This is a genomic window from Candidatus Chryseopegocella kryptomonas, assembly GCF_001536065.1.
GTDB classification, from domain to species: Bacteria; Bacteroidota; Ignavibacteria; order Kryptoniales; family Kryptoniaceae; genus Kryptonium; species Kryptonium kryptomonas.
In genome coordinates this window covers 57,672-114,965 of sequence record NZ_CZVW01000005.1, presented here as the reverse complement: position 1 = coordinate 114,965, position 57,294 = coordinate 57,672, and the positions used below count along the sequence as shown (strand labels likewise).

Sequence of the window (57,294 nt, the reverse complement as noted above, 5' to 3'; positions counted from 1 at the left end):
TGATTTCCGAGAATGTAAAAAATCTCAACCCCGCTGTCCGAAAGTTCTGCAAGTTTTCCGATAACTCTTGCAAATCCCTTTGGCACAGCAAGTTTATATTCAAACCACACATCAAAAAAATCACCAAGTATAAAAAGTTTCTTTGAATTTTCTCCAACAAAGTTGAGAAAGCGAACAAGCTCTATTTCCTTTATGCGATTGCTTTCTTTTGAGCCGTGCCCGAGATGAACATCGGATATAAAGAAAACTTTCTCCAAAGCAATAGAAAATTTAATTTGAAAGCTGTTTTACCGCAATCTGGTTGATCGCAGCTTGAAGCGTGTTCTTCATAAGCATTGCTATCGTCATAGGTCCAACTCCGCCCGGAACTGGCGTTATAGCGCTGGCAACTTCATAAGCTGACTCAAAATGAACATCTCCAACAAGTTTGTATCCTTTTTCTGAAGATGGGTCATCAACTCTGTTAACTCCGACATCAATTACAACTGCTCCCGGCTTTATCATATCTCCCTTCACAAATTCAGGTTTTCCCATCGCAACAATCAAAATATCTGCTTGTTTTGTAAAATAAGAAATATCTTTTGTCCCGGTATGGCAGATTGTTACAGTTGCATTTGCCCACTCTTTCTTTTGAAGAAGTATGTTGGCAATTGGTTTTCCCACGATGTTGCTCCTTCCAAGAACGACAACATGTTTTCCAGATGGATTGATCCCACTTCTTTTCAAAAGTTCTTGAATTCCCGCAGGTGTGCATGGAAGATATGTTTCAAGTCCGATGACAAGTTTCCCAACATTCACTGGATGAAAACCGTCAACATCTTTTATCGGATCAATTGCCTGTAAAATTTTTTGCTCGTTTATGTGTGAAGGCAAGGGAAGTTGAACAAGGATTCCGTGAATTTTTGGATCTGAATTTAAATTTTGAATTTTTTGAAGCAGTTCTTCTTCTGTTGTTTCAGCTGGCAATTTTAAAGTTATTGAATAAAATCCAAGTTCTTCACACGCTTTCCCTTTCATAGTCACATAAACTTTTGACGCAGGATTATCTCCAACAAGGATAAACGCAAGCCCTGGGACGATGCCCGTTTCTTTGTAAAGTGCTTCTGCTTGTTTTTTTACTTCCTGTTTAATTTCTTCAGATATTTTCTTCCCATTGATTATTTGTGCTGGCATTTTGAAGTGCCCCTTCGTTTATTGTTTTGTTGAATTCGGGATAAATTATGTTCTCTATCTTCAACGCTTTCCCAGTTTGCGCATCAATTGAAATGAAAACACCGGAAAATTTCACATCGTTTTGAGCAACTTCATATTTATGCGGTGTTTGATATAAAAATCTCAAAATTGAAGCTCTCTTTTCCATACCTATCACAGAATCATAAGGACCTGTCATCCCAACATCGGTTATGTATGCAGTTCCGTTCGGTAAAATTCTTGCATCAGCTGTTGGAATATGTGTGTGAGTTCCGACGACAGCGCTGACCCTTCCATCAAGATACCATCCCATAGCCATCTTTTCAGCGGTTGCGTCAGCGTGCATATCAACGATTATGATTTTTGTCTCTTTTGAAATTTTTGCAAGAGCCATTTCCATTGCCCTAAATGGACAATCTATCGGATATAGAAAAACTCTACCCTGCAGATTTACAACCGCAATTTTTCCTTTTCCGTTTTGAAGATTGTATATGACATAACCTTTTCCGTAAGTTCCTTTCGGATAATTCAACGGTCGCAGGACATTTGGTTCATTTATGATAAAATCTCTTGCCTGTTGAATTTTATCCCATACATGGTTTCCAGTTGTTATAACATTAACGCCTGCGTTGAAAAGTCGCTTTGCTGTTTCGGGAGTTATACCTTTACCGTCAGCGAGATTTTCCCCGTTTGCGATGCAAAAATCTATTTTGTATTCTTTTTTGAAATTCGGAAGAAGCATTTCAACAATTCTTATTCCTGGTTCTCCAACGACATCGCCGATGAAAAGGACATTAATTTCCATAAAGTGCAGGAATTTGTTTTTAAACATAAATAATATAGCAAAACCACGGCTTAAATAAAAAGCATTAAGTTTCGGGCTGTGAAATCAAATTCATCATCAAAACAGTCCCTGAAATCAAAATCCCGGGCAATATCGGAAGCCACCAAGTTGAAAGCAAATTTTTCTCCGCCTCACTTATCATATTTCCCCAAGTTGGAATAGGAGGTTGAATCCCGAAGCCAAGAAAACTCAAAATTGACTCCGTAAGTATTACATCTCCCGTTATAAGCGGTATGCTTATGAGCGCTGGTAAAATTGCGTTTGGAAGAATGTGCTTAACCGCAATTGTTAAGTCGGGTAAACCCATTGATTCAAGAACTGTTATGAATTCCATTCCTTTGACCTTTAAAAATTCGGCTCTAATAAGTCGTGCTATCCCCATCCAATTGAGAAGTGAGAGAATTAAAATCAAACTCAAAATTGTCTGCGTGTGAGTGAATGCAATTACGACAAGAATCAAAAATAATTTTGGAAAGGCGAGAAATACATCTGTAAGGCGCATTAAAATTTTATCAACTATCCCTCCAAAATAACCCGCAAAAGCTCCTATCGCAGTTCCAATTATAAAAGAAATCAACGCTGAAATCACTCCAATTATAAGCGAAATCTTCCCACCATAAATTGTTCTACTTAACACATCTCTTCCTAAATTATCCGTCCCGAGCAGAAAAATAAATGTTTTGATTTTTTCAATTTTCTCTTTTTCAATTCTCCCTGCTTTGAATTTTTGCTGATATAGAATGAATGCATCTTCAAATTTATAATCAAGCACAACTATTTTTTCTCCGTTTTTGAGATTTAGTTCGTAAGCAATTGAAAATGGTGGAAGAGATGAAAGATTTTCTTTGTCAGGTGAAATGAACGGGTCAAACGGTAAAATAAAATCCGAAATTAAAATGTAAGCAATGATGAAAGACGCAACGAAAATTATTTGCCTTTGCTTTTTCATTTTAACCTTATCCTTGGGTCAAAAATTGAGTAAAGAATATCGGAGATCAAATTTCCAATTATGACGATGAAAGAAACGAACAAAGTTATTCCAACTGTCAAAGGATAATCACGCTGAAAAATTGAATCGGCCATCAATTTCCCTATGCCCGGGATTGAAAAAATTTCTTCAACGACAATTGAACCAGCAAAAAAGAAAGGAAGATAAAGTCCAAATAATGTAATCACTGGAATAAGCGCATTTGGAAGAGCGTGGCGATAGAAAATTGTGCGTTCGTCAAGCCCTTTGGCTTTTGCTGTTTTGATGTATGTTTGAGATAAAACATTTAACATCGTGTTTCTTGTGAATCTTGCAATTGCAGCCATCGGGGCAATGCTCAAAGTCGTTGATGGCAAAACAATATGCATAAACATATCAAAAATTTTCTCAAAAAAATTCATCTCGTTAAAATTAATTGAACGCAAACCTGATGACGGGAAAATTCCAAGCGTGTAACTAAAAATTAAAATTAAAACAATCCCAAGCCAAAATGACGGAATTGAATACAGGATCAAAAAAGACAAATTTAAAATCCGATCCACTGTCTTTCCCCTTTTTCGTGCAGATTGAACACCGATGAAAATCCCAAAGCCAAAACTTAAAATAAGAGCTGGAATTCCAATCGTAAGTGTAAAAAGGATTGCTTCACCAATACAATTTATTACCGGCTTACGGTAGATAAACGAAAATCCAAGATTGCCTGTTAAAATTTCCTTCAACCAATTCAAAAATTGAATTAATACTGGCTTGTCAAGTCCATAGGCAACTTTTAAACGGGATAAAACATCTTCGGACAATCGTGGATTAAGATAAATGTCGGAAAATGAAGCAGATGGAAGAATTCTCAACAGAAAAAAGACAATTGTTGCTATTCCAAAAGAGAGAAAGATTGAATTGACAATTCGTTTTAAGATATAAAGCATTTGCAAAGTTTTACTTTAATTCCCACTCGTGGAGATTGTAAAGGAAACTTATGCTGTTCATTTTCACAGTTTCAGGTTTTATCCTTTTACTTATTCCGCTTATCCTCACAGGTTCGTAAAGGAAAGTATATGGTTGATCCTCGTAAATTATCTCCTGAATTTTATCCCATAAAATTTTTGCGTTGTTCAAATTGTTCATCACAGATGCAGAATCATTTAACCTATCAAAATATGGATTTGAATAAGACACGAAGTTATGTCCCGATTTTATTGCTTCGCTGTGAAACACAGTTGTTAGGTCAGGTTTTGTTGCAACTCTCCATCCCGATATAACCGCATCAAAATTTTTCGTCAGTATGTGTCTCATAAAAGTATTGAACTCATAAACTTGAATTTCCATTTTTATTCCAAGTTTTGCAAGGTCATTTTGGACTGCGGTTGCAATTTCTTTTCTCGTTTGATTTTCTGCGTTTGTTATAAGAGTGAATTTGAAGTCAACTTTTTTACCGTTTATAATTTTGTCAAGTATTCCATCGCCATCTGAATCTTTCCATCCCGCTTCATGGAGTAGTTTTCTTGCTTTTTCTATGTCGTAAGGATATGGTTTCAATTTTTCATTGTGAGCCCAGAAGATAGATGGAAAAGGCGAAGTTGAGCGAACCGCATTTCCTTTCAAAATCGCTTTTATTATCTCATCAACATTTATTCCGTATGATAACGCTTGACGAACTTTTTTATCCGCAAAAATTGGATTTCTTTGATTCCAACCGATGTATTCATAAGCAAGAAATGGATAACGAATGAATTTAACATCTGGGCTGTTTTCATATTTTTCAGCGACGGCTGGCGGAATTGATGGAAGGACATCAATTTCACCGTTTAAAAATTGCAAAATTAAATTTGCTTCATTCGGCACGATCTTAACAAACACTCTTTCAATCTTTGGATAACTTTTGTCAAAATAATTTTCATTTTTAACAAGTTCAATCAATTGTCCTCTTTCCCACCTTGCGACTTTGTAAGGTCCATTCGTCACGGGTTTTTCGTCAAAATAACCATTCCTTCTCCATTCTGAGAAAGGAATTTTTTCATAGATATGTTTTGGAACTATCCACACATCGTTTATATCTGTTAATTGATACGGATAAACATACCTGTATTTTACCACAAGCGTTGTCTCATTCAAGGCTTTGACATATTCAATGTTTCTTGTTATATCTTCCGCATTTAACCACGCAACTTCGGGAGAAGTTGCACATTTGAAACTAAATTCAACATCGTAAGCGGTCGTTTTAACACCATCCGTCCAAAAGACATCATTTCTCAAGTAAAAAGTTATCTGCGTTGAATCTTTTGACCATTCCCATCGTTTTGCAAGAAGAGGCTTGAATGTCCGATAATCTTCCTGTTCAATCGCAAGCCGTAGATAAACTCTGTCAAGCAAATCTTGTGTAAAAAGAGAAGTGCTCAAGTAAGGGTTGAAAGAATCAATATCAATTGTGCTACCTATGACTATGTAGTTTTGTTTTTGTGCTCTTCGGCAACTTGTGAAGAATAATGATGTCAGAAGTAAAAAGAACAGAAGAAGATGATTAATCCGCATTTAATCTCGCTTTTATTTATTCAAAGTCGTGTTCAAAGTATTTTGTGATTCTTTCAATCGGGAAATCTTCTTTTAATACAGACGTTTTCTTTTTGAGGATAGTTTCAAGGTTTTTGTTGAATTCTTTTGCTGAATCATATCCGTAATGTTTCAAAAGATGATTAAGCGCAATTACTTCCGCAATTACGGTTATGTTTTTGCCGGGGAATATAGGAAGTTTAACAAGTGGAATTTCAACGCCGAGGATTGAAATTTTTTCTTCGTCAAGCCCTGTCCTTGTGTATTCTTCTTTCGGATCCCAATCAAGAAGTTCAACGACAACTTCAATTCTCTTTTGGTATCTTATCGCTCTTATTCCGAACATGTTTTTTACATCAATTATCCCGAGACCTCGTATTTCCATAAAATGTTTAGTCACGGTGTTGCAAGTTCCGATGAGTATATTCTCACCTTTTTTCGTTATCAGGACGACATCATCTGCTACGAGGCGATGCCCACGTTCAATTAGATCAAGCGCAATTTCACTTTTTCCGATCCCGGAACGACCCACAAACAAGAGCCCGATCCCATAAACATCAACAAGATCGCCGTGAACGACGGTTTGAGGTGCAAATTGATCATCAAGAAAGTCGCTTATGAAATAGACAAGTTTCGTTGTCTCAAGCGGTGTCTGAAAAACGGAAATTTTTTTCTCCGTGAAAAGATCAAGCAAATTATCCGGAAGCACATTATCATTCGTTATCACAACGCAGGGAATTTCAAACTGAAGTATGTTTTGAATTGACTTAATCCGATTTTCTGGCGTTAAACTTTGCAAATATCTTATCTCGGTATTTCCAAAAACTTGAATTCTATTGTAAGTGAAAAGTTCAACATAACCAGCAAGGGCAAGTCCCGGGCGATGTATATTTTTATCAGTTATCTTTCTATCAAATCCAACCTCACCATTTAAAGTTTTCAACTTGAAGAGTTCGCTCCCGGCTTCGTAAAAAAATCCGACCGTTATGTGAGATTTGCGTATTTCTTTCAATTCTTTGTTAAACATTTCATCTGTGCGATTTCAGTTTGTCTTTAAATTTTATGAGTTGTTTCTCAACTTTTGCAATTGATTTATCAAACGCCTTTAAAATGTCCGAATCCGTCGCTTTCGCTGTGAGTTTGTGTTCATAGACATTTATCATTATTTCTGCTTCTTTTAAATGGTTGTGCTTTGTATCTTGTCTTAAAATTACTTCCGTGTCAATTATTCCATCAAAAAATCTGTCAAGCCGTGAAAGTTCTTTTTCAATGTAATTTTTCATCTGCTCCGTTACTTCAATGTGATGCCCTGTGATTTTGAGCGCCATAGGTTCATTCCTTATTGATTTTTGTTTTCAGTGTAAATATAACAATTAAGTTCCGATTTGTCAATTTTCTTTGAGAAAATTTCCTGTCAAATCCTAAATTTGTTTGCTTTAAATGTTTCGTTGGGGTTTCACTCTTGACTTTTTAACAGCGCCTATTTATATTTCGTTTGAAAAAATAAAAAGGGTTTTGACATGTTAAAAGTTGTGCTTGAGCCAAATTTCATCCAACCGGGGAATGTTTTTTCACTTCCACTTGATTATCGCACTGGGTTTATGTCAATTATAAAAAGTGCATTTCAAAGTGAATCACCAATTGATTATGATTTGGTTTTCAACAGAAGAACTGTTAAGCCATACACTTTTGCAGTTGCTTTTGGAGATGATGTCAAAGTTCAAGATGAAAAAATTTATTTCAACAGACCTCTTGAATTTAAGTTTAGTTCGTTTGATTTGAACGATGAGATTTTGCTTTACAATTATTTCGTCAGAAGTAAGACGATAAAAATTTTTGGACGGGATTTTGATGTTTCAAATTTATGGATTTTTGAGAACAAAAAGATAAAAGGGAATTCTGCGATTTTTAAAACGCTTTCTCCTGTTTTGATACGAAGTCATAAAAATGAAAAATTTTATCTGTGTCCCAAATGTGAGAATTTTGATGGTGATGAGGCTTTTTATGAGGCTTTAAAGTTTAATGTTTCTGAACTTGTGAGAAATTTGCTTGGGCGAGAGGTAAGCGGTGAGATTAATTTTAAGCCGGTTAAGACCAGACGTGTTGTTGTAAAGCATTTGACAGATAGAGGGAATTTGAAGTTGCCCGGATTTACGGGTTTATTTCTTTTTGAAGCGGAGTCAGAGGTTTTAAATCTTATCCTGCGTGCTGGTTTGGGAGCAAGAAGAAGTCAAGGTTTCGGAATGCTGGAACTTGTGTATGAGGTAAGTCGTTGACGGAGTATTTCCACATTTTGTTTAATGACCGGAAAGAGAGAGTAAGCGTTGAACAAGTGTGGAATTTTTGGAAAAAAGATTAATTAACCATAGCAAAAAGTTTTTTGACGGAAGTTTAAAAGTTGCAAAATGAAAAAAATTATTTCTTCTGCGTTACCCTTTCAACATATTTCATCGTTTCAACATCAACTCTGACGATTTCGCCTTCTTTAATGAATTGTGGGACAAGGATTTCAATCCCGTTTTCAAGCGTTGCGCTTTTCATAGTGTTATCCTGTGCTTCCTTAACACCTGAGCCTGTTAAAACAACTTTCAAATCAACCGTCTTTGGTGATCTCACGCTTACAGGTTCTTCTCCGAGGAATTCAACATCAACTTTCATTCCTTCTTTCAAAAACCTTGCAAAATTTCCCAACGCTTCTTTTGGAACTCCAACCTGTTCATATGTTTGCGGATCCATAAAATAGTATAAATCCCCGTCGTTGTAGATATATTCCATAGGTTTTCTGATGAGTTCAACATCTTCAACTTTTTCATCTGTTCTAAACCTTCGTTCTGTGTAATGACCTGTTGACAGATTCAGAAGTCGTGCGGAGACAAAACCTTGCATTTGCCCACTTCCTGCGTGGACTTTCGCTTCAATTACTTTGAAAATTGTTCCCTCAATTTTGAGTGCCATTCCTTCTCTTATTTCGGTTGCGAGGATCATAATTTGCCTCCTGTTATTTTTGCTCCTTTTTTAAAAATATAGTTTCGGGCGATTTTATTTGCAAATAGAAAGCGTGATGTTTAACTTTTTTAAAAATAAAAATCAGTGATAAGTTTTATGATAAGAATCTTAACAGCTGGTGAATCACACGGTCAGGCACTCATTGGTATAGTTGAAGGAATTCCAGCAGGGCTTGAAATAAGTGCAGATTATATCAATTTTCATTTGAAAAGAAGACAACAGGGTTATGGAAGAGGTGGAAGAATGAGAATTGAAGAAGATAGAGTTGAAATTTTATCAGGTGTAAGATTCGGGAAAACGATCGGGAGTCCAATTGCATTGATGATAAGAAATAAAGATTGGGAAAACTGGAAAGAGAAGATGTCGGTTGAAGAAATTGATAAGCAAATTGAGAAGATCACAATTCCACGCCCAGGTCATGCTGACTTCGTTGGTTATTTTAAATATGGTTTTGACGATATAAGAAATGTGATTGAAAGAGCAAGTGCAAGGGAAACGGCAATCAGAGTTGCGTGTTCATCTATTGCGAGAAAACTGCTTGAGGAACTTGGAATTTTCATCGGAAGTCATGTGATTCAAATTGGTTATGCAGGTTTTGAAGATAGAGAAAAACTTGACAAAAAGATTCAAAAGTTAATTCACAAACCGAAGGGAGCTTTAGAGTTAACTCTTGAAGCAGATAAATCCGAAGTCAGGTGTATTGATAAGCAAGTTGAAGGAAAAATGATTGAGGTTATAAAAGAGGCGAAGAAAAAAGGTGATACGGTTGGGGGGATTTTTGAGGTGATTGTGACAGGGCTTCCAGTTGGGCTTGGAAGTTATGTTCACTGGGATAGAAAACTTGATGGTTTGCTTGCTCAGGCGATAATGTCAATTCAAGCGATAAAAGGAGTTGAAATTGGTTCTGCCTTTGAAAATGCGAAGAAATTTGGATCAGAAGTTCACGATGAAATTTTTGTCAAAAATGGAAAAATCTTCCGCAGGACAAATCGTGCAGGAGGGCTTGAAGGTGGCGTAACAAATGGACAGCCCATTGTTTTAAGAATTGCTATGAAACCAATTTCAACAGTTATAAAAGGATTATCAAGCGTTGATTTAAAAACATTTAAAAATGTAAAGTCAAGATATGAACGCTCTGATTTCTGCGCTGTTCCATCCGCAAGCGTGATCGCTGAGTCGGTGATAGCCCCAGTTATCGCAAATGCATTGCTTGAAAAATTTGGGGGTGATAGTTTGAAAGAGTTGAAGAAAAATTATAAAAATGCCATTTTCGTTGAATGGTGATTAAAAATTCCTTTGACAATTTTTGTGAAACTTTTTATTTTAAACAAGAAAAATTCAATTCAAAATGAAAATCATACTCTTTGCGATGCTCTTACAATTTACATTTTTCAACTGGACAGGAAAAAAAGCGCCAGAAATAAATGGTGGAACTGGATGGATAAATTCAACGCCTTTAAAATTAAGCGAGCTCAAAAATAAAGTCGTTTTGATTGATTTCTTTGAATATACTTGCGTTAATTGTTTGAGAACTTTGCCATATTTGAAGGAATGGCACAAAAGATATAAAGATAAAGGGCTGGTCATAATTGGTGTTCACACGCCTGAATTTGATTTCTCATCTAAATTTGAAAATGTCAAAAAAGCTGTTGAAGAACTTGGCATTGAATATCCTGTTGTCGTGGACAGTGAATATAAAATCTGGAATGCTTTTAAAAATCAGTTTTGGCCAAGAAAATTTTTGATTGATAAAGACGGCATCATAAGATTTGATCATGTCGGTGAAGGAGCATATGGAACAACTGAGAGAAAAATTCAGGAACTTTTGACGCAGATCAATCCGGGCTTAACTTTTCCCGATGTGATTGAATACATCAGGGAAGAAGACAAGCCCGGGGCTGTGTGTTATCCGAGAACTCCGGAAATGTATGCAGGTTATCTTCGTGGATATTTTACGCAACGAATTAAGCCCGATGAGGAATCTTTTTACGAGGACGATGGAGGTTATAAGGAAGCACAGATAACTTTAAATGGCTGGTTTAAGGTTGATGCGATGAAACTTTTACATTTGAGAAGAAATGAAAAATTCACAGATTATGTCGCTTTTAAATTCAGAGGAACGGAGGTCAATGCTGTGTTTAATTCAGATGGTAGGTCTTATGATGTGATATTAACACTTGATGATAAGCCAATCCCGAAGGATATGAAGGGAAAAGATGTTTTTTACGATGAAAGTGGAAGAAGCATCGTCAAAGTTGAAAGTGGGCGAATGTATAATTTAATTTCAGGTGAAAAATACGGAGTTTACACATTAAAACTTTACACAAATTCCGATGCGTTTTCACTTTATTCATTTACATTCGGCTCGTGCGTTGTGAGAGAATAAAACAAAAAATTTGATAAAACTTTATGCAGAAAAATTCAGTCCTTGGAAAAATTTATGATGAAATCAAAAAGTATGAAGAGTTTGTATCAAAGAATCCAGATTCGCCTTTGCTTGTTCGGCTTGCGTCACTTTATCTTGAAATTGGAAATGTTGAAAGAGCAATAACATTGTGCAACAAGGCAGTTCAAAAGTATCCAGATTATTCAACAGCGCATCTTTTGATGGCAAGATGTTACATTGAAATGAAAGCATACTCAAAAGCGCTTGTTGAGTTAAATAAAGTTATTGAGATTTTGCCCGATTCTCAATTTGTAATTGATTTGATCGCAAAAATTTCATCAAGACAAAAGAAGGGAGAACAACTTGGTAAGGTCACTCGCAAAGAATCCGCTGTCAGCTTTGAAGGCGAACTCCCTGAGATAGAAATTCCAGAGGAAGTTGAAATTGAACGGGAAGAGTTTAAACAACAGGGGAAAGAAATTGAAGAGGTTGAAGAAGTTTTTGATATTCCACTTGTTGATGAAACGAAGCCACAAGATGAAGTCAAGGTTGAAACACAGGCGACCTATCTTGACGAGTTGATCAGGCGACTTGAAGAGGGAAAATCAAAACAAAAGGTGGAGGATAAGTTTGAAAGTGAAAGCGTTAAGGAGATTAAGGAGGAGGAATTTTCATATGAAGATATAAGCATTGTGACGCCAAAACTTGCAGAGATACTTGCGAATCAAGGAGCTTATGAGGAAGCGATAAAAGTTTACAAGAAGTTAATTGAGCAACGCCCTTATGAAAAGGAAAAATATGAGGAAGAGATAAGAAAGCTTGAGGAAAAAATTGGAAAATAAGATATGTTAAGACCTGTAAAATATCTTGGACAACATTTTTTAAGTGATAAAAACATTGCGAAAAAAATTGCAGAGGCAATTAATCCACAACCTGATGATGTGATAGTTGAAATCGGTGCTGGTGAGGGTTTTTTGACGGAGCAATTTGCTGGAAAAGTTAAAAAAATTTTTGCAGTTGAAATTGATAAAAGAGCAGTTGATTTTTTGAAAGTTAGATTCGGCGATGAAAATCTTCGGGATAAGGTTGAAATTTTGCATTACGATTTTTTAAAACTTGATTTGAATCAGTTCAAAGAGTTTGGAAAAATAAGATTGGTTGGAAATATACCTTACAGCATTACAAGTTCAATCATATTTAAAGCAATAGAGAATAGACATATCGTTAAAGACCTCACCATAATGGTTCAACTTGAAGTTGCTTTGAGAATCGTTTCACCACCTGATGTTAAGGATTACAGCATTCTTTCGGTGATGTGTCAAGCGTATTCAAAGCCAGAGATTTTGTTTCGTGTTTCAAGAAATGTTTTCTATCCGAAGCCGAAGGTATCTTCTGCTGTCATACGGCTTGATTTTGAGATGGGCAAACTTGCGGAGAAAATTCTTGATGATTCATTTTTTAAAAAAATTGTTAAGACAGTTTTTAACAAGCGAAGAAAAATTTTAAAAAACACATTGAGCGAAATTTTTGACGAGCAAGTTTTATCACAAATAAATTTTGATCTGACAAAGAGACCTGAACAATTAACAGTTGAAGAGTTTATAGAACTCTCAAACGCACTTTACAAAATTGCCAGTCAGGATGAGGCGAAAATAAAGGTGGATACTAAATGATCCCGATTGCAAACCTTCGCAATCTTCACTTCGGGGACATTGTGAATATAACCTTTTACATTTTTTTGATTTTGCTTGCATTTTCGTTTTCAAATCAGGTTAAACTCTGGTGGATTGTCGTTTTGTTTAATCTGCTGATTATATTTTTCATCATTTATCTTGCTATCAAATGGGAGACAAACAATCCTGATATTTTTTCTGTTAAGAGATTTGTTCGTGAGTGGTATCTTCTGCCGTTGATACTTTTGACATTTAAAGAGATTTACTTTTACATCAATCTTCTCAATTTGCCAGATTACGATTGGATTTTGATAAAAATTGATTACTTGATTTTTGGAGAGCATCCGACCTATGTTTTGAGTAAAATCGCAAATCCGATTCTTACGGAAATTTTGCAGATTGCATATTCAACTTTTTATTTCTTGCCTGTTATACTTGCGTATGATTTTTATCGTCGTGGTGAAATTGATAAATATCGCTATGTTATGGCTACGGTTGTTTATGGTTTTTATCTTTCATACATTGGTTATCTTCTTGTCCCAGCAATTGGACCAAGGTTTACACTTCACGATTTTTTAAAACTTGATGATGAGCTCCCGGGCTTGCTTTTCACAAAGCCATTGCGTTGGATAATTAACACAGGTGAATCAATTCCTCCCGGCGTTCCAAATCCATGGGATTACGCACAAAGAGATGCTTTCCCGAGTGGACATACGCAACTTACGCTTGTGGTTATGTATCTTTCCGTTGTGATGAATTCAAAAACAAAGTATTTTCTGATTCCGGTTGGAATTTTGTTAATTTTTTCAACTGTGTATCTTCGTTATCATTATGTGATAGATTTGATTGCAGGTTTTTTATTTGCAGTCTTCACTTTGGCAACATCGCCATATCTTTTCAATCAATATGAAACAAAAATTGGATTACGAGATGGAGGAAAGAAGAGAGTTCAAACCGTATGTTCCAGCTGAATCTAAACTTCCAGAGATGACTTTTCGTGCCGTCTTTCTTGGAGTTATAATGGCGGTTGTTTTAGGTGCAGCGAATACATACATTGGATTGAAGGCAGGGATGACGATTTCTGCTACTTTTCCAGCTGCTGTTGTAGCGATGGCGGTTATGAGGATTTTGCGTGGTTCAATTCTTGAAGAAAACATCGCAAGGACAACTGCCTCGGTTGGTGAAGCTCTTGCAGCTGGGGCTATCTTTACAATTCCTGCTTTTGTGATTTCTGGCGTCTGGTCGGAGTTTAATTATTGGGAAAGCACTGTGATTATGCTCGTTGGCGGGGTGCTCGGTGTGTTGTTTATAATTATTTTGCGGAAACCTCTCGTTAGCGATCCGACTTTACCATATCCTGAAAGTGTCGCCTGCGCTGAAATGGTGAAAGCAGGTCAAAAAGGCGAAACAGGAGCAAAATATGTTTTCAGCATGATGGGTGTGTCTGCTTTGATTGAACTTTTTAAAAATAACCGTGGAATAAAACTTTTTGAGGAAACGATAAGTGGTTTTTTTGAATTTGGCAAATATAAAATTCAACTTTTCAGTGGTTCAAATCCAGTTGGAAATGCGCAAACCTACACGGGTGGTGTTTATCTTTCAACGCCTGTTGCTTCGCCAGCTTTAATCGGCGTTGGTTATATAATTGGTCCGAGATTATCTGCGGTTGCTTTTTCTGGTGGTGTTTTGGGGTGGTGGCTGTTTATTCCGCTTGCCATATTTTTTAACAGTGGATTGGAAGGATTTATTAAAAATAGCTCTGACTGGGAAAATTTAACAAATGCTGTATGGTATTATCAAGTAAGACCTATTGCGGTCGGGGCTATGATTGTTGGAGCATTTCACACGCTTTGGGGAATGAGGAAACAATTATTTGATGGAATTGTAAAAGGTTTAAAAGAAGCAAGGCAAATTAAAGCGCAGAACTTAACATATTCAAGATTGGAAGATGATCTGCCACTTCCGATGGTTATAGGTTCAACATTTTTGCTTGTGCTTCCGATTGTTTTGATTTATTATTATTTCACGCAGAATTTGTTAAGCGCCATAGTTGCTGGTCTTGTTATGACATTTACAGGGTTTTTATTTTCTGCAGTTGCGGGTTATCTTGTTGGAGTTATGGGTGGTTCAAATAATCCAATTTCGGGGTTGACGCTTTCTTCACTTGTCATATCTGCTGTGTTGATGGTTGCACTTGGTGTTAAAGGAACAAGAGGAGTTGAGGTTGTCCTCGGCGTTGCTGCTGTTGTATGCACTGCGCTTGGTATCGCTGGAGATATGCTTCAAGATTTGAAGGTTGGGCAATTGCTTGGTGGAACTCCAAGAAAAATGCAAATTGCGGAGATCATCGGTGTTATATTTACCGCTCTTGTCCTTGTCTTCCCGATGGCTATCCTTCACAAGGGAACAGAAGGAGGCATAGGTGGCAAGTATCTTCCAGCCCCACAGGCGGGTTTGATGTCGGTTATGTCAAAAGGAATTGTAAGCGGTGAAATAGCATGGCCATTGATAATTTTCGGCGGTGTTCTTGCGTTTGCTTTGATACTTTTGAAAACCCCATCTCCAACTTTAATCGCTGTTGGAATGTATCTTCCTTTTGAAACTACATCTGCAATATTCGTTGGTGGATTGATAAAATACATCGTTGATGTGATAGTCAAAAAAAGAAATTATCCTGAATCTGAAATCGTCAAGATAGAAAATCGTGGAATCCTTCTTGCTTCTGGATTTGTTGCGGGCGAATCAATTACAGGAGTTTTACTTGCTGGTTTGTATCTTTTGAATGTTAATTTGCCACACATTTCGGATAATCCTTTCATTGGATTGCTTGTTTTTCCACTTGTTGCTTTGATTTTAATTTTTGTTCCTTTGAAAGATACAAAATCAAATCCAGAGAAACGAAAATAAATTTATTGCTGTTAAACTTTTTGAAAACAACTTAAAACAAACTTGGTGAAGTCATCATGCGCTGGTCAATTCTGATTTTAGCTTTTTCAATTTTCATTTCAATGAATGTTAATTCACAATCACTAAAAGTTGGAGATAAAGCCCCGGACTTCAAACTTCCTTATGCCACAAAGGATACAATTGTTTTTTCTGGGATTAAATTATCTGACTTAATTGGAAAGAAAAATATCGTTCTTGCGTTTTATCCAGCCGATTGGAGTGGTGGGTGCACAACGCAGATGTGCACATTTAGAGATAATTTTGTTGAACTTTCAAAACTTGATGCTGAGGTTTTAGGAATAAGCGGTGATTATGTGTTTTCACATCGTGAATGGGCTAAAAGCTTAAATTTACCATTTAAACTTTTGAGCGATCATAAACACGAAGTTGCTAAACTTTATAATTCTTATGATGAGAATTCAGGTTATAACAAGCGAACTGTTTTTGTGATTGATAAGAGAGGGAACATTGCTTATATAAACTGGAAATACGGTGTTCGCGACCCCAAACATTTTGAGGAATTGCGGGAAGCGCTTGCAAGCTTAAAATAAATTTTGAATTGATAAAGTTTTGATGATTGAGTAAATTAGAGAAAAAAGATGCAAAGGTAATGAAGAATCAAGAAAAATTCACCCACCCATTGTTTGATTTTTCTGAGCGTAAATTATTGAATTTGAATAAGGAAAAAGAGATTGAAGCGCTGGAGTCATTACTTGATAACACTTATAGGTCAATTATGGGGAAAACTGGTGTTGCAACCCATATTTTAACGATGAATGATAGAGTTAGACGAGCAAGAAAAGATTTAGGTGTGTTTTTTACTCCACAGTGGGTTGTTGATTTTATGGTTAATTTGATAGAAGAAGAGAAATTGAATGAATTATCCAATATAAATCTTCTTGAGCCAGCATGTGGAATGTGCCAATTTTTATTAGGGATAAAAAGAAATAAGAAACACATATTTGATAATGCCACCATTAGAATTGGAGTAGAAATTAACAAAGAAATAGCAAAATATCTTTGCGAAAATAATCTTATTCCAGATATAGAAATTATCAATGAGGACTACCTTTTGTGGGAAGCCAATAAACACTTTGATATAATTTTAGGTAACCCGCCATATGGCATACCAAGTTTATCACCACATTACACGATAAAAGTTGATGACAAAACAAAATCAAAATATAAAAAGATATACGAAACTTGGTACGGAAAATACAATGTTTACGGTGCGTTCATAGAAAAATCCATAAAACTGCTTAAGGAAAATGGGCAACTTATATTTATTGTTCCTGCTACATTTATGATTTTAGATGAGTTCAAAAAATTGCGTGAATTTTTAGCAAGGAATGGAAAAACAGAAATAATTTATATGGGTTCTGATGTTTTTAAGCCAGAAGCAGATATTACTACGGTAATTTTGAAATTTACGAAATCCACAATTGAAAAGGGAAAATTACTCCTGTATGATTACAACAACGGAAAAATAAAATTACTAACCCAAAATAATGATTGGGCTGGCAATGTTATTTTATTTTCCACTGAGTTCAGCAAAAAAGTGGATAAACTTTGTAGCTTTCGTCTCGGCGATATTTATGATGTAAGAATTTCTCCACGAACTCCAGAAATCAAGCATAACCCAAATGTCATAAAATCCAAAGAGCATATTGAAAATAAAAATTTACTCCCAATTTTAAACGGTAGCAATTTGAAAATTGGAAAGATTGTATATAAATCTATAACAGGATATTGGATTGAAGCAGATAAAAAAACAAAATTAAGAAAATTCTTTAATAAACCACATATCGTCGTTGGATTAGGTTTCAGAGGGAATAGACAAATTGGCACAGCTTACGACCATAAAGCATACCCTTGGATGGGAGATGTATATCATCTTTTGAGGAAGCATACGCTAACTAATACAAAGTTTGACCTTGCCGATGAAGAAGTTGTTGAATTTCTTAATTCAGAGATTATCAAAAGGTATGTAAATGATGTTTTTAGAGATATAACATATCACTTTAGCATAACGCAGTTAAAGATACTGCCATTACCCACAAAGGATGAATTGAGAAAGTTGGAGGAAACATTACTATGACAAGAAATTGGAAAGAAGATTTAAATAAATTTGAGAACTTTCTCGGAAGTATAGACATGCAAAAATATGCTTACCTAAGAGAGATTAAAACCGTAGAACAAGACCTTCCCAAAGATTTATTGCCCCTTGAAATATATTACAGATATTACTGGGATACAACTGACTTTAAAGATTACGATGAAATCTTTGAAATTTATTGGAGTGAGAAACTAAATCCATGCATTTACAATTTCATAAAGAAATATTTTTATGGATGCTCTTTACAATTTGTAGAAGAGGGATTTAAAGCAAGATTATATAGGATTTGGATGTCTATTTTAACACAATTTCATTTTCAATATCTATGGAACGCCTTATTTGATGATAAATTGGTATCCACACCAGAGTTAGATATGATGGGAATGGATGCAATTTTAGATTTGAACGAAATGAAAATTGCAATTCAAGTTAAAAAAGTGTCATATAGAAGGGAAGCATCTCAGAGAGGATTTACAAAAAAGCAACGAACCTATGCAGATATTATTGTAGAAGCGCCATATTTAGTTATTGACATTGATGAAATAGAAAACAAAATTGCTAATTCAAAAGTAGGAGAGAGTAAGAAGAACGAATATATAAATCTTTTACGCATTTTTGAGGAAAACTTCTCTAAACTGGAAAATGGGTTTATAATTTTTAACGAAAAATATCTTAACCATGTACGAGAAGTAATACTTGATAAACTAAAAGTAACCGAAAAAGGCGAGAAAATAACCTATGATGAGATTTTAAAATGGTAAAACACTTCATGAATTTTAGAAGAAATACTTTGAGGAGAAAGGTAGCAAAACTTTGAGTCCCAACTTTGGAAAACCTGTAAGCTTGAATTGGAACGATGTGAAAAATTCTGAAACACATTTTCAAGCATTTATTCTTCAAAATCTTCAAGTTGAAAATAACAATTTTTATCCCGAAATTTTTGGAAGAAATATAGTTTGGATAGGAAATGAAGTTTTCGCAGGTTCTGGAATGCAAAAAATAGATTTAATGACGATAGAAAAAATAAACGAAACTCGCTTGCTTTTTAGGATAATTGAGTTAAAGCATCCAAAATCAAGAATGGGATTAAACTTTGCAAAAAGTCAATTAGAATACTACATAAATTGGGCTCGTGAAGATGTTGGTGGTCATATCAGAGGTGCTTTTCAATTTAACATAAAACCAATACTTTTAACTTTGACAAGAAGGTTTAGTAGTGTTTCACAAAATGTAAGGAATGAAATTCAAAGTTTGAGTTCTATTTCTTTTGAACCAGAAATTTGGGAGATTGATTTTACAGGTAAAGTGAATAAGGTTCTTTAATTTCAAAAACAAAAAAGGTAAATTGCTATGAATAACACGGACAAAATCCGTGAGGCAAAGAAGAAATGGCTTGAAAAGGCGCAAAATTCCGAAATGAAAAGAAGCGGGATAAAATTTACAACTTTAAGTGATATTGATGTCCAGATGTTATATACCCCGGACGATCTTGAAAACTTTGATTATATGGAAAAGCTTGGCTTCCCGGGTGAATATCCTTACACGAGAGGAATTCACTATAATATGTATCGTGGCAGATTGTGGACGATGAGGCAATTTGCGGGATTTGGAACCCCGGAAGATACGAATCAAAGATTTAAATTCTTGTTAAAGCATGGTCAAACAGGTTTGAGCGTTGCGTTTGATCTTCCAACTTTGATGGGTATTGATGCTGACGACCCGATGGCTGAAGGTGAAGTTGGTGTGTGCGGTGTGTCAGTGAGTTCACTTGCAGATATGGAAATTGTTTTTAAAGATATTCCGCTTGATCAAGTTTCAACATCAATGACGATAAATGCACCAGCTGCGATGATATGGGCTATGTATCTTGTTGTTGCGGAAAAACAAGGTGTTAAGTTCAATCAACTTCGTGGGACAATTCAAAATGATATTTTAAAAGAATACATTGCTCAGAAAGAGTGGATTTATCCGCCTGAGCCATCAATTAAGTTGATCGTTGATACAATTAGATTTGCAAAAGATTATGTTCCGCAGTGGAATCCAATTTCAATAAGCGGTTATCACATTCGTGAGGCGGGGGCAACGGCGGTTCAAGAGCTTGCTTTTACGCTTGCAGATGGTTTTGCTTATGTTGAAGCTTGTATAAATTCTGGGATGGATGTTGATGAATTTGCACCACGGCTTTCGTTCTTCTTTAACTCACATCTTGATTTCTTTGAAGAAATTGCCAAGTTCAGAGCAGCTCGTAGAATCTGGGCAAGATATATGCGTGAAAAATACGGTGCAAAAAATCCACGCTCGTGGATGTTAAGATTTCATACTCAAACCGCTGGATGTTCGCTTACAGCTCAACAACCAGAAAACAATATCGTCAGAACCGCATTTGAAGCGCTTGCTGCTGTTTTGGGTGGAACGCAGAGCTTGCACACAAACTCAATGGATGAGACATACGCTTTGCCGACGGAAAAAGCTGCTAAAATCGCTTTGAGAACTCAACAAATTATTGCTTATGAAATCGGCGTCGCAAATGTTATTGACCCGCTTGGGGGAAGTTATTACATTGAATCTCTTACGAACAAAATTGAAGAAGAAGTTGAAAAGTATTTCAGGAAAATTGAATCTTATTCATCAAACGGTTCAATGCTTGAAGGAGTTATAAAAGCAATTGAAGATGGATTTTTCCAGAGGGAAATTGCAGAATCTGCTTACAGATATCAGCAAGAACTGGACAGAAAAGAAAGAATAATTGTTGGGGTGAATGAATTTGTTGAAGATGAACCTGTTGAAATTCCAATTTTGAGAATTCCACCTGAGGTAGCAGACAAACAAAAGAAGCGCCTTGCAGAGGTGAGGGCAACGAGAAATCAGGATGAAGTGAAGCGTGCGCTTGCAGAATTAAGAAAAGCTGCTGAGGAAGATCAACCGCTTATGCCTAAAATTCTTGATTGTGTCAGAGCATATTGCACGCTTGGAGAAATGACATCAACTTTGAAAGAAGTTTGGGGTGTTTATCAAGAACCGCTTGTTTTTTAAAAATTCCAAGAAAATTACTCAAAACTTAAAGGAAAAGGAAGAGATTGGAGTTGATGATGTTTTAAAGTATGCTGAGAAAGTTGGTTTTCTTGTTCTTGCGGTTGGAACGGAAGTTAAAAATACAAAAGGATTCAAACCAAAGGAGTGGTAAAAGTTTGTGCTTGATTATGTTAAGTTAGCACGTCCGAAGCAGTGGATAAAAAATTTTTTCATATTCGCTCCGCTTGTCTTTTCACATCATCTTTTGAATTTTGAAAAGATAAAAACAGAAATACTTACATTTCTTGCTTTTTCATTTGTTGCATCGTCTGTTTATGTGATAAATGACATTGCTGATCGTGAATCTGATAGAGTTCATCCTGTTAAGAAAAATAGACCGATTGCATCTGGTCGTGTTAAAGTTTGGCAGGGTTTTGTTTTTGCATTTTTTCTTTTCGTTTGCGGTTTGATTTTTTCTTTAACTCTTAATTTCAAAGCTCGTTTTTTGATAATTTCATATTTTTTGATGATGGCTCTTTACTCTTTCAAGTTAAAGCATGTTGTTTTGCTTGATGTTTTTGTGATTGCCATTGGTTTTATGATGAGAGTTCTTGCTGGCGCTTATTCAATTGAGGTTGTTGTATCAAAGTGGCTTTTTATAACGACCCTTTTTCTTTCGCTTTTCCTTGCCATTTCAAAGAGAAGGATGGAGCTTTACTTTTCAATTCAAAATCCAAATTCAGGGGCTTTGGAGCAGAGAAAAGTTCTTGACGAGTATAACATAAGGTTTGCGGATCAGATGCTTGTTATAACTGCAGGCGGAGCTGTGATTTCATACGCTTTGTATACGATTTCCGAAAGGACTGTTTCACTTTTCAAGACGGAATCGTTGATATACACGACAATTTTTGTTCTTTATGGGATTTTCAGGTATATGTATTTGATTTATCAAAAGAAAAGCGGTGAAAATCCGACCGATGTAATTTTGGGTGATGCAGGGATAATTGTAAATGTTTTTCTCTGGCTTTTTGCGTGTATTTTGATAATTTATCGTGAGCAAATTTTTAAATTCTTTGGTTTGTTTTAAAAAAATTAACACTTGCGTTAAAATGAAAGAGAAGATAAGAATTGCCTCGGGTCAAGGTTTCTGGGGCGATTGGCTTGAAGCCCCGATTCATCAAGTAACAAAAGGACCGATTGATTATCTTGTTATGGATTATCTTGCGGAAGTTACGATGTCAATTTTACAGAAACAGAAGAAAAAAGACCCAAACCTTGGATATGCTCGCGATTTTGTGAATTTGATGGAAAGAATTTTGCCGATTATAGTTGAGAAGAATATAAAAGTTGTAACAAATGGCGGTGGTGTTAATCCGATTGCTTGCAGAGACGCGATTTTTAAAGTTGCTCAAAAACTTGGGATAAAGGGATTAAAAATTGGGGTTGTCTTTGGGGATGATATACTTGACAAAATTGATGATTTCATCAAGATGGGTGTTGATTTCAAAAATATGGACACAGGTGAAACGATTGATAAAATTCGCGATCGCATAACAAGTGCGAATGTTTATTTTGGAGCTTTCCCAGTTGCAGAAGCTTTAAAACAAGGTGCGCAGATAGTCATCACAGGAAGAGTTACAGATACGGGCATAACGCTTGCGCCGATGATTTATGAATTTGAATGGAGTGAAAATGATTATGATAAACTTGCAGCTGGAATAGTTGCGGGTCATATACTTGAATGTGGAGCTCAAGCAACAGGAGGAAATTTTGGATACGATTGGCGTTCTGTCCCAGATATGGCTCACATTGGATTTCCAATCGCAGAAGCTTATCCAAATGGCGAAATAATCATAACAAAACACGAAAACACGGGCGGGCTTGTAACTGTTCAAACTGTTACAGAACAACTTGTCTATGAGATTGGAGACCCGACAAATTATATAACTCCAGAGGTGATTGCGGATTTTACGACGATTAAACTTGAACAGGTTGGGAAGGATAGAGTCAGGGTTTACGGTGTTAAAGGAAAACCGCCGACGGAATTTTACAAAGTATCAATGTCGTATTTTGATGGTTATATGGCTGTTGGAACTTTGACTTACTCCTGGCCTGATGCACTTGAAAAGGCAAAAAAAGCAGATGAAATTATAAGAACGAGATTGAAAGATCTCGGGCTTGAATTTGATGAAATCCATACAGAGTTTCTTGGATATAATTCATGCCACGGTCCGCTTGCACATAAAATTGAAGAACCAAATGAAGTAGTTTTGAGAATTGCTGTAAGAGGCAAAAGTTTTGAAGCTGTTGATAGATTTGGAAGAGAAGTTCCTGCTCTTATCTTAACAGGTCCACCTGGGGTAACTGGTTTTGGCGGTGGGCGTCCGCATCCAAGCGAAGTGATAGCTTACTGGCCAACCTTGATCCCGAAAAAATTTGTCAAACCAGAAATAATTGTTGAAGAAATTTAAAAATAAAAAATCAAATTAAATGAATTCGTTAAGCTTTCGTTATCTTTTTCCCAAATATGGTGGCGTCACGAAGTTGTTCATTGATTATATTTACAACTTCAAAAATGTCAGCAAATTTTATGCGCATGACTTTGGAAATTTTGAAAATCTTGGCGAGCTAATTGAAAATGTTTTGAAAAGTTATAAAAATCGTGCGAAAGTTGTTGAAATTTTGAAAAAGCAAAATTCCTTGTATGGAAATTTTTCAGCGGAAAAAAATCTTGAACTGCTCTCAAAGGATAACACGCTTGCGGTTGTAACTGGGCAACAAGTTGGACTTTTCAGCGGACCTCTTTACACAATTTTTAAAATCATAACGACGATAAAGTTATCGGCTTTTCTATCTGAAAAATTCACAGATTATAACTTCGTTCCCGTCTTTTATCTTGAAAGCGAAGACCACGATTTTTTTGAAGCAAACAACGCAAAAATTTTTAACTCAAAAAACGAACTCATTAAAATTGAATTCAATCCTGACGAAACGAAAAAAGAAAATTATGGTCCAGTTGGCGAAATCAAATTCAACCAGCGAATCAATGATACACTAAAAAATCTTGAAGTTGAGCTTCAAGACACGGAGTTTAAAAATGATTTGCTTGGCTTACTTCGTTCATCATATTACGAAGGCGCTAACTTTGCGGAGGCGTTTGCAAAATTTGTCGGTGAATTATTTAAAGATTGGGGGTTGATTTTTTTGAATCCAAACGATGCTGATTTAAAAAAACTTCTTGTGCCAATTTTTGAAAAAGAAATAGATGAACATCCAAAACTTTCTTCATTGATAATTGATGTGAGTGCGGAGCTTGAAGAAGATTATCACGCACAGATTAAACCACGACCGATAAATCTTTTTATGTTTTACAAAGGTGGAAGATATCCAATAGAGCCAGCTGATGAGGAAGGAATTTTCAGGTTAAAAGGCGTTCGTTTTAAATTCAGCAGAGGGGAATTGAAAAACATTCTTGATTCAAATCCTCAACTTTTGAGTCCAAATGTTGTGTTAAGACCAATTTGTCAAGATGTTCTGCTTCCAACGATTTCTTATGTTGCTGGTCCATCTGAAATTGCATACTTTGCACAGCTTAAACCAGCATACTTTTATTTCAATGTCCCGATGCCAGTTATATTCCCGAGGATAAGTGCAACTTTAATTGAGCCAAAGATTAAGAAAATAATTGAAAAGTATGATGTTGATATAAGAGAGATTTTTTCGGACATTTCTTCGGTTGTAAAGAAAATTTTAATTTCAAGTTCTGATGTTGATATTGATGCCTTTTTCAATGTTGTGAAATCACGCTTTGATGCTTTGCTTGATGAGGTGAAAGATTTTGTTTCAAAAGTTGACCCGAATCTTTCAGGTGCTGTTGATAATTCAAGAGCGAAAATTCTTTATCACATAAACAGCATTTACGAGAAGACGCTTTCGGCACATCAAAAGAAAAATGAAATCATCGCAGGGCAAATTGAAAAATTGAAGATCAATTTATTCCCAGAAGAAGAATTGCAGGAGAGAATTTTAAACATCACTTATTTTCTCAACAAATATGGATTTGATTTAATTGAGAAATTATTCAACGAGTTTGACGCTTTTGATTTCAACCATCAAATTGTTTATCTCTGAAACTTACCTTTGTATTATTTTTTCTGGTTCTTTCCCGAGATTTTCAAGTTCAAATTTTGCTGATGTTGCAAGTTCGGAGTTTGGATATTTTTCAATGAATTTTTGATAATAAATTTTTGCTTTCTTGTAATCATTCAGTTCGTTTGCGTGGATAAAGCCGAGCATAAATAAAGAGTTCATTCCTTCTTTTGTATTTGGGTATGTTTCGTAAATTTTCTCAAAAATCTTCACTGCTTCTTTTGGCATTCGCAAATCGTTTAGATAAATCTGTGCGAGTTTGAAAAGGGCTTCGGGTTATTTCGGGTCTTTTGGGTTCTTTTGAACAAAGAGATTGTAAAGTTCAATTGCAGTTTTGAAATTCTTCTTTCTGTATTCGTTGTCTGCTTTTTCAAGAAGTGATAAATCGTTTTTCTTTGAGCAACTTGCGATGGATAGAACGATGATTAAAACAAAGGTTTTTATCTTCACTTTCTCTGTGATTTTATTTTTTGGTAAAATTTAAATTCTCGTCTAATAAAAGTCAAGATGATTGTGCGAATTTGAATTTTTGTTTTGGATTTTTTAATTTCTTTTTGAGCGATGGAGTCCGCTCCTAAATGTTCCGATTTACTCGGAACTGATGACTCCTACTTTTAGTCAAAAAAATGGCTAAAAGTAGGAGTTTTTTTTTATTTTAGAAGAAACTTTCTCAAATTTTGAAAATTCAAAAATTGTTTGGTGATTTGATTAACTTTATTGATAAGCATGACTATCAAAGGAGTGCTCCACTTACGAGGGACGAAATTAAATCGTGGAAATTAGTGCTTGAGTATTTTTCTGGCAAAGATGGGATTATAAGATTTTAACACGAAATTATAAAAACAAAAATAGTTTACAGATGAACGCAACCAAAAGTAAGGCAATTAAAGCTGTCGTTTTGCTTGGCTTTGTAAGTTTATTTGCGGATGTGACTTATGAAGGAGCTCGTGGAATTACAGGTCCATTTCTTTACACTCTTGGAGCGAGTGCAGGGATTGTCGGTTTAGTCAGCGGTCTGGGTGAGCTTACAGGTTATGGAGTTAGGCTGATCTCGGGTTATATATCTGATAAGATCAGGCGCTACTGGTTGATGACAGTGCTTGGTTATTTTATCAATCTTGTTTCAGTTCCGTTGCTTGCTTTTGCTGGAAAATGGGAAATTGCATCGGTTTTGATAATTGCAGAAAGATTTGGGAAAGCTGTGAGAACGCCCGCAAGAGATACAATTATCTCTTATGCTTCATCAAACATTGGATACGGAAAAGGTTTTGCTCTACACGAGGTTCTTGATCAAATTGGAGCAATAGTTGGACCTTTGATTGTTGCGAGCGTAATTTATGCAAGTAATTCATACAAAAATGCTTTTTTAATCCTTGGAATCCCTGCTTTGCTTTCACTTGCAACTCTTATCGCAACTATGATTATTTATCCAAATCCTGAAAAACTTGAAGTCAAAGATGAGAAAAAAGGCACAGATAGATTTGGGAAAATTTTCTTAATTTATCTCGTGTTCACCGCATTGACGATTTGCGGTTATCCACATTTTCAACTTGTTTCGTATCATTTTAAGAAAATTCAAATTGTTGGTGATGAGATTATACCTGTTTTATTTGCTGTTGCGATGGGGGTTGATGCTTTGACTGCTATTGTCGCTGGATTTTTGTTTGACAGATTTAGATTGAAAATTTTATTTCTTATCCCGATTTTTTCAATGCCGATTACAATTCTTGCTTTTGGGATTGATAATTTAATTGCGGTTATTTTTTCTGTTATTTTGTGGGGAATTGTGATGGGATTTCAAGAGACAATTATGAAGTCGGCAATTGCAGAGTTAGTCACTGCTGAAAGAAGAGGATTTGCTTTTGGAATTTTTCACGGCTTATTCGGTCTGGCGTGGTTTGTTGGAAGTTTCATAATGGGGAAGTTATATGAAGTGTCAATTTTTTATCTTGTTTTATTTTCAATCGCACTTCAAGTTTTGTCTTTGCTTTTTTATCTCAATTTGCGCTGCTTTGATCACGCTTGAAAAAGTTGAAGTCGTCAGGTATTCGCCGGGGAAAAATTGAGAGAATTGGAAAAGTTTTTGATTTTTTGTAAATTTGCAAAGCATAATTTACAAACCATTTCTTGTGTGAAATGTTTGAAGAGCTTACGCAAAAATTTGAATTGCTTTTCAAGAAGATACGAGGTCAGGCGCGCATAACGGAGTCAAACATTGCTGAAACGATGCGCGAAATAAGGCGAGTTCTTCTTGAAGCGGATGTGAATTATAAAGTTGTGAAGGATTTTACCGAAAGAGTTCAGCAAAAGGCAATAGGTCAGGAAGTATTGCGAAGCATAACGCCCGGGCAAATGCTTATAAAGATAATTTACGATGAGCTTGTCGCTTTGATGGGTTCAACCCGGGCGGATATAAAGTTTTCGCCAAATCCTCCGACAGTGATAATGGTTGTTGGATTGCAAGGTTCGGGTAAGACGACATTTTGCGCTAAACTTGCAAATCATTTAAAGCACAAAGGACGTCATCCTCTTCTTGTTGCTGCGGATATACATCGCCCGGCTGCAATTGAGCAGTTAAAGCAACTTGGAGAGCAAATTCAAGTTCCCGTGTTTTCAATTGATTCAAATGCGGATGCGGTTCAAATAGCGGTTAATTCAATTGATTATGCGAGAAAAAATTATAGAGATGTCGTTATAATTGACACCGCTGGAAGAATGCACATAGATGAGGAAATGATGCAAGAGGTTGAAAGAATCAAGGAAGCGGTGAAACCGACAGAAATTTTATTCGTCGTTGATTCAATGACAGGTCAGGAAGCGGTAAATGTTGCTAAGGAGTTTAACGATAGATTAAACTTTGATGGAGTTGTTCTGACAAAGCTTGATGGAGATGCTCGTGGTGGAGCTGCTCTTTCAATTAAAGCGGTTGTTAATAAGCCGATAAAATTTGTAAGTGTTGGTGAAAAGCTTGACGCTCTTGAGCCGTTTTATCCGGATCGTATGGCTTCAAGAATTCTGGGAATGGGTGATATAATCACGCTTGTTGAAAAAGCACAAAAACAGGTTGATGAGGAAAAAGCACGCAAGCTAGAGGAGAAGTTAAGGAAAAATCAATTCACACTTGAAGATTTCAGAGAGCAAATTCGTGAGATAAGGAAGATGGGACCTTTAAGGGAAATTTTAAGTATGATTCCTGGAGTTGGGAGCGCACTCAGAAATGTTGATATAGATGAGAAGGAACTTGTCAAAATTGAGGCGATAATAAATTCAATGACTCCGGAAGAGAGAAGGAAACCGCAGATTATAAATGCAAGCAGAAAAAGAAGAATTGCTATGGGAAGCGGGACAACAGTTCAAGATGTTAATAGATTGTTGAAACAATTTGAAGAGATGCAAAAATTATTGAAGCAATTGAATCGTGGAAGGTTTAAGGGTTTTAAAATTCCATTTTAGTTAAAAACAAAAAGAGGAGAAAATTGGCGGTTAAGATTCGTTTGCAGAGGTTCGGAAAAAAGAAACAACCTTTTTACAGGATCGTTGTTGCAGATTCAAGAGAGCCAAGAGATGGAAAGTATATTGAATCGGTTGGATGGTATAATCCACTTCCAGAACCAATGCAGGTTGAAATCAAGGAGGATAGAGTGATCCATTGGTTAAAGAAAGGAGCTATCCCGACGGATACAGTTAAAGCTCTATTGCGGAGAAAGGGAATCTGGTTGAAGTGGTCTTTGATGAAGCAAGGTAAGGATGAAGCTTTTATTCAAGCGGAATATGAGAAATGGCTTCAACTCCAAATTGACAGAGAAAAGCGAGAAAAGGAGAAGAAAGAACGTAGAAGATTAAAGAAGAAACAAAAAGGAGCAACTCAGGAAGGTTCTGGGCAGGGAGAGGCGCCATCTCAGGAAAGTTAATTTCTTGATGGTGACGCCCTCCAAATATAAACTGAAACACTACGGAGGGCTGGAAAAATGCGTGAATTTCTGGAATTTATCGCAAAGCATTTAGTTGACAAGCCAGAAGATGTTAAGATAACGATGGAAGACAGGGAGAATCGTGTGATATTCAGATTGCAAGTTGGACAAGGTGATGTTGGCAAGGTTATTGGTAGAAGAGGGAGAACCGCAAATGCAATGCGCGTTTTATTGAGCGCAGTTGCTGCAAAGGAAGGAAAAAGAGCGGTGCTTGAAATTTTGCAATGATGAATTAACTCTTTGATCTTCGCTTGATTGTGCTTTACAAAGATAAGATAAGATGTGAAAATGTGGCTGAAATATGTAATCACATTTTTTGTGTTTGGATTAAGTAGTGCAATTGCTGACGACGATGTGTCAAAGGAAAAAATTTTGCTTCCGGATTCGGTTTGCAAAAGAAAATTTGAGATGATTGATAAGGAGAAATTTGATGAGTTGATTGAAAAATCAAGAGAATTGCAGAAGAGGAGCGAGATGATGATGGAAAAGTATCGCAAGATGCTTGAGGAATCAAAGGAAATTCAAGAAAGGTTGAAAGGACTTGAATTGATGGAGGATTTGAAAAGGCATCTTGCTTATGTTGAAGCAGGTAAGTTTTTTGATGATACTGGTTTGATAATTGGACGCAGAAAGTATTTTATCCGAATCTGGAAGCATCCACCGAAGGAGTTGTTTAATATGCCAACGAAACCTATGAAATAATTTTGTTTGAAACAGATGGGTGATTTGTGTATAATTGGAAAAATTTTGAGACCTTATGGTCTCAGAGGACAAGTATGTGTTAAGCCAATTACTGATTTTGTTGAGAGATTTAAAAAGTTAAAGCGTGTCTATGTTGGCGATAATCCAGTTGAAGTTGAGGAACATCAGGTTGTGAGTTCTTTTTTGAGAGATGAAGATGTGATTTTGAAATTTAAGGGAGTAAATGATAGAACAAGCGCTGAATCGTTCTCTGGAAAATTTATCTATATTCCGGAAGAAGAACTTGTTCCGCTTCCCGAGGACTCTTTTTATGTCCATGATTTGATCGGTTTAAAAGTTTACGATACGAATGGGAATAAAATTGGAGTGATAACGGATGTGTGGCTTCTTCCAGCAAACGATGTTTATGTGGTTGAGTCAAAGGGAAAGGAAATTTTGATCCCTGCTATAAAAGATGTTGTAAAAGAAGTTGACCTTGAAAAAAAGATGATGATAATTGAGTTGATTGAAGGTTTAATTTGATGGAGTTCGGGAGGTGATGAGAATATGAGAATAGATATAATAACAGCTGTTCCGAAGATATTTGAAAGTCCATTGAATGCAAGCATAATCAAAAGAGCTCGTGAAAAAGGACTTGTTGAAATTTATGTCCACGATTTGCACGATTATGGAATTGGCAGATACAGACAGATTGATGATCATCCGTATGGTGGTGGCTCGGGAATGATTTTAAGACCTGAACCAATTTTTGAATGCATTGAAAAATTGAAAAGCGAGAGAGAATATGACGAGATAATTTTTTTAACTCCAGATGGAGAACTTTTCAATCAGAAGATGGCAAATGAATTCGCAAAACTTAACAATATAATTTTGCTCTGCGGACATTACAAGGGAGTTGATGAAAGAGTAAGAGAAGCGCTTGTCACTAAGGAAGTATCAATTGGAGATTATGTCTTAACAGGCGGAGAATTGCCAGCGCTTGTAGTAATAGATGCGACAATTCGTCTTATACCCGGAGTTTTAAACGATATTGAATCAGCGATGACTGATTCTTTTCAAACAGGTCTTCTTGATCATCCGCATTACACAAGACCTGCGGAATATAGAGGAATGAAAGTCCCAGAAGTTTTACTTTCTGGAAATCATGAGTTGATAAGAAAATGGAGATATGAAAAAGCACTTGAAAAAACGCTGAAAAGAAGGAAGGATTTGTTAAACAAAATTACAGGAGATGATAAAAATGGATAAGGTGAAACTCGTTGAATCAAAATACCTTAAAACGGACATACCGGATTTCAAGCCCGGTGACACTGTTTCTGTTCATGTCAAAGTTGTTGAAGGTGATAAGGAGAGAATTCAGGAATTTGAGGGAATTGTGATTTCAAGGCGAGGTAGTGGTTTGAATGAGACATTTACCGTGCGGAAAATTAGCGATGGCGTTGGTGTTGAGAGAATTTTCCCGATTCATTCCCCGTCAATTGCAAAGATTGAAGTTAAGAAGCGTGGCTCTGTAAGAAGGGCGAAACTTTATTATTTGCGTGAGATGAGCTCAAAACAAGTCAGACAAAAAACTTCAGAGTAATTCACGGAGACACGCTTTTGGCGTGTCTCTTTATTTATTTTTAAAACAAGAATGGTGTCGTAGAATGTTAAAACCTGGCGATAGAATTCCAAATTTTTCTGGCATGTGCACAGATGGAAGGATTATAACTTCAGATGATTTAAAAGGGAAATGGACTGTTTTATTTTTTTATCCAAAGGCGTTTACGCCGGGTTGCACAAAAGAAATTTGTAACATTCGTGATGGTTATGGGTTTCTTTCAAAGTATGATGTAAATGTTTTGGGCGTAAGCAAGGATGATGTTGAGACGCAGAAGAAGTTTAAAGAAAGATACAATTTCCCGTATGAGATGATCGCAGATGAAAATGCCAATGTGATTAAAGCGTTTGGAGTTTCTGGGATCTTGGGGTTTGCAAAAAGAGTTACATTTATCATAAATCCAGATGGCGAAATCGCTTATGTGATTGATAAAGTGAAGGTTTCGGAACATTATCGGCAAATTATTGATGCTCTTGAAAAAGTTTTAAAGCCAAATTGAAAACAAAAATCACAATTCTATGGAGATAGAAATTCTACCTATTCAAGAGAAGCAGATTCAAAAGTCGGGGTTGATGGATATATTTGAAAAAGTTTTGAACGGTGAAAGGTTAAGTTTTGATGATGGTGTAAAACTTTACAAAACAAATGATGTTCTTTCGCTTGGTTTTCTTGCAAATATCGTCAGAGAGAGATTGAACGGGAACAGGACTTATTTTGTGAAGAATCACATCATAAACTATTCAAACATTTGCGAACTTGATTGTAAGTTTTGCTCGTTTTACAGAAAGGAGGGACAAGATGGTGCTTATAGATTTACGCTTGAACAAATTTTTGAAAAAATTAGACCTTTGAAAGATGAAATTGTTGAGGTTCACATAGTTGGCTCACTTGATCCGAAACTTCCTTGGGATTATTACCTTGATATGATGCGTGGGATAAAAGAGATAAATCCGAAAATTAACATCAAAGCGTTTACGGCGGTTGAGATTGATTATTTTGCGAAGATGTTTGGAAAAAGTTATGAAGAGGTTTTATCTGAATTGAAAGAGGCGGGGCTTGATACGATGCCCGGTGGTGGAGCGGAAGTTTTCAGCGAGAGAGTAAGGCAAAAATTGTTCCCAGATAAAATTGGAGCAAAAGAGTGGCTTGAAGTTCATAAAACAGCGCATAAACTTGGCATAAAAACAAATGCGACGATGCTTTACGGTCATATGGAAACAATTGAAGAAAGAGTTCAACATTTGATAATGTTAAGAGAATTACAAGACGAGACGGGCGGTTTTCTGACATTTATACCGTTGCCTTATCATCCGAAGAATAACAAATTTGCAGGAGATTGGACAACCGGGTTGCAGAATTTGAAAAGTTTTGCGGTTGCAAGATTGATGCTTGATAATTTCCCGCATATAAAGTGTTTCTGGGTTTCAACTGGCGTTAAAGTTGCACAGGTTTCGCAAAGTTTTGGGGTTGATGATCTTGATGGCACTGTTCGTGAAGAAAGAATTTATCATATGGCTGGGGCTGATACAGCACAATATCTTTCAAAAAATCAACTTATAAAACTCATCAAAGACGCTGGTAGAACCCCCGTTGAAAGAGACGCTTACTACAATGTCATCGCAGAGTATTAAACAATGGCTAATTTAGATAAAATTTTGAAAATAAATGTCAAAGGTGAGTTTTTTGTTGACTCAACTTGCATAGATTGTGATGCGTGCAGACAAATTGCTCCAGAAGTTTTTGCTGACTCTGGCGGATATTCTTATGTTTATTCTCAACCGAAAAATGAAGTTGAAAAAAGAAAAGCAATTCAAGCGTTAATTTCTTGTCCTGTTGGTGCAATTGGATTTATAGGTGAGGATTCAAAGTTTTTAATTTCAAGTGTGATTAATGATTTTCCAATTTTGATTGAAGATGATGTTTTTTATTGTGGCTTTAATTCTGAAAAATCATTTGGGGCAAATAGTTATTTCATCAAAAATCCGAAGGGAAACTGGCTTATTGACTCGCCGAGATTCGTCCTTCATTTGGTTAAAAAATTTGAATCAATGGGCGGTGTTAAATATATCTTTCTTTCGCATCGTGATGATGTTGCTGATGCTGGGAAATTTGCTTCTCATTTTGGTGCAAGCGTTATAATTCATAAAGATGATTTAACTGGATTTAGGAATGCTGATATTGTGATTGAGGGTGAAAAACCTGTTGAAATAGTTTCAGGTTTTGTCGTTATCCCGACGCCCGGGCATACGAGAGGACATTGTGTATTACTTTACAAGGATAAATTTCTTTTCACTGGTGATCATCTATGGTGGGACAGAGATGAAAAACATCTTGACGCTGGGAGAGATGTTTGCTGGTATTCGTGGGAAAAGCAAATTGAGTCAATGGAGAAATTGCTTGGCTTTGATTTTGAATGGATTCTCCCGGGGCACGGACAAAAAGTTAAGTTATCAAAAAGTGATGTTAAGATTGAGATTGAAAAACTTGTAAAAAGAATGAAGGGATGGGGATGATGAAAATTCTTGATGATGTTAAGAGAGCGGAAAAACTTCAAAAAGAGAGCAAGTTTTCTGAAGCGCTTTCAATTTATGAAAAGGTTGATAAAGTTTTAAGTGAAAATGATTTTGATGATGAATGGCTTTATTATCTTCGGTTGAACGAGGGGCATTGTGCGAGGTTGGCGGGTGAATTTAAAAAGTCAATTAGATATTATCGTTTTGCTTTGCGTATCGCCAGAAGAATTGATGAAAGAGCAATTGCAGATGCGCACGCAGGGCTTGGAACTGCTTTTAGAGCGATTGGAAGGTTAAATGATGCGATTGAAAATTTTGAAATTGCGGTTGATATTTACAGAAAAATTAAAGACGAAGAAGGGCTTGCGTATATTCTTTGGGCAAAAGGAGGAACATTGAGGTTTATGGGTTTTTTGAAAGATGCGTTTGAAATGTTTAAAGATGCTTTTTCAATTTATAAAAAGTTGCGAAATAAATCGGGAATTGGATATTCACTTTGCGGGCTTGGTGGCGTCTCAAGAATTATGGGAAATTTTGATGACTCGCTTGAATACTATACGAACGCAAACAATGTGTTAAGAAGTTTAAAAGATAAATTTGGCATCGCTTATTCTTATTGTGGAATTGCAAACGCAAATCGTATGCTTGGGAATTTTGAAAAGGCACAGCATTATTTCAATCTTGCAACAAAAAATTATGAGGAAATAGGCGATAAGATAAGTTATGCTTATACACTCTGGGGCGAGGGAACGCTTGCAAAAGTAATTGGAAATTTTGAAAAGGCAATTGAAAAATTTTCAAGAGCGGAAAAAATTTTCAGAGAAACAGGAGATAAGAGGGGTCTGATTTACACCGAACTCGGGAAGATTGAAATTAATTATTTAATGGGGAAGAAGATTTCGGAGAAAAAATTTGACGAGATTTTTGAAATTTCAAAAAAATATGGCTATAATTTTGAGAGATTGCATGTTCAACTTGTGCGAGGTTTGATGAAAGGAGAAAATGTCTGCGATGTTTTAAACGAATATGAGCGACTTGGTTCAAGATTTGCGCAGAGGATAAATTTAGAGTTTCCATTAAACCTGCCGTAAAAATAAAATTTGTGTTTATGTGGTGAGAGCAAAACTTGGTGTGTTTGATTTCTTAAACGCAAAGCCGTTAATATATGCGATTGAGAAAAATAAGATCGCTCACAATTTTGATTTGATTTACGATATACCTTCACAGGTTGCAGTGAAACTTTTGAATAAAGAAATTAACGCTGGGCTTGTCCCATCAATTCATTACGCAAAGTATTCGGTTAAGTATCGCATCGTTCCAGAAATTTGCATTGCCTCACACGGTGCAGTTAACAGTATTCGTCTTTATTTCAAAAAAGATTTGAAAGATGTAAAAACCGTCGCAACGGATATAAGTTCAATGACATCTGTTATTTTGGCTCGCATCATACTTTCAGAGAAATACGATGTTCATCCGAAGTTCATTGCTATGAAGCCAAACCTTGAAGAGATGCTTGCTGTTGCTGATTCGGCTCTTTTAATTGGGGATCATGCGTTGTTTGAGAAATCTGGTTATGAAACATACATTGATCTTGGTGATGAATGGGATGATTTAACAGGTTTGCCCTTTGTTTACGCTTTGTGGGTTGGTCGCAGAGATAGTTTGAGTGAAGATGATATAAACGCATTGATAAACGCAAAAGAATACGGGCTTCAAAACATTGATGTAATTTGCGACGAAGCAAGCGAGAGATACGGCGTTGATTTTGAATTTTGCAAATTTTATTTGACAAAAAATTTACACTACGAGCTTGGCGAAGCGGAGATAAACGGGATGAAGGAATTTTTCACCTACGCTTTTTATTACGGAATAATAGAGTTTATCCCGGAGATAAAGTTTTATGAGTTTGAAAAAAGGACAATGAAAAAGTAAAAAGGAGAGTTGACCAATGAAGACAATGCTTATCTTGATCCCGGATATAAGAGAATTAATTCAAGCGGGGAGAAATGAAGAGTTAATTGATATTCTTGATGATCTTCATCCCGTGGATATAGCGGAAATAATCTCCGAGCTTCCGAACGATGAGAAGATAATTTTGTTCAAATTGATAAGAAAAGAAAAAGCGATAGAAGTTTTTGATGAGCTTGATGAGGATACGCAAATTTTCATCCTTGAAAATCTCCCACCAGAAGATAAAGCGTATTTTTTGAATGAAATGTCCCCTGACGAAAGAGCTGATTTATTTGAGGAATTGACAGTTGAGAAAAGTCGTGAATATGAATCTTTGATGACTGAGGAAGCAAAGCGTGAGGTTGAGATTTTAACATCTTATCCGTCTGAAACCGCTGGTGGATTGATGACAACGGAATTTGCTTCGGTCGTTGAAAGTATGACCGTTGGTGAAGCGATTGATTTTTTGAGAATGACTGCACCAGATAAGGAAACAATTTATTCAATCTATGTCACAAGTGAAAAAGGTGTTTTAGTTGGAGTTGTGCAATTGAAAGATTTAATTCTTTCTGATCCGAGAAAAAGGATAAGCGATATTATGGATGAAAAAGTTATAAGCGTTGAAGTTGATACGGATCAGGAAGAGGTTGCAAGTATAATGAAAAAATACAATTTGACGGTTATACCTGTCGTTGATAAATACAGAAAACTTTTGGGAATAATCACTGTTGATGATATTCTTGATGTCATCCACGAAGAGATGTCCGAGGATATAGCAAAAATGGTTGGAACTCAACTTGAAGATATTGAAACATTGCTTTCTCCGTTTAAATCAGCAAGGTTAAGAATGCCGTGGTTGATTTTGACTTACATAGGCGAAATTTTTGTCTCTTTCATAGTAAAACATTTTGAGCCAACGCTTCAACAAGTCATTGCACTTGCATCTTATATGCCTCTTATTGCAGCAATGGGTGGAAATGTTGGAACGCAAGCATCAACGATATGTGTTCGTGGTCTTGCAACTGGAAGCATAAAAATGGGTGATTTGAAAAGAGTTCTCGTCAAAGAAACGCTTGCTGGTTCAATTATGGGATTTACCTATGGAATGATTCTTGCGTTGATAACCGTTCTTGTCTATGGTTTTAAATACTCTTTTGTCTTGCCTTTGACTGCGTGGGTTGGATGTCTTGCTTCAATGACTTTTTCTTCAATTATGGGAACTATTGAACCATTTGTTCTGATAAAACTCAAACGAGACCCTGCAACTGCTGTTGGACCTCTTGTCACAACTGGGACAGATATTTTGAGTTCGGCGACTTATTTAAGTGTTGCAACATTGTTATTAAAACTTTTGGGTTAAGTTGAGAATTTTACTTGTTTATTTTTCTCGCACTGGGAACACGCAGAAGGTTGCAAATTTAATTTTTGAGCGATTGCGCATTGAGAAAATAGAGTGTGAAGTTTTTAAAATTGAGCCAATTTTTGATTTACCTTATCTTTTGTGGCTTTTTCTTTCTTTTGTCCCGTCTTTGCCTTTCCCTGTAAAAAGTTTGAAATTTTTAAAGCTTGAAAAATTTGACATTGTAATTCTTGGGACGCCGAAATGGACATTTAATTGTCCACCTGTGACATCTTTTATTTACAAGCTTAAAAAGTTTTCAAGGTCTCTTAATACAGGTAAAAGTTTGCCGAAAATTTTCCTTTTTCTGACATATGGTGGATTTAGGGAAGAGGTTTATCTTAAAAAGTTGGTGCGGAAAATTGAGGATTTCGGTTTTGAGATCGTTGCTTTTGAAAAATTTAAACGAAGTGAAATTCAAAATAATGATTTTCTTGGGAAGTTAGATAGATTTTGCAATTTGATTTTGAGTTCAATCAATCCATCTGACTTTGATATTGCCGAGCCCTGATTCAATGAAGATGTTAATTTTCTTTTGAACTTCATTAAAGTTGAAGCTTATATATTTATCTCCTTTTTTGTAAAAATTGTCAAACTTTTTTGAGGTAAACAAAGCGGATGGTGAAACGATTATCGCTCCGACATCTTTTGGAAGATAGACATCAAGATTTCCGAAACCGATGGATAGGTTTACATCTGCATCGTCAATTAATTCACCTGAAAGATCAAGGTCAAAAGTTCCCATCCCGCCTGAAAAATTCAAGCTTCTAAATCTTGCGTTTCCAAGTTTTTCTCCGTCAAATTTTGCAAGCCCAGCTTCAATTTCAAACCTTCTCATTATCGTTTTGTTGGGCTTTGTAAATTTTAAGTTTGTGCTACTTACACCAGTTGATAACTTGACATTTTTTAAATTTAACCCGCCAAGATCAATATCCGCTTTCGTTGCTCCAAGTTCTATATCAAGCGATGTTGGAAGGTCATCGCAAAGTTTGATATACCATTTCTCATCCCCAGATTTTTTTCCTGATTTTAAGTGCGTCATCTCAAGTTCAAGATATCCAATTCCATCTTCAACGAAATAATTTATATCAACGAGATTTTTCCCACTTTCTTTATCAGAATAACCATCAATTATCGCAATTTTGTCCTTATCCCCGGGAAGAATGTAAAAGACACCAGCTCCACCTGAAATTTTTATCTTCAGCTCTTTCTCATTTTTTCTTGGAATCTCTTTGTGAAATCTTGGCTGAAAAAAATCATTGTCATTTGCTAATGCAATTTGAACTAAAACAAATAAAATAACTATGTTGAGTTTATATTGCTTCAAGTTTCGGGCTTTGCTTTTATGTTTTCTCTATGTTTGATTTTACGGAGAAAGTGTGTTTCTGTTTCAATAATGTTTAAGTTTGTCTTTGAGCTTTTTGTAAAGCAATTCCCTTGCTCTGAAAATATGAACTTTAACAGTTCCAATCGGAAGTTTTAACTCTTTTGCGATTTCCTCGTATGATTTATCCTCAAAGTGTCGCATTATTATAACTTTTCTGTAATGTTCGGGAAGTGAATTAATTGCTTGGTGAATGATTTCATTTCTTTGTTTTTCAAATAATTCACGGTCGGGAGTTTGGCTCCAGTCGGGAATTTCGCGCTGAATTGTGTCCTCTTCAAGCTCGTAATCTTCATCAAGTGAAAAAGTTGAAATTTTTCGCTTTCGTACGAAGTCAATGCAATGGTTTGTTGCAATTTTGTAAAGCCAGGTGGAGAATGAAAATTCGGATTTAAAAGTTGAAATTGATGTGAAAGCTTTTGTGAAGATTTCCTGAACAAGGTCTTCAACTTCAGATTTTTGCTTTACGATTTTTAAAACTATCACTTCAACTTTTTTTCTGTATCTATTCATAAGTTCAACATATGCGGTTTCATCTCCGTTAATGGCAAGTTTAACAAGCTCTGTGTCTGAAAGATTTTTAAGATCTTTTTTGCCTCTTTTCATTTTCAGTGGATTGTTTTATGTAGAAAATCTGAGGTCATATAAAAAAGAAGCATCCCGATGAAAACGACGATTGGGGCTAATTTGGTTTTTGAATTGTTGATCTCCGGAATTAAATCAGTTGTTCCAACATAAAGCCCGATTCCAGATATAAACGCAAAGAGAAAACCTGTTGCTTTTTCGCTTATCTGTGGTATTCCAAGACCAACCAGAACGCCAGCAAAGGTTGCAAGTCCAACAAGAGATGCAAGAAGCAAAGATGTGCTAACTTTTTTACCAGAAGCTGAAATAACCGAAGCAACTGTCATACCTTCTGGGAATTTATGCAAGAAAATTCCGATAAAAAGAAGAAGCCCAATTATGTAGTTAAATTTCAAACCTATTGAAATTGCCATTCCATCAAAAAATGCGTGTGTGAAAAGTCCGAAAAAAATTGAATAACTTGCGGTTTTTGAGACGATATGTTCCGTGTGTGTTTCTTCGCCAAAATGAAGATGCGGGACAAGTGAATGTTCAAAAAAATGAAGCGTCGCATAACCAAGCATTATCAAGATTGATGCGGTTTCACCAATTGAGCGAATTGATTCGGGGATAAGCTGTGTTAAGACAAGAGCTACAATAAAGCCAGCACCAAGAGCAAGAAGATAATCTTGAAATTTCTGTGGCCACTTTTTCGTGAAAATTATAATCAAGCCACCAAGGATTTCTGCGATCGTTGCAATAAGACCAAGGGTTAAAATTAACGCTGTCATAATTTCTCAAAATTATTTTTGGCTTAAAATTTTTGCAATGTGGTTCAATAAACTCACCTGCGGATGCTCAACGATTCTTCCTATTTCTTTACCATTTTCAAAAAATATGAAAGTTGGGACTCGTGTGATATTGTATTTGTCGGTTAGACCTTTTAAAGTTTTGTCTCTGTCAAGTCCGACAAGTTTTATGTGTTTTTCTGATACACCTGCTTCGTCCATTATTCTGATAAATTTCGGGACATGTTCTCTGCTGTCTGGACACCAAGTCCCAAGAAAAACGATGACATCAAACTTATTGGCTTTTGATTTTATGATGTTGAAATTTTCCGTTTCATCAATTTTGAAATTTGAATAACCGTCGTTAAACCATTTGAAATCATTGGTTTTAAGAAGTTGAATTGGGAATTCGCCGATAATTATTTTTGTGTTTCCACGCTCAACGATTGTGTATTTTTTTATCCCGCATGCGAAAAATAAAATTGAAATTGTTAAGAGCAAGACAATTTTTTTCATTTTTTGTCCTCCAGCATTGTTTTTATTCTTGAAACAACCATTTCAATTGCGACTTCATTTTCTCCACCTCTTGGAATTATTATATCAGCCCATCTTTTACTTGGCTCAACAAATTCAAGATGCGATGGCTTAACTGTTGAAATATACTGATTTATCACTGACTCAAGCGTCCTTCCTCTTTCAAGTATGTCTCTTTTTATTCGTCTTAACACTCTCTCATCCGCATCTGTATCAACAAAAATTTTTATATCCATAAGTTCACGAAGTTCCTTTTCAACGAAGACAAGTATTCCCTCAATTATTATTACATCCTTCGGCTCAATGTGTTTTACTTGCGGAAGTCGTCTGTATGTTGTAAAGTCATAAATTGGCACATCAATAGGTTGGCGGTTTTTAAGGGCTTTAACATGTTCAATCAAAAGTTTAGTGTCAAGCGCATCTGGATGGTCAAAATTAATTTCTTCAATTTTTTTGCCTTCAAATTGTGAAATGTCTTTGTAATAATTATCGTGTTCAAGAATTATAACTTTTTCATCTCCGATTTTTTGTGCGATTTTTCTTGCAACGGTTGTTTTACCAGAGCCAGTGCCTCCTGCAATTCCAATGACAAGCGGTCTCATTTAAAATAATTCGGAGCAATTTGTTTTAATTCTTCTTTTTTGAGAAATCTCCATTCGCCAGGTTTGAGAGATTTATCTTCAAAGTTGCCAATTTTGGTTCTTATCAAAGTGTCAACTTTATAACCAAGTTTTTCAAACATTTTTCTTATCTGTCTGTTTTTACCTTCAACGATTTGTATTTCAACCCAGCAAGTTTTTGGGTTTGTTTTTATGACTTTAACTTTCGCTGGTAAAGTTGTGTAAGTTTCGCCTTCAATTTCAATCTCAATTCCGATTTGAAGTTTTAACAGGTCTTCTGGTTTTATCTTTTTGTTGAGTTTAACGAGATAAGTTTTTGAAACTTTTGAGTCTGGATTTGTTATAAAGTCCGCAAATTTATTATCGTTTGTCAAAATTAGAAGTCCGCCGGTGTCTTTGTCAAGTCGTCCTGCCGGAGCAACCCATGTATCAAGTTTGATGAAATCGTAAATTGTTTTTCTTCCCAATTCATCTTTTCTTGTCGTCACAACTCCTTTCGGTTTGTTGAAGATGATGTAAATTTTTTCTTTTGGCTTTAGAATTTCGCCATTAATTTCAATTTTATCTTTTTTCAAATCAACTCTGAAAGAGGGATTTTCTATTGTTTTTGAGTTAACTTTTACTTTGCCCTGAGTGATTAATTCACGCGCAATTTTTCTTGATGCGTAACCAAGTTTTGAAATTGCTCTTTCAAGTGAGACGCCACGCTTCATCTCATTTGAGATACTTAATTAATGTAAAGCCGAGAATTAACAAAATTATTAAAGCCAGTGTGAGCCAGTCAAAGTATTTGTCAATAAAAGTTTTAACTTTCGGACCAAAGAAGTAAATCAATCCACCGACGAGAAAAAATCTTGCTGGTCTGCTTAAAGCGGATGCGATTACAAGCGTTGAAAAATTTACTTGAAAAGCTCCAGCTGCAATTGTGAAAACTTTATATGGAATTGGCGTAAATCCGGCGATTGCAATTGCAACGAAAGCATTTTTATCATACATAACTTTAACGGCGTTATACTGTTCTTGAAGATGATAAAATTCAATTATCTTTCTCCCGATCAATTCGTAAAATTGAAAACCTATCAAATACCCGAACATTCCTCCAAGCACTGAACCAACAGAGCAGATAAAGGCATATCTAAAAGACAATTTTGGTTTGAGGAGTGCAATCGCAATTAGAAGGACATCTGGCGGAATTGGAAAGAAAGATGACTCTGCGAATGCAATTATAAAAAGAGCAAGACCTGCATAAGGTTTATCTGCGAAATTTTCAACCCATGCTTTGAGGTCAAACAAGAACTTTGAAATTTTCCGAAGCATTTCTCCACTTGTATGTTTTTAATTTGAAACAAAATAAAAATGTTAAATTTGAAATTCAAGTTTAGGTGAAAATCCGCTGACTTTTCTTGACTTTTTTGATTTTTTTTGCAAACTTAAAGCGAATGAAAAACAAAATTTGAGATTGTTTTATGAGGATACTTTACAAAGTTTTTCTGCTTTTTACCTTCCTTTCAACTGTAAATTTGTTTTCCCAAGGTGAGCAATGGGTATATAAAAAAAACAATTGCATTTCCAGCCACGGATACAGCTTTTGTGAGACCATTTTTATGTGCAGTTGATGCAAGTGGAAATCTCTGGGTTATATCTTCAAAAGCAACGGATACATCGGCACATAATTCGCTCTGGAAAGCTGGACCAAACGATGATGTTTTTACGCTTGTTTATGATTACACCGCAAGATTTGATACAACAAATGTTCATTCGTTAAGAGGAATAACAACAATTCAAAATGATGTTCTTGTTATTTTCAGGCAACCTCCATCAATTAGTGCGGTTGGTGTTTCAGGGCTTGATTATTTTAAGAATGGTGATCCACAGCAAAAGGTAAGATATGGCTTTGGATTTGGGCAATTTGGATATGGAACTTTTATTTATGGTTTGAGCGCAACGAAGGATAGTTTTGTTTATGCAGGGACGACATATCAGGTTGGAAATCCGGGACCAACACCGAGAGTTTATAACTTTACAAGTAGAACCATAACTAATTCAAGTGGAACTGCTGATCCAGGTGCCTATGTTCCACCAGCATATTACTCAAGCGATCCAGGTGGTTATAGTCAAGCTGGGGTTGATGCGATCAGGGATGTTGCTGTTATTCCCGATGCAGATTATAACAATCCAAATACGCCATTTTTCACGGCAAGAAATAGTTCAGAAGATAATCCAACTGCGGGAAATGTTGCAATATGGACTGGTGGAACCCAAGTTGAACCGAAAAATTATAGAGGTCAAGCGTTGACGGATTTTGCAGGTTTTCTTGCTCTTGGGAGATTTATACCATATGGAATTTACGCTGATCGTCAGGGAAGATTGTGGGTTTGCAGACCTGATTCAGGTTTTCAAACTGTTAAGGTGTTTGAGATAGCTGGAAATTTTGCAATGGAAGTTTTAACTCTTGAAGGTGCTCCATTTAATGCGCCATGTGATGTTGCTTTAAGTCGTGAAGAATCAAGAGCTTATGTGATTGATATGTTTGCACGGAGGGCTTATGTTTTTGAAAGGGTGACATCTGTTAAAAATGAACAAAATCTCCCGTTTGATTTTAAATTACATCAAAATTATCCAAATCCGTTTAACTCAACGACGGCGATAATCTATGAGATTCCAAATTCTGGGTTTGTTCGGATCAATGTTTATAATTCGCTTGGTCAAAAGATAAATGAACTTGTTAACTCTTTACAAAGTGCGGGTAAGCATGTTGTGTCTTTTGATGCAAGTGGTTTGACAAGTGGCGTTTATTATTATCAGCTTGAAGTTAACGGCCACAAATCAAAGTTGATGAAAATGGTTTTAATAAAATAGAATTTTTTGTGCCATGAAGTATTTTTGGAATCTTATTTTGCTCATTTTTTTGACTTCAATTGCCATTTCCCAAACTCCAAAAGGTAAAATCGCAGGTAAAGTTGTTGACAAATCAACTGGAGAGCCGTTGCCCGGGGCAAATGTTTTAATTGAGGGGACGACGATGGGCGCAGCTTGTAATTTTGACGGTGAGTATTTTATCATAAATGTCCCACCAGGTCGTTACAATCTTGTTGCAAGTATGGTTGGTTATAGAAAGATGGTTGTTAAAGATGTCCTTGTCTATGTTGATAGAACTACAACGGTCAATTTTCAGCTTGAGCCAACTGTTATAGAGGTTGAGCCAGTTGTAGTTGAAGCGAGGCGACCTGTGATTGAGAAAGATAAGACATCAACATCTGTTAATATTGAGTCAAGAGAAATTGAATCCGCACCAATTGAAGGTTTAAAGCAAATACTTGAGCTTACCGCTGGCATAATACAAAATCCTAATGGAACATACAGCGTTCGTGGTGGAGGTGCGTATGAACTTAATTTTATGATTAACGGTGTTGAACAAATTACAACAAACACTGGTGTCCCGGGTTATAGTTTCGCATGGGATAAATCAAATAATAGTTGGAAGTATGATTATAATCCGCTTGCGGTTGCACAGATGGAGATAATCTCAGGTGGTTTCAGTGCTGAATATGGGAATGCTCAATCTGGAGTTGTTAAGGTTGTGACAAAAGAAGGTGGACCTAAATTATCTGGTGAATTTAGATTTGAGTATAGACCACCGGGGCAATATCATTGGGGTCATTATCTTTACGGACCTGAAAATGTTGAATGGAAAAAATGGGGAACGCTTGAAGCGTGGAAGAAAACATATCCTGATTCTTCTGATGAGTGGCTTTACAAAATGTGGAAAAAATGGGTGGAAAATCATTCACCAACACCAGATGGTGGGGCTAATCCACTTGGCGTTTATGATTACAGGAAACTTTCGTATAAAAGATTCCTTCTTGGTTTTGGTGGTCCGCTCGGAAGCAGCCCCGAAGCCTTGAGATTTTTTATATCTGCTGAATATAGAGCTAAACCAACGAGAATCCCAACAATTGAAAGAGTGCAGATCTATCAAAATTATACTTTAACCTTATCTTGGAATCCTGTTCCGGGTCATAAGTTCAAATTGATGGGGATGTATCAGTATTACCGTGGTGGATTGTTTTCTGGCTCTGATGATATTCGCTGGGCTGGAAGAGATGGTTCGTGGAAGTATGTTCTTGTCACTGATTCACCAAGAGATGAGATAACCACAACGCAAAGTTTCACCTGGACATATGCGATAAACCCAAAGTCGTTTTTTGAGTTAACAGCGTATCATTCGCGGGAAAGATATATCGTTTTAGTTTTACCTGTTCCGCAAAGACCGAGCTATTTAAGAGATGATGTGTGGTCAATACCACCTGGACCATGGGATGAGGGATATAGAACTGTTTACTCATTTACGACACTTTATGGGCAAGATGCACGAACCGACGCTTGGAGCATTTACGGAGATTACACAAATCAGATAACGCCAAGGTTGCAGATTAAGGCTGGATTTAAATTTAATTACTGGGATACTTATTACAATGCTGTTTCAAGTTTTGCTGCGAATGCTTTTATATCAAGAACAGGTTATGCTGAATATTACAAAGCTTATCCGTTTTATATCGCTGGTTACGCACAAAGCAGATTTGAATACGAAGGAATGGTTGCAAATGTCGGGGTTAGATTGGATGGTTATAATTTTAACACAGAAATTCCTTACGATAGATTTAACCCGTTTTATCCCGCACTTGGGGCCGAAGCGATTGGTGACCCAAGAACTAAAAAAACCCGTGGATATGTTCGCATCTCACCTCGCTTTGGTTTGTCATTTCCAATCGGTGAGAATACTGCGTTCAGGTTACAGTATGGACATTTCTATTCAATGCCTACGTTTAAGGAAGCATTAATGAAAACAACAGAACTTGGTTGGATTGCGTATGGAAATGGCAATCTTGGACCAAAACAGACGATTAGTTATGAATTTGGGATTCAACACAGTTACAAAGGAACGCACAGGGTTGATGTTGTTGCATACTACAACGATAGAGTCAAGCAAGTTGGAACGCTTTATATTTATGCACCGAGCGCAGGGATAAGAAGAAACAAGAGATATGTAACTTATGAAAACAATTCTTATGGTGCGTCAAAAGGTATTGAAATTACCGTTGATAAAGTTGCTCCCGGTCGTTGGGGTTATAGATTAACTTATAGTTTGTCGCGGACGACATTTGGTTATTATGGACCAAGATCTCTTTGGTCTGATGATCCAAATGATCCGAGAAATTATCAGGAAAGAAATCAAGCAAATGATTTTCTCTCCTATGATGATAGAACTCATACTTTCAGGGCTCTTGTAAGTTATAATGTTGAAAAAGGCGGTGGGATAGAAATTTTTGGAATTAAACCTTTTTCTGACTTTACAATTAGTATAACTTATACCGCCCAAAGCGGAACTCCATTTACTTATGTGACAAGTTATGATGAATTCAAAGATGTTGTTAATAACCGTCGTTATCCCCTTGAAGCAAAAGCTGATCTTAACATAACAAAGAGGGTTTATGTGGGAAAGCAAAGTATTTTACTCGGTATTCGCGTGATGAATTTATTTAACAACAGATGGTTAACACCATTTTCATCACAGGATGATTTGAGGGATTGGGTTGAAAGAAATATAACTCCGGATATGTTGAAACCAGGCGAAGATCCATTGAATCCGCGGGCAAGTTATAAATTTAACTACTTCACGACTTATCGCAATGTTCCAAGAGAAATTTACTTCACAGTTGGACTTGGTTTTTAAAAGAAAGAATGGGTTAAAATGCGAATAAAAATCTTCGCTTTAACTTTAATTTTGCTTGGTCAATTAAATGCGCAAATTGATGCACCTATTCTTTATTTCAAAAGAGGAATGCTGTGGGAATCATTTTATTACGGAAAAATTTGTCCACCATTTAACAACTGGCAAAGGATAAATTATGGAATGGATTGGCCTGGATTTGATCCTGAATGGATTGGTGCTGATATAGGTGGTGCAGCTTCGCATCTTATCACAGGTGGTTTTATAATTGCCGGTCTTGATTCAAATGGAAAAGTTATAGCAGCTGATGATTGGGCAATGTATGCGGGGACGGTTTCGCCCGAGCCCGGAGCAAAATATATTGTTAAAAAACACACAAAAATTACAAATCACTGGCAAACAAAATTTCAAGGACCTGAAGAGATAATTGAGAGCGTTTGGGAATATAATCCTAACTATCAATCACAATATCAAGGTGATATGCCTTTGCCTGTAAGAGTTGAGAGAAAAGCAATGCAGTGGAGCGGTTCTCAATCTGATGAAAATTACATCATAATTGAGTATGTGATAAAAAACATAAGCAACGAACTTTCACCAACAGATAAATTTGGACTTTACAATGCAACGATTTACAGGATGTATATTCTTTTCACTTATGCTTTCTCAATAAATTCAAGGGCATGGAGAATTCTTTTTTATCCGCAGTATAGTGAGGGAGCTCGTAACAATCGTTTTTTCTTTCTTCCGGCTGAAAGATTACTTTTCGGTTATGCTGATGACTTTCCCGCAACGCCGGGGAGAAATGAGAAATACGGTTATTATGATCAAGGTGGACCGCAGAGGCAGGGAGAGTGGCTTGCGCCAGGTTATCCGGGATTAAGATTTCTTTATGTTTCGCCAGATAGCACGGGCAGAACAAATAGAATAAATGGTTATGCTTGGTCGGCTGCTGATGATAGAATTGATCTGTATGGACCATTTGGAACCGCAAGCGTTGGTTTAGATGGTAGATATGCAATTTGTAGAGACCCGAGAAATGCTTCTTCCGCTGTTGTTTCTCCATCCGATCCGATATGGACGACAAGAAGAATGTGGTCACTTGTTTCACTTGGACCCTGGACATTAAGACCAGGGGATACGATAAAAATCGTGACCGCTGAAGTTATCGGTGGTATCTCGTATAAAGAAGCAATTGATCCAAATACAACTGCTTCTATTGTTGGGAGTAGGGGGTATAATGAATTGTTAAAGAATTCACGGCGTGCGCAGTTTAACTTTGATAATAATTACAATGTCCCGGATCCACCTCCAGCTCCAAATTTTAATGTTCGTCTCTTTGACGAAGCCGAGGGCGTGATAGCAAATGTTGTTGAATGGTATGACTCCGTTGAAGCTATACCAGATCGGGATTATTCTGGTGATGAAGCGTTTGATTTAGTAGGTTATAGGATTTATCGCTCAAATTATCTACCAATTGGACCGTGGGAATTAATAGCAGATGTTAAGAAAGGAGATCCAAAATTTTATGATCCGACAAAACGAAAATATAAATTCGTTGATACTGCTGTTACGGTTGGATTCAGTTATTATTATGCGATTACAAGTTATGATACTGGACATATGAGCTGGCCACCGAATCCATTGGCTCGTTTTCCGGAAACTGGCTCAAATCGTGTCCCACCTATGGAAAGTTCTATCTTTGCAAATAGAATGACAATTCCATTTAAAGCAACGATACCAGCAACGAATGAACTTGAAAAGGTTCTCGTTGTTCCAAATCCTTTTATAAGTCGTTCTGGATTTTTAAATCCACGCGATGTTGATGTAATTCAGTTTATCAATATACCAAGCCCGTGTGTAATAAGAATCTACACGATTCGTGGTGATCTTGTAAAAACAATTTATCACAATGATGGTTCTGGAATTGCTTCGTGGAATCAAGTAACTGACTACGGTCAATATGTTGAAAGTGGAATTTACATCTACCATATAGAAACGCCAGATGGTAAAAAGAAAATTGGGAAATTCGCAATAATAAGATGAGGAAAGTTATGAAGAAAGCAGTTTTGCTTTTGGCAGTTTTAATTTCTTTTATAAGTTCTCAAGATTTTAAAAAAGTTGGCACAACTGGATATGTATTTCTTGAAATTCCCGTAAGTGCAAGGGCAAGTGCGCTTGGTGATGCTTCTGTTGCTTTATTCCATACGGGGGCTGATGCAATTTTTATAAATCCTGCACTTGTCGGATTTACTTCAAAAAGACATTCGCTTAACTTTACATTTGCAAATTGGCTTGCGGATACCAAACATCAAGCAGGTGCATATCTTTTTAAACTTGGAAATTTTGGCGTTTTTGGTGTTGGATTTGTTCGGCTTGATTTTGGAACAATGCAGGGGACTACAAACGCAAATCCAGACCAACCTGGAAATTATGTGATAACTGAACCATTTTCAGCTGATGCAATGGCATTTGGAATCTCTTATTCAAGAATGTTAACCGATAGATTCTCATTTGGCGGGTTTGTTAAGTATGTAAGAGAAAAAATCTGGATTTATAAATCTGATAACTTCGTCTTTGATGTTGGGATAATTTATTTCACAGGATTTAGAAGTTTGCGAATTGCGGGAGCAATTCAAAATTTCGGAGTTGACAGCAAATATATTGGAGACACATTTAAGATGCCTTCCGTTTTTAAACTTGGTATTGCTGGCGAAATTCTGGGTGAGCACAACACCCCAACTCGTCTGTCCATTTCAGTTGAAGCACTTCATCCAAGCGACTCGCCTGAAAAACTAAATTTTGGAGTTGAGTATACCTTCAAAAATTTTTTAAGTTTGAGAGGCGGATACAAGTTTAACTATGACGAGGAAAATTTCACATTTGGATTTGGTTTGGCTGGATTTAACATTGGAGTTCCAGTAAATTTTGATTTTGCTTTTGTTAATTTCTCACGGCTTGGGAGTGTTTTAAGAATTGGAATAGGGGCTGAATTTTAGTTTGTTGAATATCTGAAAAATTCTTATAATGCATTAAAGCACCTGCGGGTTTCCCCGCCACATTTTTTAAAATCAAAAGGTTATTTGGCTTATGAGAGTTTTAAAATCAGAAGAGAGGGCTTATTTTAATTTTGATCTTTTCAGCGAGCAAAGCGAATATCGCAAGGTAAATTATGACTTTGTCAGCAGAACTTTTCCAATTGATTTAATTCAAGCAGGCAAAAAATTAACAATCATTGATCTTGCCTGTGGAACTGGGCTTATTACTTCAATGATCGTTGAAATTTTGAAGGGAGCAAAATGTAAAATTTTCGGAATTGACCCAAATCCAGCATCTATTGAAATTGCCAGAAGAAAAGTTCAACCAATTGGTGAAACGGAAGTTGAATTTTGTGAATCATACGCCGAAGAGATAACTGAATTTATCAAACCCGAGAGTGTTGATGTTGTCTATTTTTGCAACGCAATTCACGAGATACCAACTGATGAAGCAAAACAAAAATCTTTAAATGCGATCTCAAAGGTTTTAAAGCGAGGTGGAAAACTTTTCATAAACAGCACTTTTACAAAAGAATCTTACACGCCTGACACGGTTAAATTTTGGGGCATGCTTAAACTTCTTGCTTTTCAAGCGCTTGGGAAAAAGAGAGATAAAAACGCATCTTCATTTGAAATTTTATCGGTTGATGATTATAAGAGTAAAATTGAGAAAGAAGGTTTCGTTGTGAATGAGATAAAAAGCACAAGAGTTGAATTAAGCGAAAAAGCAATGCTTGCAATTTGTGAATATGATGCTTTTATAAAAGGTGTGTTTATTGATATGGAAGATTCGGATAGTTTTTCTCTCCAGCAAAAAAGTGATGCTTTAAAACTTGCTGTGAAAACGATAATCGCACAGGTCAAAGAGAAAGCAGGTCAATTTAATCCATTCGCAAGGAACTGGATTGAATTTTCGTGTGTGAAGATTTGATGGTGTTTGATTTTTTCACTTCCGTTTTTTATCTTTCCGAAAAATTTTGAAAGCGAGGATGAGGATAAAAGAGAAGATTATGGATGCGTTAGACATTGAGAGGACACTTAACAGATTGGCGCACGAGATAATTGAGCGGAATAAAGGTTCAAAAAATCTTGCCATTGTCGGGATAAGAACGAGGGGAGAATTTCTTGCAAGACGACTTGCGGAAAAAATTTCAAAACTTGAAAACACATCCGTTCCAGTTGGGGTTCTTGATATAACTTTTTACAGAGACGATGTGCGATTGAAATTAAGACAGCCAGAAGTCAAAACAACGGAAATAAATTTTCCGATTGATGATAAAGATATAATCCTTGTTGATGATGTTTTATTTACAGGCAGAACTGTAAGAGCAGCGCTTGATGAACTTATTGATTTTGGAAGACCGAAAACAGTTCAACTTGTCGTTTTAATTGATAGAGGGAATCGTGAACTTCCAATTCAAGCAGATTTTGTCGGGAAAAAAGTTAAGACAAGTTTAAATGAAGAGATAAAGGTTAATCTTCGTGAGGTTGATGGTGATGACTCGGTTCTTTTAATTGAGCACGATTGAAGCCGAAACCAAATGGTTTCGGCTTTTTTATTTTAAAACAAAAATTTAAAATTTTATGCCGTTGAAAAGTAAACATTTGCTTGGGCTTGAATGTATGCCGAAAGAGGATATTGAATTAATTTTAGACACAGCGGTTTCATTTAAAGAAGTTCTTGAAAGACCGATAAAGAAAGTTCCAACTTTACAGGGGAAGACGGTTGTAAATCTTTTCTTTGAAAGTTCAACTAGGACGAGAATATCGTTTGAGCTTGCGGAGAGAAGATTGTCTGCAGATGTTGTTAATTTTGCAACAGCTGGAAGCAGTATAGCAAAGGGTGAGACATTTAAAGATACGGTAAAAAATATAGAAGCGATGAAAATTGATATGGTTGTCATAAGACATTCGTCTTCTGGTGCGCCTCATTTTCTTGCAAAGATAATTGACGCAAGTGTAATAAATGCAGGAGATGGAACGCATGAACATCCAACACAAGCTTTGCTTGACATTTTCACAATGCGTGAAAAATTCGGAAAAATTGAAGGATTAAATGTTTGCATAGTTGGTGATATTTTGCATAGTCGTGTCGCAAGGTCAAATATATTTGGATTAAAAACGCTTGGTGCAAATGTTTTCGTCTGCGGTCCTGAAACGCTCATTCCAAGAGATATTGAAAAACTTGGCGTCCAGGTTTATCATAACATTGATGAAGTTATACCAAAAGTTGATGTTTTAAATGTTTTAAGATTGCAGCTTGAAAGACAGAACTCGGCTTTTATCCCATCGCTTCAGGAGTATCATAAATTTTTTGGGATCACAAGGAAACGGCTTGAGAAAGCAAGCAAACCAATTTTGATAATGCATCCAGGACCTATAAATCGTGGTGTTGAGTTATCTTCAGATGTTGCTGATAGCGAGCATTCTGTTATACTTGAACAGGTCACAAATGGGGTTGCGGTTAGAATGGCAGTTCTTTATTTGCTTGGGACTATGGGGAGTTAAATTCGTTTGAAAATTTAACGGGTCGTTTTTATATTTGTTTTAGTTGAGCAACCAAAACTTCAAAAGGTATGCGAAAGTTTCTATTTTTAATTTTGACTTTTTTCGTTCTTCAAATTTCAAATGGAGTTGAGCACATGCCGAAATCAAAAATTTCTTTCATCACAATTTATCCAAATGGAGCTTTCATAACGAAACTTGTTGAAACATCGCTCAAAAAAGGGGAAAACTTGATAAAAATTTCGGGGTTTCCAGAAAGTTTGAATAATCAATCTGTTCAAGTTGAAATTTTAAAAGGGGATGGTGTAAAAATTTCCGATGTGAAAGTTGAAGAGACATATCTTGAAAGTCCAGAAGTTGAAAAGATCAAAAAATTGAAGGCGAAGTTAGATAGTTTGAATGATTTGATAACTTCAAAACAGGGGGAACTTGATGTCGTTCTTGGGAAAATTGAACTTTTAAAGAAGTTAACACCAGCAAGTGAGAAACAAAAATTTACGGTTTCGGAGATTGAATCTTATTTAAAATTTTTCAGCAAGACGCTTGGAGAGAACATAAAAGAGAAAAATCGCATTGAAAAAGAGATTGAGGATTTAAAAGCGGAGAAGAAAAAAGTTGAAGATGAACTTGAGCAAATTTCATCTGTAAAGAAGAAGGGGAAAAATGTTGAAATTGCAATTTATTCAAATTCGGACAAGAATGTTGAGTTGAAGGTTTCATATTTTGTTTACGGGGTTAGTTGGAATTCTGGTTATGAGGTGCGGGCAAATTCAAATGTTGGGAAAGTTGATTTTGATTATTTTTCTTTTGTCAGACAGATGACGGGTGAAGATTGGATTGATGTCCCTGCAGAAATATCTACTGCGCCAGTTGCTGTTTCTGGAACCCCACCTGAGTTATCACAATGGACTATTGATATTTATCAACCACCTGTGAGGTCTGAAAAGCGTATTTTTATGGAAATGCCAAGAAAGGAAAAAGTAGAAATACCTGAAATTATTGAGCCGTTTTATGTTTCACCGGAATTTGAAACATCAATCACATCTGTTAGTTTCAAGTTTCAAAAACTTAACATTCCATCGGACAATCAATCGCACAAAATTTTCCTTGCATCGTTTTCTCAGGAAAGTCAGCTGGTTTATTACGCTGTCCCGAAATTGTCAAGATATGCTTATTTGAGAGTTAAATTGAAAAACGATTTTGGATTTCCGATTTTGCCAGGTGAGGCGAAGATTTATGTTGATGGTAAATATATTTCATCTTCTTTAATTCAGAGAATTTTGCCGGGGCAGATGTTTGATTTATCACTTGGAGTTGATGAAGCAATAAAAATTAATCGCAACTTGAAAAATAAATTCACAGAATATATAGGCGTATTCGGTGGGACGGTGAAAGTTTCGTATGAGTATGAAACAGAAATTGAAAATGGCAAAGGCGTTGATGTTTTTGTTGAGGTGAAAGAAAATTATCCAATTTCAAGAAATGAGAAAATAAAAGTTGTGCTTGAGTCCCCAGACGAAAAAGAAGCGGAGATTGGAGAGAATGGAATTATAACTTGGAAGTTCAATTTGAAAGCGGGGGAGAAAAAAATTTTAAAATTGAAATTTTATGTTGAGCATCCGAAAGATGTCAGAGTTTATGGTCTGGATTAATGTAATATAACAAAATCTCAAACAAAAGCGAGGTTAAAATGGCAGAAGTTAAAAGTGGTCCGGGATTAAAGTATAAGCCACTTGTTCCACCTGAACAAACGATGAAAGAATTTACGGTTCGTGCTTTGATTCTTGGATTAGTGATGTCTGTCGTTTTAGGAGCAGCGAATGCTTATCTTGGTTTGAAAGCGGGAATGACTATTGCAGCTACATATCCAGCAGCGGTTATAAGTATGGCATTTTTGAGGTTATTTAGAGGGACAATACTTGAAGAAAATTTTGCAAGAACAGTTGGCTCAATTGGTGAATCTGTTGCAGCTGGTGCAATTTTTACAATTCCGGCTTTTTTGATAGCGGGTGTTTGGGATAATTTTGATGCTCCACAAAGATACTGGGAATCTTCTTTAATAATGCTTGTTGGCGGAGTTATTGGTATTCTTTTTGTCACACTTTTGAGAAGAGTTCTTGTAGAAGATCCAGAATTGCCTTTCCCTGAATCAGTTGCTGCGTCTGAAATTCACAAAGCTGGTCAGGCAGGCGGAAGTGGGGCAAAATATCTTTTCGGTGCGATGGGAATTGGTGCGTTAATTCAAACACTTGGAAAGTTTAATTTCTTTGCGACAAGCTGGGAAAAGTTCACAACATTTGCGAAGACGGGTGTAAAGTTGTTAAGTGGAAGGGGACAGGAGATAACGAGTGTTTCTGCTGGTGGAGGAACACTTTTAACTGCACCTGCGGTAAGCCCAGCATATATTGGTGTTGGATTCATAATTGGTCCACGGCTTGCTGCTCTTAACTTCAGCGGTGGATTGCTTGCGTGGGGATTGTTTGTCCCACTCCTTATGTATTTCCTTGGTCCACAACTTGAACCGCTTGTTGTTAAAGAGGGTCAACCTACATCATGGGTTGAATTATCTTATGCTATTTGGAAATTTATCGTTCGCCCGATTGCAATTGGTGGAATGCTTTTAAGTGCGATTTACACCCTTTATAGAATGAGAAATAGCCTTGCAATCGGGCTTAAACGTTCAATCACCGATTTAAAGAAAGCAACCTCTGGCGAAGCGACGACAATAAGCAGGATTGATCAAGATTTAAGTTTAAAATGGGTTCTTCCACTTCTTTTAATTTTTGCTGTGTTTACTTTTGTGCTTTATTACTATTTCAGCGGTATGTTCAACGCATCAATCACTGCAACGATAGTTATGTTAATTGCTGGATTTTTCTTCGCTGCGGTTTCTGGTTATCTTGTTGGAATTATTGGCTCAAGCAATAATCCTGTAAGTGGTCTTACGCTTTCAACTTTGATAGTTGCTGCACTTTTGATGGTTGTTCTTGGTGTTAAGGGAATTCCTGGTGTTGCTGCTGTCCTTGGTGTTGCTGCTGTTATATGTGTAGCAGCTGCTGTTGCTGGTGAAATGTTCCAAGATTTGAAAGTTGGTCATATTCTTGGAGGAACGCCGTGGAAGATGCAGGTTGGTGATATAATTGGTGTTTTCGTTGCTTCATTTGTTCTTTACTTCCCGTTGCTTGTTTTACATCAAGGCGATATAAAAGCAGGTGGAACTGGTTTTGGTGGAAAAGCACTCCCTGCGCCTCAGGCAAGTTTGATGGCTATGCTCTCAAAAGGTATCGTCGGCGGTGAAATGGCTTGGCCACTTATCGTTGTCGGTATGCTTATGGCTTTTGGATTGATACTGCTTCAGGTGAGAAGCCCAATGCTTGTCTGCGTTGGGATGTATCTGCCATTTGAAACAACGTCCGCCATCTTCGTTGGTGGTTTGATTAGAGGGATTGCGGATTTAATTGCAAAAAGAAGAGGTTTCACACAGGAGCAAATGTCAAAACTTGAAAATAATGGGACTCTTCTTGCTTCTGGTTTAATTGCTGGTGAAGCGTTGATGGGATTAATTTTTGCTGGTCTTGCTTTCTACGAAGTCAAAATAAAACCGATAACCCCAACCCCATCATATCTTATCAGCTTGTTTGTAATTCTTATAATTGCGTTGATTTTGATAATAACTCCAGTTCGTTATGCTTCTCAGGGTGAGAAAAAATAATTTTTAATTTTTCATTCAATTTTCATCCTCCCCCGGACAAGGGGGAGGATTTTATATTTTTGTGAAGCATGTGAAATCGGTTTTTGATTTTTCAAGCACTTGTTTTAAATTATATGTGATTTTCTTAAACAAAAGCACATTGTTAAAAATGTTAAGTGAATATCTTCCGATTTTCATATTAATGACATTCGCTCTTATTTTCGCTTCATTTATGGTCCTATCCAATAGAATCTTCGGACCAAAGAAACCCAATCCTGAAAAACTTTCAACCTACGAAAGCGGAATGGAGCCGATAAGAACTGCAAGAGACAGATTTTCTGTTAAGTTTTATCTTGTTGCGATGCTTTTCATAATTTTTGATATTGAAATTGTTTTTTTGTATCCGTGGGCTGTAACTTTTGACAAGCTTGGTGTGTTAGGATATGTAGAAATGTTTTTGTTCATTTTAGTTCTTTTGGTTGGTTACATTTACATAATAAAAAAAGGAGCACTGCGATGGGAATAAATACATTTAACATAGAGGAGCAGGGATTCTTAACAACAAAGTTAAGCGAGTTCATTCGCTGGGCTCAGAGAAATTCTCTCTGGCCAATGCCACTTGGAATATCTTGTTGTGCGATTGAGATGATGGCTTTCGCTGCACCCAAGTATGATGTTGCTCGTTTTGGATCTGAATTTTTGAGATTTTCACCCCGTCAATCTGATTTGTTAATTGTAGCTGGAACTGTGACTTATAAAATGGCTCGTGTTGTGAGAAAAATTTATGATCAAATGCCAGATCCGAAGTGGGTAATTGCAATGGGTGTTTGCACTTCAACAGGCGGAATGTATAGGTCATACGCTGTTGTTCAAGGGATTGACCAATTTTTGCCAGTTGATGTATATGTCTCCGGTTGCCCACCAAGACCCGAAAATTTAATCAATGGATTGCTTAAAATTCAAGAATTGATCAAAAAAGGTGTTCCACCAAAAAGAGACCCGATATTTATTTAACCTTAACAAATCAAAATCGCACAAATGAAAGATAAAATCATTGAAAAACTTAACAATCTTTTCAAAGAGGACATAGTTGAAGTTTCAGAATTTCGCGGTGAATTAACAATCGTTGTAAAAAAAGAAAAAATCGTTGATGTTTGCAAATTTCTAAAAGAAGATCAAGAGCTTGCTTTTGATTATCTCGTTGATATTTGTGGAGTTGATTATTTTAGGGAAAAAGATAGGTTTGCGGTTGTTTATAATCTCTGGTCGTTGAAAAATAAGTTCAGATTGAGATTAAAAGTTTTCGTTGATGAATCAGATCTTGTTGTTCCATCTGTTACATCTGTGTGGTCAGCTGCGAACTGGCACGAGAGAGAAACATTTGATATGTTTGGAATTAAATTTTCAGGACATCCTGATTTGAGAAGAATTTATATGCCGGAGGATTTTGAG

Annotated in this window: 62 protein-coding genes, 1 pseudogene and 1 riboswitch (2 of these 64 running past the window's edge); of the genes and pseudogenes, 44 read left to right on the top strand and 19 right to left on the bottom strand. The window is 36.3% G+C overall.

Annotated elements, in window-relative coordinates; all coding sequences use genetic code 11:
• From AWW83_RS03355 to hpf, 8 genes are all read right to left on the bottom strand, one after another.
• On the bottom strand, positions 1-257 hold the 5' end (the start) of the coding sequence (locus AWW83_RS03355) for a UDP-2,3-diacylglucosamine diphosphatase (protein ID WP_159421096.1). The gene continues 502 nt to the left of window position 1, outside the view; 257 of the gene's 759 nt are visible here — the first part of the coding sequence; it begins with the start codon at positions 255-257; the stop codon falls past the left edge of the window.
• A 13-nt stretch (positions 258-270) separates the two neighbouring features.
• On the bottom strand, positions 271-1,173 hold the full coding sequence (folD, locus tag AWW83_RS03350) for a bifunctional methylenetetrahydrofolate dehydrogenase/methenyltetrahydrofolate cyclohydrolase FolD (protein WP_092348488.1): 903 nt from the start codon (positions 1,171-1,173) through the stop codon (positions 271-273).
• Positions 1,136-1,996 (bottom strand): TIGR00282 family metallophosphoesterase, encoded by an 861-nt coding sequence (locus AWW83_RS03345; protein WP_092348485.1) that lies wholly within the window; start codon positions 1,994-1,996, stop codon positions 1,136-1,138. Before AWW83_RS03345 ends, folD begins: the two co-directional genes overlap by 38 nt.
• Positions 1,997-2,060: 64 nt before the next feature.
• On the bottom strand, positions 2,061-2,984 hold the full coding sequence (locus tag AWW83_RS03340; protein WP_092348482.1) for an ABC transporter permease: 924 nt from the start codon (positions 2,982-2,984) through the stop codon (positions 2,061-2,063).
• On the bottom strand, positions 2,981-3,946 hold the full coding sequence (locus AWW83_RS03335) for an ABC transporter permease (RefSeq protein WP_092348479.1): 966 nt from the start codon (positions 3,944-3,946) through the stop codon (positions 2,981-2,983). The genes AWW83_RS03340 and AWW83_RS03335 overlap by 4 nt, the downstream gene beginning before the upstream one ends.
• 10 nt (positions 3,947-3,956) lie before the next feature.
• A complete protein-coding gene (locus AWW83_RS03330) occupies positions 3,957-5,549 on the bottom strand; it encodes an ABC transporter substrate-binding protein (RefSeq protein ID WP_092348476.1) in 1,593 nt (530 codons plus the stop codon).
• A gap of 16 nt (positions 5,550-5,565) precedes the next feature.
• Entirely contained in the window at positions 5,566-6,594 is a 1,029-nt protein-coding gene (gene hprK / locus AWW83_RS03325) for an HPr(Ser) kinase/phosphatase (protein WP_092348473.1), read from the bottom strand.
• Between the two features lies 1 nt (position 6,595).
• Complete coding sequence (gene hpf / locus AWW83_RS03320; RefSeq protein ID WP_092348470.1) at positions 6,596-6,895, bottom strand: ribosome hibernation-promoting factor, HPF/YfiA family; 300 nt, start codon at positions 6,893-6,895, stop codon at positions 6,596-6,598.
• A gap of 192 nt (positions 6,896-7,087) precedes the next feature.
• Between hpf and cas6 the strand changes: the two genes are divergently transcribed.
• Positions 7,088-7,843, top strand: coding sequence for a CRISPR-associated endoribonuclease Cas6 (gene cas6 / locus AWW83_RS03315; protein ID WP_092348467.1), 756 nt, complete (start codon positions 7,088-7,090; stop codon positions 7,841-7,843).
• A 139-nt stretch (positions 7,844-7,982) separates the two neighbouring features.
• Here the strand turns inward: cas6 and efp are convergent, their stop codons facing one another.
• Positions 7,983-8,552, bottom strand: coding sequence for an elongation factor P (gene efp / locus AWW83_RS03310; RefSeq protein ID WP_092348464.1), 570 nt, complete (start codon positions 8,550-8,552; stop codon positions 7,983-7,985).
• Positions 8,553-8,669: 117 nt separating this feature from the next.
• Here efp and aroC point away from each other — a divergent pair, with 117 nt between their 5' ends.
• The 15 genes from aroC (at position 8,670) to bshC (ending at position 24,837) form a co-directional block, all read left to right on the top strand.
• Complete coding sequence (gene aroC / locus AWW83_RS03305) at positions 8,670-9,857, top strand: chorismate synthase (RefSeq protein WP_092348461.1); 1,188 nt, start codon at positions 8,670-8,672, stop codon at positions 9,855-9,857.
• A 64-nt stretch (positions 9,858-9,921) separates the two neighbouring features.
• Positions 9,922-10,959, top strand: coding sequence for a redoxin family protein (locus AWW83_RS03300; RefSeq protein ID WP_092348458.1), 1,038 nt, complete (start codon positions 9,922-9,924; stop codon positions 10,957-10,959).
• 23 nt (positions 10,960-10,982) lie between these two features.
• Positions 10,983-11,801: a tetratricopeptide repeat protein gene (locus AWW83_RS03295; protein WP_092348455.1), complete on the top strand. Its 819-nt coding sequence runs from the start codon at positions 10,983-10,985 to the stop codon at positions 11,799-11,801.
• 3 nt (positions 11,802-11,804) lie between these two features.
• Positions 11,805-12,632, top strand: coding sequence for a 16S rRNA (adenine(1518)-N(6)/adenine(1519)-N(6))-dimethyltransferase RsmA (gene rsmA / locus AWW83_RS03290; protein WP_092348452.1), 828 nt, complete (start codon positions 11,805-11,807; stop codon positions 12,630-12,632).
• Positions 12,629-13,603 (top strand): phosphatase PAP2 family protein, encoded by a 975-nt coding sequence (locus AWW83_RS03285; protein WP_092348449.1) that lies wholly within the window; start codon positions 12,629-12,631, stop codon positions 13,601-13,603. The genes rsmA and AWW83_RS03285 overlap by 4 nt, the downstream gene beginning before the upstream one ends.
• Complete coding sequence (locus AWW83_RS03280; protein WP_092348446.1) at positions 13,563-15,539, top strand: OPT family oligopeptide transporter; 1,977 nt, start codon at positions 13,563-13,565, stop codon at positions 15,537-15,539. The genes AWW83_RS03285 and AWW83_RS03280 overlap by 41 nt, the downstream gene beginning before the upstream one ends.
• A gap of 56 nt (positions 15,540-15,595) precedes the next feature.
• Positions 15,596-16,129 carry a redoxin domain-containing protein gene (locus AWW83_RS03275; protein WP_092348443.1) on the top strand — a complete coding sequence of 178 codons (534 nt, stop codon included), beginning with the start codon at positions 15,596-15,598 and terminating at the stop codon, positions 16,127-16,129.
• Positions 16,130-16,155: 26 nt separating this feature from the next.
• A complete protein-coding gene (locus AWW83_RS03270) occupies positions 16,156-17,676 on the top strand; it encodes an N-6 DNA methylase family protein (protein WP_234697233.1) in 1,521 nt (506 codons plus the stop codon).
• Positions 17,673-18,455, top strand: coding sequence for a TaqI family restriction endonuclease (locus AWW83_RS03265; RefSeq protein ID WP_092348440.1), 783 nt, complete (start codon positions 17,673-17,675; stop codon positions 18,453-18,455). The genes AWW83_RS03270 and AWW83_RS03265 overlap by 4 nt, the downstream gene beginning before the upstream one ends.
• 52 nt (positions 18,456-18,507) lie before the next feature.
• Positions 18,508-19,017 (top strand): PDDEXK family nuclease, encoded by a 510-nt coding sequence (locus AWW83_RS03260; RefSeq protein ID WP_092348437.1) that lies wholly within the window; start codon positions 18,508-18,510, stop codon positions 19,015-19,017.
• A gap of 27 nt (positions 19,018-19,044) precedes the next feature.
• Entirely contained in the window at positions 19,045-20,727 is a 1,683-nt protein-coding gene (locus AWW83_RS03255) for an acyl-CoA mutase large subunit family protein (RefSeq protein ID WP_092348434.1), read from the top strand.
• Positions 20,717-20,878, top strand: coding sequence for a hypothetical protein (locus tag AWW83_RS09875; protein WP_159421095.1), 162 nt, complete (start codon positions 20,717-20,719; stop codon positions 20,876-20,878). The genes AWW83_RS03255 and AWW83_RS09875 overlap by 11 nt, the downstream gene beginning before the upstream one ends.
• Before the next feature lie 6 nt (positions 20,879-20,884).
• Complete coding sequence (locus tag AWW83_RS03250) at positions 20,885-21,793, top strand: decaprenyl-phosphate phosphoribosyltransferase (RefSeq protein WP_092348431.1); 909 nt, start codon at positions 20,885-20,887, stop codon at positions 21,791-21,793.
• A 22-nt stretch (positions 21,794-21,815) separates the two neighbouring features.
• Positions 21,816-23,177 carry an acyclic terpene utilization AtuA family protein gene (locus tag AWW83_RS03245; protein WP_092348427.1) on the top strand — a complete coding sequence of 454 codons (1,362 nt, stop codon included), beginning with the start codon at positions 21,816-21,818 and terminating at the stop codon, positions 23,175-23,177.
• A 19-nt stretch (positions 23,178-23,196) separates the two neighbouring features.
• Entirely contained in the window at positions 23,197-24,837 is a 1,641-nt protein-coding gene (gene bshC / locus AWW83_RS03240) for a bacillithiol biosynthesis cysteine-adding enzyme BshC (RefSeq protein ID WP_092348424.1), read from the top strand.
• 3 nt (positions 24,838-24,840) lie between these two features.
• Here the strand turns inward: bshC and AWW83_RS03235 are convergent, their stop codons facing one another.
• From AWW83_RS03235 to AWW83_RS09870, 3 genes and pseudogenes are all read right to left on the bottom strand, one after another.
• Positions 24,841-25,002 carry a tetratricopeptide repeat protein gene (locus tag AWW83_RS03235; protein ID WP_268761450.1) on the bottom strand — a complete coding sequence of 54 codons (162 nt, stop codon included), beginning with the start codon at positions 25,000-25,002 and terminating at the stop codon, positions 24,841-24,843.
• A gap of 36 nt (positions 25,003-25,038) precedes the next feature.
• Positions 25,039-25,116, bottom strand: a pseudogene (locus AWW83_RS10115) (hypothetical protein); the annotation flags it as partial.
• Positions 25,117-25,131: 15 nt separating this feature from the next.
• Positions 25,132-25,305: a hypothetical protein gene (locus tag AWW83_RS09870; protein ID WP_159421094.1), complete on the bottom strand. Its 174-nt coding sequence runs from the start codon at positions 25,303-25,305 to the stop codon at positions 25,132-25,134.
• A 98-nt stretch (positions 25,306-25,403) separates the two neighbouring features.
• Positions 25,404-25,473: riboswitch (Fluoride riboswitch) on the top strand.
• A gap of 86 nt (positions 25,474-25,559) precedes the next feature.
• Here AWW83_RS09870 and AWW83_RS10110 point away from each other — a divergent pair.
• From AWW83_RS10110 to AWW83_RS03160, 16 genes are all read left to right on the top strand, one after another.
• Entirely contained in the window at positions 25,560-25,682 is a 123-nt protein-coding gene (locus tag AWW83_RS10110; RefSeq protein WP_268761448.1) for a hypothetical protein, read from the top strand.
• Between the two features lie 32 nt (positions 25,683-25,714).
• Complete coding sequence (locus AWW83_RS03230) at positions 25,715-26,881, top strand: MFS transporter (protein ID WP_092348419.1); 1,167 nt, start codon at positions 25,715-25,717, stop codon at positions 26,879-26,881.
• 110 nt (positions 26,882-26,991) lie between these two features.
• Positions 26,992-28,308, top strand: a complete 1,317-nt coding sequence (ffh, locus tag AWW83_RS03225) for a signal recognition particle protein (protein WP_092348415.1) — start codon at positions 26,992-26,994, stop codon at positions 28,306-28,308.
• Positions 28,309-28,331: 23 nt separating this feature from the next.
• The gene (rpsP, locus tag AWW83_RS03220) at positions 28,332-28,766 is read left to right on the top strand and encodes a 30S ribosomal protein S16 (RefSeq protein ID WP_092348412.1); all 435 of its coding nucleotides are present in this window, start codon (positions 28,332-28,334) and stop codon (positions 28,764-28,766) included.
• Between the two features lie 57 nt (positions 28,767-28,823).
• Complete coding sequence (locus AWW83_RS03215; protein WP_092348408.1) at positions 28,824-29,054, top strand: KH domain-containing protein; 231 nt, start codon at positions 28,824-28,826, stop codon at positions 29,052-29,054.
• A gap of 60 nt (positions 29,055-29,114) precedes the next feature.
• On the top strand, positions 29,115-29,528 hold the full coding sequence (locus AWW83_RS03210; protein ID WP_092348402.1) for a hypothetical protein: 414 nt from the start codon (positions 29,115-29,117) through the stop codon (positions 29,526-29,528).
• Between the two features lie 15 nt (positions 29,529-29,543).
• Complete coding sequence (rimM, locus tag AWW83_RS03205; protein ID WP_092348399.1) at positions 29,544-30,050, top strand: ribosome maturation factor RimM; 507 nt, start codon at positions 29,544-29,546, stop codon at positions 30,048-30,050.
• A 24-nt stretch (positions 30,051-30,074) separates the two neighbouring features.
• The gene (gene trmD / locus AWW83_RS03200; protein ID WP_092348386.1) at positions 30,075-30,776 is read left to right on the top strand and encodes a tRNA (guanosine(37)-N1)-methyltransferase TrmD; all 702 of its coding nucleotides are present in this window, start codon (positions 30,075-30,077) and stop codon (positions 30,774-30,776) included.
• A complete protein-coding gene (gene rplS / locus AWW83_RS03195) occupies positions 30,769-31,110 on the top strand; it encodes a 50S ribosomal protein L19 (RefSeq protein WP_092348378.1) in 342 nt (113 codons plus the stop codon). The genes trmD and rplS overlap by 8 nt, the downstream gene beginning before the upstream one ends.
• Before the next feature lie 64 nt (positions 31,111-31,174).
• Positions 31,175-31,627 carry a peroxiredoxin gene (locus AWW83_RS03190; RefSeq protein WP_092348375.1) on the top strand — a complete coding sequence of 151 codons (453 nt, stop codon included), beginning with the start codon at positions 31,175-31,177 and terminating at the stop codon, positions 31,625-31,627.
• A 19-nt stretch (positions 31,628-31,646) separates the two neighbouring features.
• Positions 31,647-32,759, top strand: coding sequence for an aminofutalosine synthase MqnE (gene mqnE, locus AWW83_RS03185; RefSeq protein ID WP_200753987.1), 1,113 nt, complete (start codon positions 31,647-31,649; stop codon positions 32,757-32,759).
• Positions 32,760-32,762: 3 nt separating this feature from the next.
• Complete coding sequence (locus AWW83_RS03180) at positions 32,763-33,641, top strand: MBL fold metallo-hydrolase (protein WP_092348368.1); 879 nt, start codon at positions 32,763-32,765, stop codon at positions 33,639-33,641.
• Entirely contained in the window at positions 33,638-34,732 is a 1,095-nt protein-coding gene (locus AWW83_RS03175) for a tetratricopeptide repeat protein (RefSeq protein WP_159421092.1), read from the top strand. Before AWW83_RS03180 ends, AWW83_RS03175 begins: the two co-directional genes overlap by 4 nt.
• 22 nt (positions 34,733-34,754) lie before the next feature.
• Positions 34,755-35,573, top strand: a complete 819-nt coding sequence (locus AWW83_RS03170; protein WP_159421091.1) for a menaquinone biosynthetic enzyme MqnA/MqnD family protein — start codon at positions 34,755-34,757, stop codon at positions 35,571-35,573.
• Between the two features lie 16 nt (positions 35,574-35,589).
• Positions 35,590-36,951, top strand: coding sequence for a magnesium transporter (gene mgtE, locus AWW83_RS03165; protein ID WP_092348357.1), 1,362 nt, complete (start codon positions 35,590-35,592; stop codon positions 36,949-36,951).
• Between the two features lies 1 nt (position 36,952).
• The gene (locus AWW83_RS03160; RefSeq protein ID WP_092348356.1) at positions 36,953-37,501 is read left to right on the top strand and encodes a flavodoxin family protein; all 549 of its coding nucleotides are present in this window, start codon (positions 36,953-36,955) and stop codon (positions 37,499-37,501) included.
• On the opposite strand, the gene AWW83_RS03155 is transcribed toward AWW83_RS03160, so the two are convergent.
• From AWW83_RS03155 to AWW83_RS03125, 7 genes are all read right to left on the bottom strand, one after another.
• On the bottom strand, positions 37,463-38,317 hold the full coding sequence (locus tag AWW83_RS03155) for a LiaF domain-containing protein (RefSeq protein ID WP_092348355.1): 855 nt from the start codon (positions 38,315-38,317) through the stop codon (positions 37,463-37,465). The two genes, AWW83_RS03160 and AWW83_RS03155, sit on opposite strands and share 39 nt — an antisense overlap.
• Before the next feature lie 63 nt (positions 38,318-38,380).
• Positions 38,381-38,980, bottom strand: coding sequence for an RNA polymerase sigma factor (locus tag AWW83_RS03150; RefSeq protein ID WP_092348354.1), 600 nt, complete (start codon positions 38,978-38,980; stop codon positions 38,381-38,383).
• A gap of 2 nt (positions 38,981-38,982) precedes the next feature.
• Entirely contained in the window at positions 38,983-39,729 is a 747-nt protein-coding gene (locus AWW83_RS03145) for a ZIP family metal transporter (RefSeq protein ID WP_092348349.1), read from the bottom strand.
• 12 nt (positions 39,730-39,741) lie between these two features.
• On the bottom strand, positions 39,742-40,242 hold the full coding sequence (locus AWW83_RS03140) for a thioredoxin family protein (RefSeq protein ID WP_092348346.1): 501 nt from the start codon (positions 40,240-40,242) through the stop codon (positions 39,742-39,744).
• A complete protein-coding gene (udk, locus tag AWW83_RS03135; RefSeq protein ID WP_092348343.1) occupies positions 40,239-40,862 on the bottom strand; it encodes a uridine kinase in 624 nt (207 codons plus the stop codon). The genes AWW83_RS03140 and udk overlap by 4 nt, the downstream gene beginning before the upstream one ends.
• Entirely contained in the window at positions 40,859-41,593 is a 735-nt protein-coding gene (locus tag AWW83_RS03130; RefSeq protein WP_092348340.1) for a pseudouridine synthase, read from the bottom strand. The genes udk and AWW83_RS03130 overlap by 4 nt, the downstream gene beginning before the upstream one ends.
• 1 nt (position 41,594) lies before the next feature.
• A complete protein-coding gene (locus tag AWW83_RS03125; protein WP_092348331.1) occupies positions 41,595-42,197 on the bottom strand; it encodes a YqaA family protein in 603 nt (200 codons plus the stop codon).
• A gap of 216 nt (positions 42,198-42,413) precedes the next feature.
• Here AWW83_RS03125 and AWW83_RS03120 point away from each other — a divergent pair, with 216 nt between their 5' ends.
• The 12 genes from AWW83_RS03120 to AWW83_RS03065 all read left to right on the top strand — a co-directional run.
• Positions 42,414-43,739 (top strand): T9SS type A sorting domain-containing protein, encoded by a 1,326-nt coding sequence (locus AWW83_RS03120; RefSeq protein WP_092348330.1) that lies wholly within the window; start codon positions 42,414-42,416, stop codon positions 43,737-43,739.
• 13 nt (positions 43,740-43,752) lie between these two features.
• On the top strand, positions 43,753-46,614 hold the full coding sequence (locus tag AWW83_RS03115; RefSeq protein ID WP_092348329.1) for a TonB-dependent receptor: 2,862 nt from the start codon (positions 43,753-43,755) through the stop codon (positions 46,612-46,614).
• A gap of 18 nt (positions 46,615-46,632) precedes the next feature.
• Complete coding sequence (locus AWW83_RS03110; protein ID WP_092348304.1) at positions 46,633-48,654, top strand: T9SS type A sorting domain-containing protein; 2,022 nt, start codon at positions 46,633-46,635, stop codon at positions 48,652-48,654.
• Positions 48,655-48,662: 8 nt separating this feature from the next.
• The gene (locus tag AWW83_RS03105; protein WP_159421090.1) at positions 48,663-49,607 is read left to right on the top strand and encodes a PorV/PorQ family protein; all 945 of its coding nucleotides are present in this window, start codon (positions 48,663-48,665) and stop codon (positions 49,605-49,607) included.
• Between the two features lie 91 nt (positions 49,608-49,698).
• Positions 49,699-50,577 carry a class I SAM-dependent methyltransferase gene (locus AWW83_RS03100; protein WP_092348298.1) on the top strand — a complete coding sequence of 293 codons (879 nt, stop codon included), beginning with the start codon at positions 49,699-49,701 and terminating at the stop codon, positions 50,575-50,577.
• A 58-nt stretch (positions 50,578-50,635) separates the two neighbouring features.
• Positions 50,636-51,175 carry a bifunctional pyr operon transcriptional regulator/uracil phosphoribosyltransferase PyrR gene (pyrR, locus tag AWW83_RS03095; protein WP_092348295.1) on the top strand — a complete coding sequence of 180 codons (540 nt, stop codon included), beginning with the start codon at positions 50,636-50,638 and terminating at the stop codon, positions 51,173-51,175.
• A 55-nt stretch (positions 51,176-51,230) separates the two neighbouring features.
• Entirely contained in the window at positions 51,231-52,154 is a 924-nt protein-coding gene (locus AWW83_RS03090; RefSeq protein WP_092348292.1) for an aspartate carbamoyltransferase catalytic subunit, read from the top strand.
• A 68-nt stretch (positions 52,155-52,222) separates the two neighbouring features.
• Positions 52,223-53,803, top strand: coding sequence for a mucoidy inhibitor MuiA family protein (locus tag AWW83_RS03085; protein ID WP_092348289.1), 1,581 nt, complete (start codon positions 52,223-52,225; stop codon positions 53,801-53,803).
• A gap of 38 nt (positions 53,804-53,841) precedes the next feature.
• Entirely contained in the window at positions 53,842-55,863 is a 2,022-nt protein-coding gene (locus AWW83_RS03080; RefSeq protein ID WP_092348286.1) for an OPT family oligopeptide transporter, read from the top strand.
• Between the two features lie 148 nt (positions 55,864-56,011).
• Entirely contained in the window at positions 56,012-56,368 is a 357-nt protein-coding gene (locus AWW83_RS03075) for an NADH-quinone oxidoreductase subunit A (protein ID WP_092348283.1), read from the top strand.
• Positions 56,359-56,856: an NADH-quinone oxidoreductase subunit B gene (locus tag AWW83_RS03070; protein WP_092348275.1), complete on the top strand. Its 498-nt coding sequence runs from the start codon at positions 56,359-56,361 to the stop codon at positions 56,854-56,856. Before AWW83_RS03075 ends, AWW83_RS03070 begins: the two co-directional genes overlap by 10 nt.
• Positions 56,857-56,880: 24 nt before the next feature.
• Positions 56,881-57,294 carry the 5' portion of an NADH-quinone oxidoreductase subunit C gene (locus AWW83_RS03065; protein WP_092348272.1) on the top strand. It continues 93 nt past the right edge of the window, so the window shows 414 of its 507 coding nt (coding positions 1-414); its start codon is at positions 56,881-56,883; its stop codon lies off the right edge, out of view.

What these genes read in the sequence shown, in the direction of transcription:
- folD (WP_092348488.1), bottom strand. Translation starts at nt 1,173, where the DNA reads ATGCCAGCACAAATAATCAATGGGAAGAAAATATCTGAAGAAATTAAA.
- AWW83_RS03345 (WP_092348485.1), bottom strand. Translation starts at nt 1,996, where the DNA reads ATGGAAATTAATGTCCTTTTCATCGGCGATGTCGTTGGAGAACCAGGA.
- AWW83_RS03340 (WP_092348482.1), bottom strand. Translation starts at nt 2,984, where the DNA reads ATGAAAAAGCAAAGGCAAATAATTTTCGTTGCGTCTTTCATCATTGCT.
- AWW83_RS03335 (WP_092348479.1), bottom strand. Translation starts at nt 3,946, where the DNA reads ATGCTTTATATCTTAAAACGAATTGTCAATTCAATCTTTCTCTCTTTT.
- AWW83_RS03330 (WP_092348476.1), bottom strand. Translation starts at nt 5,549, where the DNA reads ATGCGGATTAATCATCTTCTTCTGTTCTTTTTACTTCTGACATCATTA.
- hprK (WP_092348473.1), bottom strand. Translation starts at nt 6,594, where the DNA reads ATGTTTAACAAAGAATTGAAAGAAATACGCAAATCTCACATAACGGTC.
- hpf (WP_092348470.1), bottom strand. Translation starts at nt 6,895, where the DNA reads ATGGCGCTCAAAATCACAGGGCATCACATTGAAGTAACGGAGCAGATG.
- cas6 (WP_092348467.1), top strand. Translation starts at nt 7,088, where the DNA reads ATGTTAAAAGTTGTGCTTGAGCCAAATTTCATCCAACCGGGGAATGTT.
- efp (WP_092348464.1), bottom strand. Translation starts at nt 8,552, where the DNA reads ATGATCCTCGCAACCGAAATAAGAGAAGGAATGGCACTCAAAATTGAG.
- aroC (WP_092348461.1), top strand. Translation starts at nt 8,670, where the DNA reads ATGATAAGAATCTTAACAGCTGGTGAATCACACGGTCAGGCACTCATT.
- AWW83_RS03300 (WP_092348458.1), top strand. Translation starts at nt 9,922, where the DNA reads ATGAAAATCATACTCTTTGCGATGCTCTTACAATTTACATTTTTCAAC.
- AWW83_RS03295 (WP_092348455.1), top strand. Translation starts at nt 10,983, where the DNA reads ATGCAGAAAAATTCAGTCCTTGGAAAAATTTATGATGAAATCAAAAAG.
- rsmA (WP_092348452.1), top strand. Translation starts at nt 11,805, where the DNA reads ATGTTAAGACCTGTAAAATATCTTGGACAACATTTTTTAAGTGATAAA.
- AWW83_RS03285 (WP_092348449.1), top strand. Translation starts at nt 12,629, where the DNA reads ATGATCCCGATTGCAAACCTTCGCAATCTTCACTTCGGGGACATTGTG.
- AWW83_RS03280 (WP_092348446.1), top strand. Translation starts at nt 13,563, where the DNA reads ATGGAGGAAAGAAGAGAGTTCAAACCGTATGTTCCAGCTGAATCTAAA.
- AWW83_RS03275 (WP_092348443.1), top strand. Translation starts at nt 15,596, where the DNA reads ATGCGCTGGTCAATTCTGATTTTAGCTTTTTCAATTTTCATTTCAATG.
- AWW83_RS03265 (WP_092348440.1), top strand. Translation starts at nt 17,673, where the DNA reads ATGACAAGAAATTGGAAAGAAGATTTAAATAAATTTGAGAACTTTCTC.
- AWW83_RS03255 (WP_092348434.1), top strand. Translation starts at nt 19,045, where the DNA reads ATGAATAACACGGACAAAATCCGTGAGGCAAAGAAGAAATGGCTTGAA.
- AWW83_RS03245 (WP_092348427.1), top strand. Translation starts at nt 21,816, where the DNA reads ATGAAAGAGAAGATAAGAATTGCCTCGGGTCAAGGTTTCTGGGGCGAT.
- bshC (WP_092348424.1), top strand. Translation starts at nt 23,197, where the DNA reads ATGAATTCGTTAAGCTTTCGTTATCTTTTTCCCAAATATGGTGGCGTC.
- AWW83_RS03235 (WP_268761450.1), bottom strand. Translation starts at nt 25,002, where the DNA reads ATGCTCGGCTTTATCCACGCAAACGAACTGAATGATTACAAGAAAGCA.
- AWW83_RS03230 (WP_092348419.1), top strand. Translation starts at nt 25,715, where the DNA reads ATGAACGCAACCAAAAGTAAGGCAATTAAAGCTGTCGTTTTGCTTGGC.
- ffh (WP_092348415.1), top strand. Translation starts at nt 26,992, where the DNA reads ATGTTTGAAGAGCTTACGCAAAAATTTGAATTGCTTTTCAAGAAGATA.
- AWW83_RS03215 (WP_092348408.1), top strand. Translation starts at nt 28,824, where the DNA reads ATGCGTGAATTTCTGGAATTTATCGCAAAGCATTTAGTTGACAAGCCA.
- AWW83_RS03210 (WP_092348402.1), top strand. Translation starts at nt 29,115, where the DNA reads ATGTGGCTGAAATATGTAATCACATTTTTTGTGTTTGGATTAAGTAGT.
- rimM (WP_092348399.1), top strand. Translation starts at nt 29,544, where the DNA reads ATGGGTGATTTGTGTATAATTGGAAAAATTTTGAGACCTTATGGTCTC.
- trmD (WP_092348386.1), top strand. Translation starts at nt 30,075, where the DNA reads ATGAGAATAGATATAATAACAGCTGTTCCGAAGATATTTGAAAGTCCA.
- rplS (WP_092348378.1), top strand. Translation starts at nt 30,769, where the DNA reads ATGGATAAGGTGAAACTCGTTGAATCAAAATACCTTAAAACGGACATA.
- AWW83_RS03190 (WP_092348375.1), top strand. Translation starts at nt 31,175, where the DNA reads ATGTTAAAACCTGGCGATAGAATTCCAAATTTTTCTGGCATGTGCACA.
- mqnE (WP_200753987.1), top strand. Translation starts at nt 31,647, where the DNA reads ATGGAGATAGAAATTCTACCTATTCAAGAGAAGCAGATTCAAAAGTCG.
- AWW83_RS03180 (WP_092348368.1), top strand. Translation starts at nt 32,763, where the DNA reads ATGGCTAATTTAGATAAAATTTTGAAAATAAATGTCAAAGGTGAGTTT.
- AWW83_RS03175 (WP_159421092.1), top strand. Translation starts at nt 33,638, where the DNA reads ATGATGAAAATTCTTGATGATGTTAAGAGAGCGGAAAAACTTCAAAAA.
- mgtE (WP_092348357.1), top strand. Translation starts at nt 35,590, where the DNA reads ATGAAGACAATGCTTATCTTGATCCCGGATATAAGAGAATTAATTCAA.
- AWW83_RS03150 (WP_092348354.1), bottom strand. Translation starts at nt 38,980, where the DNA reads ATGAAAAGAGGCAAAAAAGATCTTAAAAATCTTTCAGACACAGAGCTT.
- AWW83_RS03145 (WP_092348349.1), bottom strand. Translation starts at nt 39,729, where the DNA reads ATGACAGCGTTAATTTTAACCCTTGGTCTTATTGCAACGATCGCAGAA.
- AWW83_RS03140 (WP_092348346.1), bottom strand. Translation starts at nt 40,242, where the DNA reads ATGAAAAAAATTGTCTTGCTCTTAACAATTTCAATTTTATTTTTCGCA.
- udk (WP_092348343.1), bottom strand. Translation starts at nt 40,862, where the DNA reads ATGAGACCGCTTGTCATTGGAATTGCAGGAGGCACTGGCTCTGGTAAA.
- AWW83_RS03130 (WP_092348340.1), bottom strand. Translation starts at nt 41,593, where the DNA reads ATGAAGCGTGGCGTCTCACTTGAAAGAGCAATTTCAAAACTTGGTTAC.
- AWW83_RS03125 (WP_092348331.1), bottom strand. Translation starts at nt 42,197, where the DNA reads ATGCTTCGGAAAATTTCAAAGTTCTTGTTTGACCTCAAAGCATGGGTT.
- AWW83_RS03115 (WP_092348329.1), top strand. Translation starts at nt 43,753, where the DNA reads ATGAAGTATTTTTGGAATCTTATTTTGCTCATTTTTTTGACTTCAATT.
- AWW83_RS03110 (WP_092348304.1), top strand. Translation starts at nt 46,633, where the DNA reads ATGCGAATAAAAATCTTCGCTTTAACTTTAATTTTGCTTGGTCAATTA.
- AWW83_RS03105 (WP_159421090.1), top strand. Translation starts at nt 48,663, where the DNA reads ATGAAGAAAGCAGTTTTGCTTTTGGCAGTTTTAATTTCTTTTATAAGT.
- AWW83_RS03100 (WP_092348298.1), top strand. Translation starts at nt 49,699, where the DNA reads ATGAGAGTTTTAAAATCAGAAGAGAGGGCTTATTTTAATTTTGATCTT.
- pyrR (WP_092348295.1), top strand. Translation starts at nt 50,636, where the DNA reads ATGAGGATAAAAGAGAAGATTATGGATGCGTTAGACATTGAGAGGACA.
- AWW83_RS03090 (WP_092348292.1), top strand. Translation starts at nt 51,231, where the DNA reads ATGCCGTTGAAAAGTAAACATTTGCTTGGGCTTGAATGTATGCCGAAA.
- AWW83_RS03085 (WP_092348289.1), top strand. Translation starts at nt 52,223, where the DNA reads ATGCGAAAGTTTCTATTTTTAATTTTGACTTTTTTCGTTCTTCAAATT.
- AWW83_RS03080 (WP_092348286.1), top strand. Translation starts at nt 53,842, where the DNA reads ATGGCAGAAGTTAAAAGTGGTCCGGGATTAAAGTATAAGCCACTTGTT.
- AWW83_RS03075 (WP_092348283.1), top strand. Translation starts at nt 56,012, where the DNA reads ATGTTAAGTGAATATCTTCCGATTTTCATATTAATGACATTCGCTCTT.
- AWW83_RS03070 (WP_092348275.1), top strand. Translation starts at nt 56,359, where the DNA reads ATGGGAATAAATACATTTAACATAGAGGAGCAGGGATTCTTAACAACA.